Origin of the sequence: Flavobacterium sp. PL02 (assembly GCF_035013205.1) — a bacterium.
Taxonomy (GTDB): Bacteria; Bacteroidota; Bacteroidia; order Flavobacteriales; family Flavobacteriaceae; genus Flavobacterium.
In genome coordinates, this window is sequence record NZ_JAYGJP010000008.1 from 115,343 (window position 1) to 173,013 (window position 57,671).

Annotated in this window: 51 protein-coding genes, 1 other RNA gene and 2 pseudogenes (1 of these 54 cut by a window edge); 30 read left to right on the forward strand and 24 right to left on the reverse strand. The window is 32.6% G+C overall.

Annotation, left to right across the window (positions count from 1 at the left end; genetic code table 11):
• Positions 1-94: 94 nt before the first annotated feature.
• From SHI72_RS19035 to SHI72_RS19050, 4 genes are all read right to left on the reverse strand, one after another.
• The gene (locus SHI72_RS19035) at positions 95-871 is read right to left on the reverse strand and encodes an alpha/beta hydrolase family protein (protein ID WP_323491047.1); all 777 of its coding nucleotides are present in this window, start codon (positions 869-871) and stop codon (positions 95-97) included.
• A gap of 62 nt (positions 872-933) precedes the next feature.
• Positions 934-1,350 (reverse strand): DUF6691 family protein, encoded by a 417-nt coding sequence (locus SHI72_RS19040; protein ID WP_081912428.1) that lies wholly within the window; start codon positions 1,348-1,350, stop codon positions 934-936.
• Between the two features lie 10 nt (positions 1,351-1,360).
• Positions 1,361-1,930, reverse strand: coding sequence for a YeeE/YedE family protein (locus SHI72_RS19045; RefSeq protein WP_039116026.1), 570 nt, complete (start codon positions 1,928-1,930; stop codon positions 1,361-1,363).
• 165 nt (positions 1,931-2,095) lie between these two features.
• Complete coding sequence (locus SHI72_RS19050) at positions 2,096-3,511, reverse strand: MBL fold metallo-hydrolase (protein WP_323491048.1); 1,416 nt, start codon at positions 3,509-3,511, stop codon at positions 2,096-2,098.
• 499 nt (positions 3,512-4,010) lie between these two features.
• Between SHI72_RS19050 and SHI72_RS19055 the strand changes: the two genes are divergently transcribed.
• From SHI72_RS19055 to SHI72_RS19065, 3 genes are all read left to right on the forward strand, one after another.
• Positions 4,011-5,342, forward strand: coding sequence for a cytochrome ubiquinol oxidase subunit I (locus tag SHI72_RS19055; protein ID WP_323491049.1), 1,332 nt, complete (start codon positions 4,011-4,013; stop codon positions 5,340-5,342).
• A gap of 2 nt (positions 5,343-5,344) precedes the next feature.
• A complete protein-coding gene (gene cydB / locus SHI72_RS19060; protein WP_039117821.1) occupies positions 5,345-6,421 on the forward strand; it encodes a cytochrome d ubiquinol oxidase subunit II in 1,077 nt (358 codons plus the stop codon).
• A gap of 429 nt (positions 6,422-6,850) precedes the next feature.
• Positions 6,851-7,684, forward strand: a complete 834-nt coding sequence (locus SHI72_RS19065) for a hypothetical protein (RefSeq protein WP_323491050.1) — start codon at positions 6,851-6,853, stop codon at positions 7,682-7,684.
• A 33-nt stretch (positions 7,685-7,717) separates the two neighbouring features.
• Here SHI72_RS19065 and SHI72_RS19070 read toward each other — a convergent pair whose 3' ends face one another.
• The 4 genes from SHI72_RS19070 to SHI72_RS19085 all read right to left on the reverse strand — a co-directional run bounded on the left by SHI72_RS19070 (position 7,718) and on the right by SHI72_RS19085 (position 11,333).
• Positions 7,718-8,755 (reverse strand): SMI1/KNR4 family protein, encoded by a 1,038-nt coding sequence (locus SHI72_RS19070; RefSeq protein ID WP_323491051.1) that lies wholly within the window; start codon positions 8,753-8,755, stop codon positions 7,718-7,720.
• A gap of 142 nt (positions 8,756-8,897) precedes the next feature.
• The gene (locus SHI72_RS19075) at positions 8,898-9,683 is read right to left on the reverse strand and encodes a sulfite exporter TauE/SafE family protein (protein WP_039117818.1); all 786 of its coding nucleotides are present in this window, start codon (positions 9,681-9,683) and stop codon (positions 8,898-8,900) included.
• Positions 9,684-9,872: 189 nt separating this feature from the next.
• Complete coding sequence (locus SHI72_RS19080; RefSeq protein WP_323491052.1) at positions 9,873-10,499, reverse strand: Crp/Fnr family transcriptional regulator; 627 nt, start codon at positions 10,497-10,499, stop codon at positions 9,873-9,875.
• Between the two features lie 33 nt (positions 10,500-10,532).
• Positions 10,533-11,333, reverse strand: a complete 801-nt coding sequence (locus SHI72_RS19085; RefSeq protein ID WP_086895742.1) for a hypothetical protein — start codon at positions 11,331-11,333, stop codon at positions 10,533-10,535.
• Between the two features lie 313 nt (positions 11,334-11,646).
• Between SHI72_RS19085 and SHI72_RS19090 the strand changes: the two genes are divergently transcribed.
• From SHI72_RS19090 to SHI72_RS19105, 4 genes are all read left to right on the forward strand, one after another.
• Positions 11,647-11,958 carry a rhodanese-like domain-containing protein gene (locus tag SHI72_RS19090; protein WP_039116017.1) on the forward strand — a complete coding sequence of 104 codons (312 nt, stop codon included), beginning with the start codon at positions 11,647-11,649 and terminating at the stop codon, positions 11,956-11,958.
• Between the two features lie 72 nt (positions 11,959-12,030).
• Positions 12,031-13,611, forward strand: coding sequence for an NADP-dependent glyceraldehyde-3-phosphate dehydrogenase (locus SHI72_RS19095; RefSeq protein ID WP_323491053.1), 1,581 nt, complete (start codon positions 12,031-12,033; stop codon positions 13,609-13,611).
• Between the two features lie 134 nt (positions 13,612-13,745).
• Positions 13,746-14,369, forward strand: coding sequence for a hypothetical protein (locus SHI72_RS19100; protein WP_323491054.1), 624 nt, complete (start codon positions 13,746-13,748; stop codon positions 14,367-14,369).
• Between the two features lie 218 nt (positions 14,370-14,587).
• Entirely contained in the window at positions 14,588-16,471 is a 1,884-nt protein-coding gene (locus SHI72_RS19105) for a M1 family metallopeptidase (RefSeq protein ID WP_323491055.1), read from the forward strand.
• A gap of 279 nt (positions 16,472-16,750) precedes the next feature.
• Here the strand turns inward: SHI72_RS19105 and yaaA are convergent, their stop codons facing one another.
• Complete coding sequence (gene yaaA / locus SHI72_RS19110) at positions 16,751-17,509, reverse strand: peroxide stress protein YaaA (RefSeq protein WP_039116013.1); 759 nt, start codon at positions 17,507-17,509, stop codon at positions 16,751-16,753.
• 544 nt (positions 17,510-18,053) lie between these two features.
• Between yaaA and SHI72_RS19115 the strand changes: the two genes are divergently transcribed.
• The 4 genes from SHI72_RS19115 (at position 18,054) to SHI72_RS19130 (ending at position 22,225) form a co-directional block, all read left to right on the forward strand.
• On the forward strand, positions 18,054-19,490 hold the full coding sequence (locus tag SHI72_RS19115) for a CCA tRNA nucleotidyltransferase (RefSeq protein WP_086893741.1): 1,437 nt from the start codon (positions 18,054-18,056) through the stop codon (positions 19,488-19,490).
• A gap of 196 nt (positions 19,491-19,686) precedes the next feature.
• On the forward strand, positions 19,687-20,715 hold the full coding sequence (locus SHI72_RS19120) for a COX15/CtaA family protein (protein WP_039116011.1): 1,029 nt from the start codon (positions 19,687-19,689) through the stop codon (positions 20,713-20,715).
• Positions 20,716-20,731: 16 nt separating this feature from the next.
• Positions 20,732-21,241 carry a TonB-dependent receptor gene (locus SHI72_RS19125; protein WP_039117811.1) on the forward strand — a complete coding sequence of 170 codons (510 nt, stop codon included), beginning with the start codon at positions 20,732-20,734 and terminating at the stop codon, positions 21,239-21,241.
• 207 nt (positions 21,242-21,448) lie between these two features.
• Positions 21,449-22,225, forward strand: a complete 777-nt coding sequence (locus tag SHI72_RS19130) for a CDP-alcohol phosphatidyltransferase family protein (RefSeq protein WP_323491056.1) — start codon at positions 21,449-21,451, stop codon at positions 22,223-22,225.
• Positions 22,226-22,387: 162 nt separating this feature from the next.
• On the opposite strand, the gene SHI72_RS19135 is transcribed toward SHI72_RS19130, so the two are convergent.
• The 6 genes from SHI72_RS19135 to SHI72_RS19160 form a co-directional block, all read right to left on the reverse strand.
• Entirely contained in the window at positions 22,388-23,155 is a 768-nt protein-coding gene (locus SHI72_RS19135) for a LytTR family DNA-binding domain-containing protein (protein ID WP_323491057.1), read from the reverse strand.
• An 88-nt stretch (positions 23,156-23,243) separates the two neighbouring features.
• Positions 23,244-23,603 (reverse strand): 2TM domain-containing protein, encoded by a 360-nt coding sequence (locus SHI72_RS19140; protein ID WP_039116007.1) that lies wholly within the window; start codon positions 23,601-23,603, stop codon positions 23,244-23,246.
• Positions 23,604-23,620: 17 nt separating this feature from the next.
• Complete coding sequence (locus tag SHI72_RS19145; RefSeq protein ID WP_323491058.1) at positions 23,621-23,926, reverse strand: 2TM domain-containing protein; 306 nt, start codon at positions 23,924-23,926, stop codon at positions 23,621-23,623.
• Positions 23,926-25,263 (reverse strand): 2TM domain-containing protein, encoded by a 1,338-nt coding sequence (locus SHI72_RS19150; RefSeq protein ID WP_323491059.1) that lies wholly within the window; start codon positions 25,261-25,263, stop codon positions 23,926-23,928. The genes SHI72_RS19145 and SHI72_RS19150 overlap by 1 nt, the downstream gene beginning before the upstream one ends.
• Before the next feature lie 76 nt (positions 25,264-25,339).
• A complete protein-coding gene (locus SHI72_RS19155; protein WP_039117807.1) occupies positions 25,340-25,960 on the reverse strand; it encodes a hypothetical protein in 621 nt (206 codons plus the stop codon).
• Positions 25,961-26,290: 330 nt separating this feature from the next.
• Complete coding sequence (locus SHI72_RS19160; RefSeq protein ID WP_323491060.1) at positions 26,291-28,498, reverse strand: TonB-dependent receptor; 2,208 nt, start codon at positions 28,496-28,498, stop codon at positions 26,291-26,293.
• 140 nt (positions 28,499-28,638) lie between these two features.
• On the opposite strand from SHI72_RS19160, the gene SHI72_RS19165 reads away from it, so the two are divergent.
• The 13 genes from SHI72_RS19165 (at position 28,639) to SHI72_RS19225 (ending at position 41,832) form a co-directional block, all read left to right on the forward strand.
• Positions 28,639-29,106, forward strand: coding sequence for a DinB family protein (locus SHI72_RS19165; protein ID WP_323491061.1), 468 nt, complete (start codon positions 28,639-28,641; stop codon positions 29,104-29,106).
• An 8-nt stretch (positions 29,107-29,114) separates the two neighbouring features.
• Complete coding sequence (locus tag SHI72_RS19170; RefSeq protein ID WP_323491062.1) at positions 29,115-29,573, forward strand: YciI family protein; 459 nt, start codon at positions 29,115-29,117, stop codon at positions 29,571-29,573.
• Positions 29,574-29,581: 8 nt separating this feature from the next.
• Positions 29,582-30,157 carry a sugar O-acetyltransferase gene (locus tag SHI72_RS19175; RefSeq protein ID WP_039116001.1) on the forward strand — a complete coding sequence of 192 codons (576 nt, stop codon included), beginning with the start codon at positions 29,582-29,584 and terminating at the stop codon, positions 30,155-30,157.
• Entirely contained in the window at positions 30,157-30,546 is a 390-nt protein-coding gene (locus SHI72_RS19180; protein WP_039116000.1) for a VOC family protein, read from the forward strand. The genes SHI72_RS19175 and SHI72_RS19180 overlap by 1 nt, the downstream gene beginning before the upstream one ends.
• A gap of 117 nt (positions 30,547-30,663) precedes the next feature.
• Positions 30,664-31,941 carry a chloride channel protein gene (locus tag SHI72_RS19185; protein ID WP_323491063.1) on the forward strand — a complete coding sequence of 426 codons (1,278 nt, stop codon included), beginning with the start codon at positions 30,664-30,666 and terminating at the stop codon, positions 31,939-31,941.
• Positions 31,942-31,949: 8 nt separating this feature from the next.
• Positions 31,950-32,567, forward strand: a complete 618-nt coding sequence (locus tag SHI72_RS19190; RefSeq protein WP_039115999.1) for an HPP family protein — start codon at positions 31,950-31,952, stop codon at positions 32,565-32,567.
• A 75-nt stretch (positions 32,568-32,642) separates the two neighbouring features.
• A complete protein-coding gene (locus SHI72_RS19195; protein ID WP_039115998.1) occupies positions 32,643-33,095 on the forward strand; it encodes a LexA family protein in 453 nt (150 codons plus the stop codon).
• A gap of 229 nt (positions 33,096-33,324) precedes the next feature.
• Complete coding sequence (locus tag SHI72_RS19200) at positions 33,325-34,584, forward strand: Y-family DNA polymerase (RefSeq protein WP_323491064.1); 1,260 nt, start codon at positions 33,325-33,327, stop codon at positions 34,582-34,584.
• 252 nt (positions 34,585-34,836) lie between these two features.
• Entirely contained in the window at positions 34,837-35,205 is a 369-nt protein-coding gene (locus SHI72_RS19205) for a hypothetical protein (protein ID WP_323491065.1), read from the forward strand.
• 119 nt (positions 35,206-35,324) lie between these two features.
• Positions 35,325-36,188, forward strand: a complete 864-nt coding sequence (locus SHI72_RS19210) for a DUF3347 domain-containing protein (protein ID WP_323491066.1) — start codon at positions 35,325-35,327, stop codon at positions 36,186-36,188.
• On the forward strand, positions 36,189-36,749 hold the full coding sequence (locus SHI72_RS19215; RefSeq protein WP_039115993.1) for a helix-turn-helix domain-containing protein: 561 nt from the start codon (positions 36,189-36,191) through the stop codon (positions 36,747-36,749).
• 90 nt (positions 36,750-36,839) lie between these two features.
• Positions 36,840-39,566 carry a heavy metal translocating P-type ATPase gene (locus SHI72_RS19220; protein WP_323491067.1) on the forward strand — a complete coding sequence of 909 codons (2,727 nt, stop codon included), beginning with the start codon at positions 36,840-36,842 and terminating at the stop codon, positions 39,564-39,566.
• A 10-nt stretch (positions 39,567-39,576) separates the two neighbouring features.
• A complete protein-coding gene (locus SHI72_RS19225) occupies positions 39,577-41,832 on the forward strand; it encodes a multicopper oxidase domain-containing protein (RefSeq protein ID WP_323491068.1) in 2,256 nt (751 codons plus the stop codon).
• 162 nt (positions 41,833-41,994) lie between these two features.
• On the opposite strand, the gene SHI72_RS19230 is transcribed toward SHI72_RS19225, so the two are convergent.
• The gene (locus SHI72_RS19230) at positions 41,995-43,044 is read right to left on the reverse strand and encodes an AMP-binding protein (protein ID WP_323491069.1); all 1,050 of its coding nucleotides are present in this window, start codon (positions 43,042-43,044) and stop codon (positions 41,995-41,997) included.
• Between the two features lie 10 nt (positions 43,045-43,054).
• A complete protein-coding gene (locus SHI72_RS19235) occupies positions 43,055-43,999 on the reverse strand; it encodes a CPBP family intramembrane glutamic endopeptidase (RefSeq protein WP_323491070.1) in 945 nt (314 codons plus the stop codon).
• A gap of 110 nt (positions 44,000-44,109) precedes the next feature.
• Between SHI72_RS19235 and arsC the strand changes: the two genes are divergently transcribed.
• Positions 44,110-44,460, forward strand: coding sequence for an arsenate reductase (glutaredoxin) (arsC, locus tag SHI72_RS19240; RefSeq protein WP_323491071.1), 351 nt, complete (start codon positions 44,110-44,112; stop codon positions 44,458-44,460).
• 87 nt (positions 44,461-44,547) lie between these two features.
• Positions 44,548-47,004: an outer membrane beta-barrel family protein gene (locus SHI72_RS19245; RefSeq protein ID WP_323491072.1), complete on the forward strand. Its 2,457-nt coding sequence runs from the start codon at positions 44,548-44,550 to the stop codon at positions 47,002-47,004.
• 70 nt (positions 47,005-47,074) lie between these two features.
• Here the strand turns inward: SHI72_RS19245 and SHI72_RS19250 are convergent, their stop codons facing one another.
• Positions 47,075-47,239 (reverse strand): hypothetical protein, encoded by a 165-nt coding sequence (locus tag SHI72_RS19250; protein ID WP_035621077.1) that lies wholly within the window; start codon positions 47,237-47,239, stop codon positions 47,075-47,077.
• Between the two features lie 310 nt (positions 47,240-47,549).
• Here SHI72_RS19250 and fumC point away from each other — a divergent pair, with 310 nt between their 5' ends.
• Positions 47,550-48,947, forward strand: coding sequence for a class II fumarate hydratase (gene fumC / locus SHI72_RS19255; protein WP_039115986.1), 1,398 nt, complete (start codon positions 47,550-47,552; stop codon positions 48,945-48,947).
• 385 nt (positions 48,948-49,332) lie between these two features.
• Here the strand turns inward: fumC and SHI72_RS19260 are convergent, their stop codons facing one another.
• Positions 49,333-50,535, reverse strand: coding sequence for an NAD(P)-dependent oxidoreductase (locus tag SHI72_RS19260; protein ID WP_323491073.1), 1,203 nt, complete (start codon positions 50,533-50,535; stop codon positions 49,333-49,335).
• Positions 50,536-50,781: 246 nt separating this feature from the next.
• Here SHI72_RS19260 and SHI72_RS19265 point away from each other — a divergent pair, with 246 nt between their 5' ends.
• Positions 50,782-51,978, forward strand: coding sequence for a serine hydrolase domain-containing protein (locus SHI72_RS19265; RefSeq protein WP_323491074.1), 1,197 nt, complete (start codon positions 50,782-50,784; stop codon positions 51,976-51,978).
• A 117-nt stretch (positions 51,979-52,095) separates the two neighbouring features.
• Positions 52,096-52,492, forward strand: a transfer-messenger RNA (tmRNA) gene (gene ssrA, locus SHI72_RS19270).
• A 71-nt stretch (positions 52,493-52,563) separates the two neighbouring features.
• Here ssrA and SHI72_RS19275 read toward each other — a convergent pair.
• A complete protein-coding gene (locus SHI72_RS19275; protein ID WP_323491075.1) occupies positions 52,564-52,815 on the reverse strand; it encodes a hypothetical protein in 252 nt (83 codons plus the stop codon).
• Between the two features lie 363 nt (positions 52,816-53,178).
• Here SHI72_RS19275 and SHI72_RS19280 point away from each other — a divergent pair.
• Positions 53,179-53,637: pseudogene (locus SHI72_RS19280) on the forward strand (tyrosine-type recombinase/integrase); the annotation flags it as partial.
• A gap of 691 nt (positions 53,638-54,328) precedes the next feature.
• Here the strand turns inward: SHI72_RS19280 and SHI72_RS23625 are convergent.
• The 4 genes and pseudogenes from SHI72_RS23625 to SHI72_RS19300 all read right to left on the reverse strand — a co-directional run.
• Positions 54,329-54,585 (reverse strand): annotated as a pseudogene (locus tag SHI72_RS23625) (DUF3109 family protein); the annotation flags it as partial.
• Between the two features lie 250 nt (positions 54,586-54,835).
• The gene (locus SHI72_RS19290; RefSeq protein WP_323491077.1) at positions 54,836-55,819 is read right to left on the reverse strand and encodes a hypothetical protein; all 984 of its coding nucleotides are present in this window, start codon (positions 55,817-55,819) and stop codon (positions 54,836-54,838) included.
• Between the two features lie 303 nt (positions 55,820-56,122).
• The gene (locus SHI72_RS19295; protein WP_323491078.1) at positions 56,123-56,764 is read right to left on the reverse strand and encodes a porin family protein; all 642 of its coding nucleotides are present in this window, start codon (positions 56,762-56,764) and stop codon (positions 56,123-56,125) included.
• A gap of 64 nt (positions 56,765-56,828) precedes the next feature.
• Positions 56,829-57,671, reverse strand: the final stretch of a protein-coding gene (locus tag SHI72_RS19300) for a M4 family metallopeptidase (protein ID WP_323491079.1). The gene runs 5,301 nt beyond the window's last position; the window shows 843 of its 6,144 coding nt (coding positions 5,302-6,144); its start codon lies off the right edge, out of view — the gene reads right to left on this strand; its stop codon occupies positions 56,829-56,831.

The following is a 57,671-nucleotide window of genomic DNA, read 5'->3' on the forward strand; positions in this document are numbered from 1 at the left end:
ACAAAGATTTCTGATTGAAGTGCAAAAAAGAAACCCGACAAATTTTTAAAATCTGTCGGGTTTACTGTCTTAAATAAGTGAAATATAATATAAGTTATTTTTCACTTAAGGATTCTTCTATAAAGGTATTTATTGTTTTTTGTTCTTCGATTGTTGCGTCATTGTCCATATCACTATGATTAATAGTTGTGAATAGAACTTTGATTCCATATTTTTTTTGTTCTTGCTCCGTAGGTAATACGCCTTCGTCTGCACTATAGTTTTTAGAGCGCAACGTATATACTTTAGGTTTATAAACTCTGGGAAGAGGCATTCTTCGGTTATCCATTGTTATAATTCTATAAACCAATTCAGGATATTTATCAGCAAATAGAGCTGTCATATCTCCGCCATTCGAATGTCCTATTAAGGTTAGATGTTTGAAATCTAACTCAGGATTTGTTTTTTTAAATTCATTCAATACATATCGAATGTTTTCAACACCTCGATCCCAATTTGGTCTTCTGGTAATTTTTAAATCTCCTTCCATTGCAAGAAGGTCATCAGTTGGTAATTCGTGTTGAATACTGACAACAAAATATCCTTTTGACGCTAAATTTTCAGTTAAATGGGAATAAATCATATTATCTCCACCTTTGTTTTCTCCATATCCATGACTGAAAATTATTACCTGTTGGTTATTTATTTTCTTGTCTGTATTTGGATGATATATGGCAACAGGAATTTTTCTATCCCTTGAATTATCAAATATTTCTATGTTGTCCAACTTAACGTCATAAGTAGTATTTGATACTTGACTATTCGTTTTCTTATTGCCTGAACAACTTATCAATAGTAAGCAAAGTAAAATCTGAGAATATATTTTGGTCATTTAGCTATGCTTCTATAAAATTTGTTTGCGAGGATATCTAATAATTAAGTTTAGGAAAAATATTAATGAGGTAAATTATCTTTAAAATAACCATAAACCCAAGTTCCTAATATTGCGCTTACCAATGTTACTGCAATTACTGTAACTCCAGTTCCTATTTGTGCAAATAGGGGACCAGGGCAAGCTCCGGTAATTGCCCAACCAAATCCAAATAACAATCCGCCATAAATCTGACCTTTACTAAATGTTTTAGGCTCAATCTTGATTTCTTCTCCCTGAATAGTTTTTACTTTGAATTTTTTTATCAAAAAAACAGATAGCATTCCTACTGCAACTGCGCTTCCGATTACGCCGTACATAAAGAAAGATTGTAAACGGAACATTTCCTGAATACGATACCAGCTGATGATTTCGGCTTTTACGAATACTATGCCGAATACAATTCCGACAAGCATATATTTTAAGTTTGAAATTTTCATTTTTAAAGTTTTAAAGTGAAAGTATATAAGGAAGAATCAGGTTTGCCATAACAAATCCGCCAATCATAAAGCAAATAGTTGCTACCAGCGAAGGCCATTGCAAATTAGAAATCCCCATGATCGCGTGTCCACTTGTGCATCCTCCCGCATAACGCGTTCCGAAACCTACAAGAAAACCACCTACTACAATCATTATAAAACCACGTAGGGTTAATAAACTTTCCCATGAAAAAAGCTGAACTGGCATTAATCCCGAATTATCGGTAATACCATAAGTCGCTAACTCAGTTGTAAGTTTTGAGTTTATTTCGATAGCATTTGGATTCGATAAGAAAACAGTTGCTATTATTCCGCCTAAGAATATTCCGAAGACAAAGAATAAATTCCAGCTTTCTTTTTTCCAATCATATTTAAAGAATGAAATATTTGCAGGAATACACATAGCACATATATGGCGTAATGATGAACTAATACCAAATGCTTTGTTACCAAAAATTAATAATATAGGTACAGTCAATCCAATTAACGGACCTGAAACGTACCAAGGCCAAGGTTCTTTTATAATTTCAATTAAATTCATTTGTTACTTTTTTATTTAGGTTCAAAGCGGCAAAGGTTCAGAGGTTCAAAGGTTGAAATCTTTGTCGTTTTGTGTCTTTGTTACTTTTTTATTTAGGTTTGGAGTGGCAAAGATACAAAGGCTAAAATCTTTGTTGCTTTGTACCTCTGTACCTTTGTTACTTATTTACTTTAAAACTTTGCTTTGACAAACGAAATCTGATTTTGGAATTGTAGTTTTTGCAATAGCATTAAAACCACCTTCAACTTCGGTGAAGTTTCTAAATCCTCGTGCTTGTAATATCGATGCAGCAATCATACTTCTGTATCCGCCAGCGCAATGCAAATAAAAATGCTCTTTGGGATCAATATCTTTTACCCAGTCATTAATATAAGCTAATGGTTTGTTGTAAGCCTCTTCTATATGTTCGGCACTATATTCGGTTTCTTTACGAATGTCGATTACTTTGTTTTCTTCAAGTTTAAATTCACTTGCAAATTGATCAGGTGTAATTCTGTTTACCGTATCAATTTCGTAACCTGCATTTTTCCAGGCATCAAAACCACCTTCAAGATGTCCGATAATCGAATCAAAACCTACACGACTTAATCGGGTTACAGCTTCTTCTTCCAGACCTTTTTCGGTTACTAATACAATAGGTTGTTTTACATCGGCAATTAAAGTTCCTACCCAAGGAGCAAAATCACCGTTGATTCCGATATTTACCGATTGCGGAATAAATCCTTTGCTAAAATCGCCATTATTTCTAGTATCCAAAATCAAAGCACCAGTTTCTTCTACTACTGCTTCAAATTCGTCAACTTTTATAGTTTTCATTCCGTTATCTAAAACAGATTCAAAACTTTCATAACCGCTTTTGTTCATAGCCACATTCATGCTAAAATAAGCAGGAGGAGGTAGTAAACCATCGGTTACTTCGGTAATAAATTCAGCTTCGGTCATATTAGCACGCAAGGCATAATTGGTTGCTTTTTGGTTACCAATTGTCGATACCGTTTCTTTACTCATGTTTTTACCACAAGCACTTCCTGCACCGTGAGCTGGATATACAATAACATCATCTGCCAAAGTCATTATTTTAGTTCGTAACGAATTAAATAATATGGCTGCTAATTGTTCTTGTGTCATCGAAGTGGCTTTTTGAGCTAAATCGGGACGACCAACATCTCCAATAAATAAAGTATCTCCAGAAAAAATCGCATAATCTTTTCCGCTTTCATCAATTAATAAATAAGTAGTGCTTTCCATGGTATGCCCAGGAGTATGCAACGCTTTTATTGTGATGTTTCCTAATTTAAACTCTTGTCCGTCGGTTGCAGAAACACAATCGAATCCACATTCGGCATTTGGGCCATAAATAATTGGTGCACCAGTTTCTTTACTTAAATCAACGTGTCCTGAAACGAAATCGGCATGGAAATGAGTTTCGAAGATGTATTTTAATTTTACTTGGTCACGATTTAAACGATCTAAGTAGGGTTGTATTTCTCTAAGTGGATCTATAATCGCAGCTTCGCCATTTGAAGTAATGTAATAGGCGCCCTGTGCTAAACATCCGGTATAAATTTGTTCAATTTTCATTGTTGTGTAATCTTAAATAATGTTTTACAAAGGTAACTTTGTTTTTTTGGAAAATAAGTGACTAATGTTACAGAATTTTTTTTGAGCTAAAAAAAAGAAAAATTGAACTGTATGAGTGATATAAGTAAATAGTAGTCAGCCTATTTATATAAAAGTTAAATTAACTTAGATCACTTATAATCTAAAAAAAAATAATGGTAGGGTAGTTAAGTAAGTAATTCACTATATAAGTGATATAAGTAAATGTAAGTTAAGCTATTTGAGTGAAACTTAAATGGGCTTAAATGACTTAAATGGTTTAAAAAAATAATGGTATAGTGTTTAAGTAAGTAATGCTTGTTTTTAGTTGTGTGGTTTTTATGTAATTAGTGTTTTAGCTGTTTTTGAACTAACTAAAAATTTTTATAAAGGCAAGGTGATAAAGTTTTTTTTATGTCATTAAATGTTACATTTAATAGGTAAATTTGCGAAACCTCATAATAAAATAAAATACGCTAGTATGGAAGAAATGCTTTTTTATGACCGAATGCAATTCGCATTTACAATAACTTTTCACTACCTCTTTCCGCAACTTACAATGGGACTTTCCTTAATCATTGTATATTTTAAATGGAAATATTTAAAAACACAAAACGAACAATACAATCATGCCACTCATTTTTGGATGAGAATCTTCGCCTTGAATTTTGCAATGGGTGTTGTTACGGGAATCCCGATGGAGTTTCAGTTTGGAACCAATTGGGCTAAGTTCTCGGAATTAACAGGTGGGATTATTGGGCAAACTCTTGCAATGGAAGGGATGTTTTCTTTTTTCTTAGAGTCATCGTTTCTTGGAATATTCCTATTTGGAGAAAAAATACTCGGACATAAATGGCATTTTGTCACCGGATTACTGATATGTATAGGTTCGTGGGCAAGTGGATTTTTAATCATTGCCACACATTCGTGGATGCAAAATCCTGTGGGATATGAAATCCTTGAAAACGGAAGATTTGTACTAACTAATTTTCAAGCCTTGTTCCTTAATCCTTGGTTGTGGCCTTCATATTTACACAATCAGGCAGCTTCGATGGTAACAAGTTCATTTGTTGTTGCAGGAATTGGAGCTTTTTATATTTTGAGTAAAAAGAATTTGACTTACGGAAAACTATTCGTGAAAACGGGTGTTATCTTCGGATTGATTTCGTGTGTAATAGTTGCAGTTCCTACAGGTGATTTACTGGCTAAAAATGTGGTAAAATACCAGCCTGTAACTTTTGCAGCTATGGAAGGAATTTTTCATACTGAGAAAAAAGGTTCTGAAATTGTTCTTATCGGTCAGCCCGATGTAAAAGATAAAAAACTAGATAATAAAATAGCCGTTCCTAATATATTGAGTTTCTTAACTTACGGAAGCTGGCATGAAGAAATTAAAGGATTGGACCAGTTTGACGAAAGTGTTCATCCAACGAATATATCTGGATTGTATTATGCTTATCATATTATGGTAGGATTAGGGACAATTTTTATAGGATTGATGGCTATGGCAGTTTTGCAACTTTGCCGAAAAAAACTATTCGAAACCAAATGGATTTTATGGTCGCTACTTTTTATGCTTCCGTTTCCTTATATCGCCAATACTACAGGATGGTACACTGCCGAATTAGGACGTCAGCCGTGGTTGGTTTATAATTTATTACGCACTGCCGAGGGTGCTTCGCCAACGGTTTCCTCAGGGAATACATTATTTACATTATTAGGATTTATAGGATTGTATCTTTTATTGGGCATGTTGTTTTTGCTTATGGTTGGAAAAATCATCAATAAAGGACCTCACACAGAAAAAATATAATTATGGAGTTTTTTTGGTACGTAGTTTTAATGGGAATTCTAGCTGTTTACATTGTGTTAGATGGTTATGATTTTGGTGCAGGAATTATTCATTTATTTTTTGCCAAAACAGAAAAAGATAAAAAAGCGATAACCAGTGCGATTGGTCCTTTTTGGGATGCCAATGAGGTATGGATTATTGCAGCGGGAGGTGTATTATTTTTTGCTTTCCCGATTTTATATGCATCATCATTCAGTGGGTTTTATTTGCCATTGATTATGATTTTGTGGTTGCTTATTTTTAGAGCAATCGGATTAGAAATGCGTGGACAGATTCATCACCCGATGTGGGAAGTAATTTGGGATAAAGCATTCGGAATTGCGAGTTTACTATTGGCTTTATTCTTTGGGATTGCTTTAGGGAATATTGTTCGTGGTGTGAATCTAGGTATGGTTGTAAATGGTGTTTCGACTCAGGAAGCTCATTTTTTCTTTTTGCCTTTATGGAATCCGACTTTTAGTCCGCAAGCCCATGAATTAGGAATTATCGATTGGTTTACGTTGTTTTTGGGGATTGTGAGCGTTGTAGCACTTACGATTCATGGCGCAAACTGGATTATTTTTAAAACTAATTCTTCATTAAATGAAAAGCTTAAAAAGGTAGTTTTTAGACTCAATATCGTATTACTGATTTTGGTATTTATATCCTTGCAAATCTGGCATTTTATTGAGCCAAAACCTTTTCATAATTTTATTGAAACTCCAATACTTTGGATATTCCCATTAATTACCTTTATTGGGATTGTAGGATTGTTTAAGGTACGCACGTATAAAAAAGACGGAATGGGGTTTGTGTTTTCAACATTGTTTCTTGTGGGAGGTTTTGCTTCTACAGCAGTTTCAATTTTCCCGAATGTTTTACCATCTACTAACAATGTAAATCCTTCCTTAACGATTTATAATACTGCTGCTCATGAATACGGATTAGAAGCTGGAATGAGTTGGTTCTTTATAGCCTTGGCTCTTGTTATTGTATATTTTATTATTCAATACCGAGTTTTTAGTGGTAAAATGGATGATATTGGATATGGAGAACATTAAGTTTTTAGCCACGGATTTCACAAATTAATTATATGATTAGCAGTTAATTTTCTGCCACAGATTATATGATTTAAAAGGATTTTAATCTTTGTCAAAGTTCTTTTTACTTTGACAAAGATGGCTTTAGATATAGCAACACGATAGTGCGGATTTTTAATTCGTGCCCACAATCTAAATCAGAAAATAGTGCTTTGGTTGGAACGGGCATAGATTAAAAATCCGCGCTATTTTTGTGTTGAAAGTTGTTTTTTAAAGTTTTATAAAATCAAAAATTATTATCTCTATGGTTGCGTTAGGGATAGGAGCGTTATCCTTTTTATTTTTTTCTAATAAAAAGATATAGCGGATAGCCCGACCGAAGGGAATGCCCAAAATATAATTCTAAATAATAATTTTAGTTATTTAGTTTCGAACGAATTATTTTAATAAATGAAATACATAATTACGCTGTTTTTTTTCTTTTTCGGATGTATTAATAGTTTTGCATGTGATTGCGATATTCCGAAAGCTATATTAGAGTTTTATTCTTCAAAAGAGGTGTTTACCGGAAGAATTATAAAAAAGACATTTGATAAAGATTCTTCTAATTATACGATCACATTTGAGGTTCTGAAAAGTTATAAAAATGAGAATATTCCAAATGAATTGTCATTTACCTTTAGATACAAAAAAAAAGGTGCTCAAAATTCTTGTTATTGGGAAGCTTTTGTAAATGAGGAATGGGTTGTATATGCCTCTGAAAGGAATGGGAAATTAGTGTTTGAAAAAAACTGCTCTAATTCGGCTTCATTGAAATGGACTAATAATGTTGTTCCCAATGAGAAGATGCTGGAAAATGGGAATAAATTTAAAATTGATGACTTTATTTATCAATTCGAAAGTGATTTTAATCTCCCTAATCCGATTTCTAACATTGATTCTATTTTTAAAACAGGGAAGCTTAAAGATTATGGAAATCAACATGCTTTATTGGGATTGTATATAGATAAAAACGGAAAATTAATTTCTCTTTTTACAGGTATAGATCTGGTAAACTCGGAAGGTGAGTTTAAGTATGATTCTATATATGGTTTGCAAAGAGAATTGCAAATTAAACAGAAACGGCCATACACAGAATTTGAAATTGATGCGATTGACTTAGCTATGTCAGTTAAAGACTGGGAAATAAAGCGCCATAATAGTACTAAGATTCCTGTTAGCCATATTCGGTATCTGAAAATTGAGTTTGATAATAAAGAAATGAAATGGAAATATGAGTTATAATCTTTGTCAAAGTAAAAAGAAATTTGACAAAGATTACTCTAAGATGTCTTTTAGAAAATCAATGAATGAATCTGAGTATTTTTCGAATTCCCATTTTCCATTTCCGTGCATACTTGTATATATTGGTGCATCATTGTTTGTGATGTTTGCAATATCAATACAATACGGGTCAGCACCAGCATCGGCTATTACAATATAATTTGATGGCCAATCTTCGAGAATTTCGTTTGTTATTGAGTTGAAAGAATAACCATTTTGAGATTTGATTAAATCATCGGCTCCATATAAATTTAATCCTTGAAAGAATTTTTCATCGTCGATAAAAACTCTGATAGGAGAATAGTTTTTAAGAAACAGTAAATAATTCTCGGGTAGTTTCCACTTTTTCTCTATTTCAGCAATTTTGTTTTCGGCGGCAATTGCAAGCCAATCTGATGGATTTGATAAATCTTGTTGTTTGTTTCTTTCTATTTCTAGTTTATCGTTTAGTTTAGAAACTGCTTTTTCTAGTTCTGTTTTTGGATTTTTTAGTGTGGGATGAATTTGAGGTTCTTTATGGCCTGAGCCTTGGTTATATCCTTTGCTTTGCCAATCTAATAATTCGTCAATCCTAAAGTTTTCAATTTTCCAATAGCCAGGATCTTTTGGTAAATCACGGTCAAAAGGTTGCTTGCTGTGTATTGCAATACTTTTGATTGCTTTTGCACGAACTTCTGTTGGTAAGCTTTCGTTTTGAGCTAACTCAATGAGAGTTTTATATGCTTTTATTCCTTTTGTTTTTATAAGTCCGTCGATTCCCCAATAGGTAAGTTCTGGTTTTGTAATTGTCCACTCGAAGAAGTCACTATAATTTGTTTCATCTTCTTGTACAAGGTCAATAATATCAGTCAACAAGAAATTTCTCCAATGCAGCATTTTGCCATCTTTTGAATATTGGATTAAAATTTCGATAACTTTTTCTCTGTCTGTAGTGGAGAAACTTTTTATTAGTTTGTCTTTTATTTTAGAAAATTTGCTTCCGTCATCTTCTGTAAATAAACTTTCTTCGAAGTGTTTGATTGTTTTTGCCATAAGGGTGATTCGTAATGAATATCATTATTCTAAACGTACTAAAATAAAATCCTCAATTCTACTTTTGCTTAGTGAATTATGGGTTTTAATTTTTGTCAAAGTAAAAAAAAACTTTGACAAAGATTGGCTTAAACTTAAAATCTTAAAAGAAAACTTCCTTTGTAATAATATAAAATCCCATTATTAGTACAAACCAACCAAACATTGGTTTTAGTTTAGTTCCGTCGATTTTTTTAGAGAGTTGTGTTCCTATGAGCATTCCTAAAAGTGCGATTCCAGAAATTTCTAATAAGAAGATATAATTTACTGGAGTTCCGATATATAAATCTCCTCCAAAACCTATAGATGAATTAATGAATATAATAAGCAATGATGTTCCTACGGCTTGCTTCATAGGTAAATTGGCGAAAAATATCAGTGCTGGAATAATTAAAAATCCACCGCCAGCACCCAGAAATCCTGTTACAATACCCACAACAAACCCGATTATACTTAGTTGGGTGTAGTTTGTTGTTGTAGGTTTTAGTTCGGCTTTGTTTTTTCTAATCATAGAGATTGCAGCTGCTATCATCAATACAGAAAAAATAAGCATGATTAAAAAGTCTTTGGAAACAGTATAGGAAGCAACAGAAAATAATGTTGATGCGATTTGAGGGAAAATTACTTCTCGTATAATTAAAATAGAAACTACCGATGGAATAGCAAAATACAATGCTGATTTCAGTTTAAGATTCCCCATTTTGTAATGGCTATAACTACCAAATAAAGCAGTGATTCCGACTATAAACAATGAATAAGTTGTTGCTTGCTCTGGATTTATCTTAAATAAATAAACTAAAATAGGAATAGTAAGGATTGAGCCTCCTCCGCCAATTAAGCCTAACGAAAGTCCTATAATAATTGAAGCAAAATAACCTAAATATTCCATTGATGTTTTTTTTGATACAAAGGTTGTTTCTTAAAACATAAGCTACAGTAACATTTATCACATTGGGTTTATTAAATGCAAATTTCGCTTTGCTGTGAGGGAGTTTTACCATTAAGAGATTAAGTTTAATTAAGTAGCAAGACTTAACTTTTCTTAATCTCTTAATGGTTCAATTTTAAATGAAATGTTTTATTTCAAAAGCTCAATTTGGTTTCGGTTTAGTTTTACCAAACCACGTTGTTCCATTTTTTTTAATAAGCGTGATATTACTTCTCGCGAGGTATTAAGTTCGGTAGCAATTTCCTGATGTGATACTTTTAATTCGGTGCAACCACAAGCGTCTTTATGACGTTTTAGATAAAATTCTAATCGTTCATCCATAGAACGGAAAGCAATACTATCGACAACTTCTAAGACTTCTTCAAAACGACTTCTGTAGGTCTCAATCACAAATTCGTACCAAGTACGGTGTTCCATCATCCATTTATCCATTAAGTTTAACGGAATCATGACTACCGAAACATCTTCGACTACTTTTGCCATTATCTGACTTTTCTCGCTCTTGGTTGCGCAAATCATCGATATGGCACAAGCTTGACCTGGTTGTAAATAATACATAAAAAATTCGCCGCCATCTTCGCCCTCACGGTAAATCTTGATTTTACCTTTGGTTATTAAAACAGTGTTTTTTATGTATTGTCCAGTTCGCATTAAAATAGTTCCAGTTTCAAAATCCTGCATACTGGCATTGCTTTCGATAGCTGAAATTAATTCGTTGGAAAAGTTCGGAAAGATATTTTTTAAAGGAGTTTGCATTGACGTTGTTTTTTGTACTAATTAGTAATGGTTTTATTCATTAAAATCAGCGCTTTCGATATAATAGGTATTAATTATTTTTTGAAAAGATTCTAATTTTATATTTTCGGATTTGATTATTTTTCCGTTTTTATAAATATGATATTCTCCGTTATTAGATGGTTTTTCAGTCCATAAAATTCCGTTTTTTATTTTTCCTGATTCATCTGTAATTAGATAAGCAGTTGTATTTGTTGCTGATTCAGCATTTATTTTGTCTCGATATTTACTCATATAAATTCTGTAAATAGCATCTTCTTTAGAGAAAAAATCGGCAATTTGATTAAAAATGGAGTCTACAGTTACATTGTTTTCTGATGTTTTTAAGAAGAGAAATAACTTATAGCTTTTTTCGAAATCATCTCCATGGGCATCAGCCATATTGTTTTTATAGAGATAGCTGGTTTTTTCATTATCATATATTCTATTCGAAATTTTGCTTTTTGCGGGTAAGTTATTGATGTTAAAATCGATTACTTCGAGATAGAAAATTTGTTTGTCTTTATAAATAAATTCGCTAACCTTCTTTTTATCTTTTACATATATTTTAATAATAGCATCTTTCTCGTTTAAATTTTTAACCACAATTGTATCATTCTCTTTGGTAAAGAAAAAGGAGTTATAGTAGCTATTGGCATAAATTTGTACCGCAAAACTTTCGAGTTTATCATTATTATATTTTTTAATAATTTCTCCACTTTCAATCTTAATTTCTTCGGTTCTCAGATTATTTTTTTCGTTCTGTGCTGTAACAGATAAACCGCAAAATAAAAGTATTGTTATTATTAATTTCATTTTAATGTGCTAATTATGAGTAGGAAAGTTTTTGTAATAAAATCTAAATTTTGGTAACTTAATTACAAAGATAACCGATTATTATGGTATTAATTATATAGAGTTTATGTTTAAATGCCAATTTACTCAAATAATAATATCCTATTTTCTATGGGTTTTGTAGACTGTATTTTTGAAAATTATTTGTAGAAAACAGAATTCATTGATTATTATATCTTTGCTAAAACGTTTTCTACGAATTATAATATAAATCACAAATAGTAGGTTTATAGTTTGCCAAAAACGTTGTAATTTTACCTAAAAATACGATATCATGAATTTATCACAAGAAGATTGGGTAGCTCAATTTGAAGCTGACGAAAATGCAGTTATACTTGATGTAAGAACTGAAGACGAATACAATGATGGCTATATAGAAAATGCTCTTAATATTGATATCAATAAAGGACAGGCTTTTATTTATGAGCTAGAGGAGTTAGATAAAAATAAAAATTATTATGTGTACTGTCGTTCTGGAGCCAGAAGTGCAAAAGCGTGCCAAATAATGAATGAGATGGGGTTTGATAACGCCTATAATTTATTAGGAGGTATACTGGACTGGGATGGAGAAACAGTAACACCATAAAAATAAGAAGAGGCGCGTGCCTCTTTTTTATTTTCTAAAAACTAAATAACCAAAAAACAAAACAACCAAATAATGAGTTTTATACCAGAGGAATACCAAATAAATACTCCATTGGTACAGGATACCTATCTTGTAAACGGAGAGTTAAAAAAATGGACAGGGCAAACCACACCTGTTTTTTCTACCATATCATCTACCGAAAAATATACGCCAACTTTATTAGGATCTATTCCTTTTATGGGAGAAGCCGAAGCTATGGAAGTTGTAGAGTCTGCAACAGCTGCTTATAATAAAGGACAAGGTTTATGGCCTACAATGAAAGTTGTGGATCGTATAAAATGTATGGAGAATTTTGTTTCCCAGATGAAAACCACCCGTACCGAAGTTGTAAAACTATTGATGTGGGAAATCGGGAAATCATTAGGAGATTCTGAGAAAGAATTTGACAGAACTGTAGAGTATATTTACGATACTATCGAAAGCTATAAAGAGTTAAATACTAGTGGAGCAAGTTTTACCAAAGTACAAGGTATAAACGCTATGGTACGTAGAGGCCCTCTAGGAGTTGTATTGTGTCTTGGACCATACAATTATCCATTAAACGAAACATTTTCATTACTTATCCCGGCATTGATTATGGGGAATCCTGTAATTTTTAAACCTGCAAAACACGGTGTTTTATTATTGTCACCTTTATTAGAAGCTTTTAGAAGTAGTTTCCCGAGCGGAGCAATTAATATTGTATATGGTAGAGGTAGAGAAGTAGCCTCGCCAATAATGAAATCTGGAAAAGTCGATATTCTGGCTTTGATCGGAAATAGTAAATCGGCAATTGCGTTGCAAGATCAGCATCCGAATAAAAACAGATTACGTTTGGTATTAGGATTAGAAGCAAAAAATCCTGCGATAATTTTACCAGATGCCGATTTAGATTTGGCTATTCAGGAATGTATCGTTGGAACATTATCTTTTAACGGACAACGTTGTACAGCACTAAAGATTTTATATGTACACGAATCTATAGCCGAAGAATTTAATAAACGCTTTGCAGCAAAAGTAGATTCGTTGATTTTCGGGAATCCATGGGATAAGTTAGTTTCGCTTACGCCACTTCCAGAGCCAGAAAAACCACATTATATTCAAGAATTAATACATGACGCTACTCATAAAGGAGCAAAAGTAATTAATGAAAAAGGAGGTTTACGCACAGATAATTATATATTTCCAGCGGTTTTATTCCCTATAAATAAAAAAATGCGTGTATATCACGAAGAACAATTTGGACCAGTTGTACCTATCTTGACCTTTAAGGATATTCAAGAACCGTTAAATGATATGGCTGAGTCTAATTACGGACAACAAGTAAGTTTGTTTGGTAAAGACATCAAAACGATTGCACCACTTATAGATACTTTGGTAAATTTAGTGTGCAGGGTAAACCTGAATAGTTCTTGCCAAAGAGGACCTGACGTTTTCCCATTTACTGGTCGTAAAGATTCGGCTGTAGGAACCTTAAGTATTCACGATGCATTGCGTTCGTTTTCTATTAGAACATTCGTAGCATCAAAAGATAATGATTACAATAATGCCATTTTGCAAGAATTATTAAATAGTAAAGAATCGAATTTTATAAATACCGATTATATCTTGTAGTAGCTATTTTTTAATGTTTAAAGCCGTCTTGATCCATTTGGAGTAAGGCGGTTTTTTTTATTTTATATATGGAGACTTAGTTTTAATTGTAGTATTTTTGCTTCAAATTATTGTTTAGAATTACAAAAAATACCATGAAAAATTTTACGTTCCTTTTTCTCTTTTTATTTTCATTTCAGTCTTGGTCACAGTCAGATCAAAAAATGTGGCTTCAAAAGAATAAATATGATTCGGCTATTTCTTATTTTGATAAAAATGAATTTGCTGCAGCGGCAGACTTTTTTTTATTTGCTTATAAAATAAAACCAGATTCTGAATTAGGGAAAATTTCTAAAAATAAATTTGATTCGTTAAAACCAGTTATCAGAAAAAAACTAATCGATAAATTGGTTGGAACATGGAAAATGAACGGAAATATTCCGAGTTGGTCACATAGGAATTTAAAAAGTGATAAGATTGAAAATGAGTTGATGATTATTGATGCCGATAAAATTTCGTATTATTTGCAGAATAAGAGTACGAAAGAAATGAAATTGATTAAAACAGAAGAGATTATTTTTTATGATTCTTTTGAAAAAAACAATCACATAACAGAAATGTTAACTTCGGATAAGCGATTATGGAGTTATTATATAGATGAATATTCAAAAAATCTTCGAGCTATTAATACTGGAAAAATAACAGATTCGGGTAAAGCTAAAATTGATTTAGATAATGAAGAAATATATTATGAGCGAATCAATCAGGATACAAAATAAACGATAGTATTTTAAACCGTCTTAATCCATTTGGAATAAGACGGTTTTTTTATTCAGTTAAAAAAAAGAGTTGTAAACTGTTTTATTTGAGTGATTTAAGGTAATTATTTGGTTAAAGTATAAGATAATAGAATAAATTTGAAGAATAATTGTAACAACTTTATGCTATTCATAACTAATCAAGAATACTATTGATAATCATCAAAAAATAACCAACTATGAAAAGAAAAATATCTCAATTACTGCTATTTGCATTTATAGGTATGGTACAATATAGTTTTGCACAAGAACTATATATGCCAAGAAATATAAAAGAAGCTTACGCAAAAGGAACTCGTTCTATGGATGGGAAACCTGGGAAAAACTATTGGCAGAATCATGGAAAATATACAATTGATATAACAGTAAATACTGATACTAAAATTGTAAGCGGTACAGAAACTATTATTTACGAAAACAATAGTAACGATACATTGCAGAATTTACCAATTAGGTTTGTAAATAATCTTCATAAACCATCTTCGCCAAGAAGCGGAGACGTTAGTAATGATTTCTTGAGTGATGGATTAACAATTACATCTTTAAAAATAGAAGGAGAAATATATAAAGAAGATGGAAGAAGTTGGGGAACAGTAGGGAATGTAAAAATGAATAAGCCAATGCTTCCTCATTCTAAAATTACAATTAATATCGATTGGAACTATCCTTTATCTAAAGAAAGCGGGAGAGAAGGACAAATAGATAATACAACATTCTTTGTTGCATATAGTTATCCTCGTGTCACAGTTTTTGATGATTACAACAATTGGGATAGATTGCCACATACTGATCGTCAGGAATTTTATAATGATTTTAATGATTATGTATATTCAGTAAAAGCACCCAAGAACTATGTGGTTTACGGAACAGGTGATTTATTAAATCCTGATGAGGTTTTGCAACCAGAATTTTCGACACGATTAAAAAAATCATATACTACAGATGAGATTTTGCATATAGCAAATGAACAAGAAATGAAAAGCGGTTCTGTTACCAAACAAAATGATTGGAATATCTGGAAATTTGAAGCCAAAAATATCTCAGATGTTTGTTTCGGTTTAAGTGATCATTATTTATGGGATGCAAGTAGCGTTGTTGTAGATAAAAAAACAAATCGTCGTGCAAGTGTTCAGGCGGCTTACGATATAAAAGGAACTGATTTTGTAGTTTCTGTAAAAAATAACAGATATGCGCTGGATTGGTTTTCTAACAATTGGCCAGGAGTTCCATATCCATTTTCTAAAATGACAGCGTTTCAGGGTTTTGCCGATATGGAATACCCAATGATGTGTAATGATTCTCAAATGGGAGATCCTGTTTTTGCACAATTGGTTCAGGATCATGAAGTGGCACATACTTATTTTCCTTTTTATATGGGAATAAACGAAACACGTTATGCATTTATGGATGAAGGTTGGGCAACCACATTCGAATATTTAATAGGTATTTCGCAACACGGTAAAGAAGCAGCCGATGAATTTTATAAAAAATTTAGAGTAAATAATTATATAAATGATCCATCTACAGAGGAAGATCAGCCGATAATTTCCATGTCTACACAAGTTTCGGGTGCAGGATATGGAAATAATTCTTATGGTAAAGCATCATTATCTTATATTGCCTTAAAAGATTTGCTGGGAGATGATCTTTTTAAGAAATCACTACATGCTTATATGGATAATTGGAATGGTAAACATCCTATTCCGTGGGATTATTTTAATTCATTTAATACAGCTTCGGGTAAAAATCTGAATTGGTTTTTTGATAATTGGTTCTTTACAAATAATTATATTGATATCTCAATTGATAAAGTTGATGTAAAAGCTAAAAATACAGTGGTTTATATTAAAAATAAAGGAGGATTTGCAATCCCTTTTGATGTAAATGTTGTGTATGCAGATGGTACAAAAGAAACATTACATGAAACTCCTGCAACGTGGAAGAGCAACCAAAAGAAAACTTCTGTCAATTTTAATACAACCAAAGAAGTAAAATCTGTAACTATAGATGGTGGAATTTTTGTAGATGCAACACCAAGAAATAATACTTGGTCAGCTAAATAATAATTTTACAATGAGTGTTTTTTGAAATTTTATTTAACACATAGAAAAATAGGTTTTGTATTCTCAAAAAAGAAGTTTCACTTAATTTAAAATACACAGAGCTATTGGCTATGTGAAAGAAATGTATTTCTTTATACCTTCTTTTTTACACATAAAGTCTATGTTTCTATGTTTTAAAATTTATTATACTCAAAAGGATAATTTTAAGACCAGAAAATAAAAAACCGTCTCTTTCTTTTATAGAATGAGACGGTTTTTTTTTATAATAAGTTTTCTTTTTTATCGGGTAAAAACCAAATGATTTCCTTTAGAAAGATTAGCATCAAATTGATATCCTTCGTAATTAAAACCTTTTAAATCATCAATAGTTTCGGCATTAGTATCTATAATATAACGCACCATCATTCCTCTTGCTTTCTTGGCGAAGAAACTAATTATTTTTAGTTTTCCGTTTTTATAATCTTTAAAGTCAGGAGTAATTACAGGCACTTTTAAAGCCTTAACATCTACAGCCGAGAAATATTCATTACTGGCAAGATTTACAAACAATTCTCCTTTTTTAAGTTCTTTGTTTAATGTTTTTGTAACCGTTTCTTTCCAGAATTCATATAGGTTTTTTGCTTCGCCAATAGGTAATTTAGTTCCCATTTCTAATCGGTAAGCCTGAATTAAATCCAATGGTTTTAAAATTCCATATAAACCAGATAGTATGCGTAATTTATCTTGTAAGACATCTAGTTTCTCTACCGGAATTGTATAAGCATCTAAACCAGTATATACATCACCATCAAAAGTAAATACTGCAGGACGTGCATTTTCTGGTGTAAAAGGAGTTTTCCAATCCTGATTGCGTTGCCAGTTTAACTGAGCTAATTTGTCTGAAATATCCATTAATTCAGATAATTCAGCAGGGTTTTTGTGTTTTAAAACTTTATGAACTTGTCTGGCTTCTTTTAGTAAGCTAGCTTCGGTATATTGAGAAGTTGGTAATTCTTTTTCGAAATTTAAAGATTTTGCAGGCGATATAACAATTTTCATTTTCTACTTTTTTGTACAGATTCAAAAGTACAAATTGAAATCAAAAGAATAACAGATACAGATTGATTTGTTTGATACTATCATAAAGACATCATATTAAAAAGCTATTTTAACCCTTTAGCGGGGATTATTTTAACACATAGGAACATAGATTTTGGCACTCTCAAAAAAGGCGTTTCACTTATTCTAAAAGCACAAAGCTGGCTATGTGAAAGAAATGTATTTCTTTTAGTATTCTTTATCACACATAAAATCTATGTTTCTATGTGTTAAATGAAACTTTTGTGATGCAAGTAGGGTTAATACACGAAGTAATTGTACTCAGCGGGTTGTTTTAATAGAATAAATAAGAGAAAAATTGTGGATAAAAAACAGTTTGCTATTTGTAACGGATAGTTTTTGACGAAATTATGAAGTTGAAAATGCTAAATACTAAAAAAAATACGCTCTAGATTGTAAAAGGCGTACAGTATGTTGTAAATTTGCGCACGGTAAAATTATCAATATATTATTTTACTGTTATTTTATAAAAATTAGAGAATTCGTGGCTAAAAAAACAAATTATAAAGGTGCTTTGCAAAATAAAATCTTCGAAATTATTTCGCAAGCCTCTCAAGAACTTAATGTAGATAGTTACGTAATTGGAGGTTTCGTAAGAGACTTACTTTTAAAACGAGATTTTAAAAAAGATATTGATGTCGTTGCCGTAGGAAGCGGAATCGAATTGGCATTAAAAGTTTCAGAATTACTTCCAAAACAACCCAAAGTACAGGTTTTTAAAACTTACGGAACCGCAATGTTGCGTTTTGAAGATACAGACATTGAATTCGTTGGTGCAAGAAAAGAATCCTATCATTTTGATAGCCGTAATCCTGTTGTAGAAAACGGAACGCTAGAAGATGACCAGAATCGTCGTGACTTTACTATAAATGCATTAGCATTATCTTTAAATCCTGCTACTTTCGGAGATTTGTCAGATCCCTTTGATGGATTGAGTGATTTAGAAAATAAAATTATTAAAACTCCTTTAGATCCAGATATTACTTATTCTGATGATCCATTGCGTATGTTGCGTGCTATTCGTTTTGCAAATCAATTAGGATTTGAAATTGAAGAAAAATCATTACAGGCAATTACTAAAAACGCAGAGCGAATTAATATTATTTCGGGTGAGCGTATTGTAGATGAGTTAAACAAAATCCTTTCTACAGATAAACCTTCAGTTGGATTTCTATTGTTATTTCAAACAGGACTTCTTGATATTATTTTGCCCGAATTAACGGCATTAAATCAAGTAGAAGAAATAGAAGGACATACACACAAGAATAATTTTTACCACACCTTAGAGGTTGTCGATAATATTTGCCCGAATACTGATGATGTTTGGTTGCGTTGGTCTGCTTTATTGCATGATATTGGGAAAGCTCCAACAAAACGTTTCAGTAAAAAACAGGGATGGACGTTTCACGGACATGAGTTTTTAGGCGGTAAAATGGCCAAGAAGATATTCGAACGTTTACATATGCCACTAAATCACAAAATGAAATTTGTGCAAAAGATGGTAATCATGAGTTCGCGACCAATTGTTTTATCACAAGATATTGTGACAGATAGCGCCGTTCGTCGTTTGGTTTTTGATGCGGGAGAAGATGTAGAAAATTTAATGATTTTATGTGAAGCCGATATCACAACCAAAAATCCAAGTAAATTCAAGAAATACCATAAAAATTTTGAGGTTGTACGAAAGAAAATCGTTGAGGTAGAAGAGCGTGATCACGTTCGTAATTTTCAGCCACCAATTTCGGGAGAAGAGATTATGGAAATTTATAATCTAAAACCTTCCAGAGAAATAGGAGTTTTAAAAGAAGCCATTAAAGAAGCTATTCTAGAAGGTGAAATTCCAAATGAATATCAAGCGGCTTATGATTTTATGCTCAAAAGAGGAGAAAAACTTGGATTGGTTAAAGTTGAAAAGGAATAAAGATTCAAAGTAGCAGAGGTTCAAAGGTTTTCTGTAGAGGCGCACAGCAGTGCGTCTTTGTAAAGAAATAAAAAACTTAATATCTCATGCCTTAGCATCTTAGAACCTTAATTAAAATATATTAGAGAATTATTAACCCAAAATTGGAGACTCTGCAACTTTGCGTTTTTGCAATTTTGTACCTCAAAGAAATAAAATGAAAAGAGAAAATAAATCAGTAATCATTTGGCTTTTGTCAGGATGTTTTTTATTGTTTTTAATGGTTGTAGTAGGAGGGATTACCCGACTAACAAACTCTGGATTATCAATGACCGATTGGCATTTGGTAACAGATACTTTTCCGCCTATGAGTGAGGCAAAATGGAATGAAGCTTTTGAGCAATACAAGAAGTTTCCAGAATATCAAAAAATTAATATTCATAATGATTTCCAACTTTCAGATTATAAAATGATTTATTTCTGGGAATGGTTTCACCGCTTTATCGGTCGTATCATAGGTTTGGTTTTCTTTATTCCGTTTGTTTATTTTTTAATAAAGAAGAGATTAGACAGTTCGACAATAAAAAAGTGTATTGTTCTTCTGGCAATGGGAGCTTTTCAGGGTTTCTTGGGATGGTTTATGGTACGAAGCGGATTAATTGATAATCCAGATGTAAGTCATTTTAGACTTTCGCTGCATTTAACTTTTGCTTTTGTAACCTTTGCTTATACATTATGGGTTGCATTAGATTTAATTTATCCTGAAAGAAATAAAATTACCATTAATGTTACCCTTCGTAATATTGCCAGGATTGCCTTGGTTCTCCTTTTAATACAAATTATTTATGGAGGATTTGTAGCAGGTTTAAATGCTGGGTTAATCCACAATCATTGGCCATTAATGAGTGACGGACAATTTATTCATGATTCAGTTTTTATTGAGCAATCTACACTTGTAAAAAATTTAATAGAAGGTAAAAGTGGTGTACAGTTTGTACACAGAACATTTGCTTATGTAGTTGTTGCTATTATACTTTTCTTATACTTTAAAAGCACACAATTTGCTCTTAGCAAAACACAATCTAATGGAATTAAAACCTTAGTTGTCTTTGTGTTTTTACAGTTTATTTTAGGTGTTTTTACACTTTTATATCATGTGCCACTTGCATTAGGTTTAATTCACCAAATAATGGCATTTTTCCTTTTAAGCGCCATGACCTATACCTTACACAGACTAAGTAAGTAAGTAAATATATGATATCATGAAAAAAGTGTATCTGTTCCTTTTCCTTGTTTTTGTGTGTTTTGCATATGCTCAAAAGAAACCTCAGCCTTTAGTTATTTTGGATGCAAAAAAAATAGGCTATATGAATGAGGTACAAAATATTTTGGAACCAATAAATCCAAATGATATTTCGACAATGACAGTATATAAAGATGCTAATTCGAAGAAATACGGGTCAGATTCTGGAGTAATTATAATCACCACCAAGAAATTTATTCTGGATACTTTTTATAAAAACAATATCGAAAATTCTCCGCTGAAATTAGAAATTCCATCAGCTGAATATCTATCAAAAATTGGAGTTGTATCAGATAAACCAAAGAGTAAGAATCAGACTTATGATGAATTGTTGAGGTATATTGATACAAATACAATCAATAATAAAATTGAAAAAATAGAATCGATAGTTTTTATTAAACCCGCAGATTCTCAGAAATTAAATCCTGATTGGAAATTTGGAGCAATAGAGATTACTCCAGCAGAATAGTTTATAGCTACAAAGGTACAGAGGCTCAAAGTTACAAAGGGTAAGAACTTTGCGAATCTCTTTGCGCTCTTTGTGGTTAATTTTCCACCACAGATTAGAAAGATTTTAAATGTTATTAATTTGTAATCAATAGATTAATAAATAATATTTTTTTTCGTAAATTACACTGACTATATTGTCGCAACTCTTTTGTTTATAATAACATAGATGTCTAAACTTGCTGCACAAGATAAATTTTATGATTTATCAGATTATGGAAGACCTTTTGGAAGGTTTTTTGCGAAAAAGTTACAAAATACACGATTTACACCTATAGATGTAACCTTGCTTTTTGGAATTTCGGGATTGGTTGCGATTTATTGTATTCTGGAAAAACACTTTTATTGGGCAGGTTTTTTTATAATATTAAAGTCTATTATTGATGCTGCCGACGGAGAATTAGCACGTATAAAAAATACACCATCTTATACAGGAAGATATCTCGATAGTATATTTGATATTATTTTGAATTTCCTGTTTCTAATAAGTATCTGTTACGTTTCTAAAACTACGCTACCTATTACGATCCTTGCTTTTTTATGTATACAATTACAAGGTACATTATACAATTATTACTATGTGATTCTGCGAAATAAATCGGTAGGAGGAGATAGAACTAGTAAGATTTTCGAAGATAAAATCCCTAAAGCATTACCAGGAGAAAGTCAAAAATCTGTCGTTTTTTTGCATCAGGTTTATATTATTGTATATGGTCTTTTTGATAAAATAATTCATGCACTTGATAGCGACGCTTATAAAGTTAAAACATTTCCGAACTGGTTTATGACCTTTGTTTCTTTATACGGTTTAGGTTTTCAGTTATTGCTCATCGCACTTATGCTGGCAATGGACGGCATTGAATATATCGCACCTTTTTTCATTGGATATTCTATTCTGATTTTTGTAATGATAGGAATTAGGAAGTATTTATATCCTGTGACGTAGTGATTTAACCGCAAGGTTCGCAAAGTTTTACACAAAGTTCGCAAAGTTTAAAATCCATTTAATCCTTTTAATCTGTGGCAAAAAAAATTAGCCGCAAAGAGCGCAAAGTTTTTCCTTTGAACCTTTGAACCTCTGTACCTTTTAATTCTGTAGCAAAAAAAACTACCCAATCCAGTTTTTAAAATCAGAAACTTTCTCGCGGCTTACAATTACCTCATCATCTTTATAAGTTGGTAAAATTATTTTCAGGCGTGAATTACTATACAATACAATTTCTTTGATTGCCGGAAGCGGAATAATAAACTTACGGCTTACGCGATAAAAATCTTTTGGGTCAAGTTCTTGTTCCAGAATTTCTAGAGTAGAATCGATTAAGTAATTTCTATTATCTGTAGTATGTAAATAAGTGCCTTTGTTTTCGCTAAAAAAACATTCTACTTCATCAGTTCCTATTACTTTTAAATGCTGTCCAATTTTTACAGTAAACCTCTTTTTATAGATTTTCTCGAATGGATTCGAAAGCATTTTTTTAATTTGCTCAAAATCTATTTCAAGGTTTTGGGGAGTGTTTTCTACTTTTGGCAACCGAGATTTAAATTTAGAAACTGCCACTTCTAAATCATCTTCATCTATTGGTTTCAAGAGATAATCAATACTATTGAGTTTAAAAGCTTTTAAGGCATATTCATCATAAGCAGTTGTAAAAATTACGGCACTTTTGATATCAATCTTTTCAAAAATTTCAAACGATAATCCATCAGATAACTGAATATCAAGAAATATTAAATCTGGATGTTCGTTTTGCGAAAACCAATCAATTGCCTCTACAACAGAGTGAAGCATTACAGCTACGGGAACATTTATTTTATCAAGCTTACGTTGTAATAACCGCGCGGCTGGCTTTTCGTCTTCTATAATTATTGTTCTCATTTTTTGGTTTGGCAAAAGTTTTGGTTGGTTAAAAGTAGTAGTTAAAATTTAATCAGAAAATATTTTTATCTTTTTATTTAAATGAGGATTATTCCCATTTTTGGTTGGCTTCTTTTTTCATAAATTCTTTTATTTTTCGTTCTTCCCAGTCTATACTAAAGAATATGTTTCTGCCAAATACTGTAAAAGCATGAATTACCAGACCGATACCCCAAAATATCGCTGTAGAGAATGTTTCCCATCTCCAGAACTCTTCATTACCTATAATACCTCGATTTGCACTAGCGATAAGAATGAATATATTTACCAGAACATATATCATTAGGTGAGAGTAAAAACCTTTTATCCTTTTCATTCTTTTGTATGCTAAATTATAACGTTCGTCATTTGTTATGTTTCCGTCATAATCATCGTAATCTTCAAACATGCGTTTTCTAAATCGTCCCATCTTGATTTAATTTAATATTATTGCCATTTTTCATTTTTGGATTTTTCTTTATCCATTAATTCTTTTATTTTTTGTTTTTCCCATTCTTTACCAAAAACAGGAAAACAATTAAAAACTTTTAATCCGTGAAATAATACTCCTAATCCCCACCATAGTAATGGCCAATAAAACCATAAATGATTAGGGCTGTAGTTTAAATTAATAAAAAGTAAAATAAGGTTGACTATTATAAATGAAGCCAGATTACTATAGAATCCTTTAATGTCTTCAACTCTTTTTTTAGCTTTTAGATAACGGTCGTCAGGTTGATTATTATCTTCCATTATTTCCAGTTTTGTTTATTCTCTTGTTTTCTTAGAATCTCCTGAATTTTTCTTTCTTCCCAATTAGTACTATATCCAAATACTTTGAAAGCATGCATAAGTAATCCAAATCCCCAGCCTAAAGCAGAGAACCAAAACCATTGAAATCCTGGTGAAAACTGTAAGTTTATAAAAATTAGAAAAGGGATTACACAACAATAGGAAATCAAGTTTCCATAAAAACCTTTAAGTTGTTCCACTCTTTTTTTGGCTCTGTAATAAGCACTATTTTCGCTATAATCGGATGTTGTTTCCATAACAGTAATTTGTTTTGTTAAAATTGGTATTCTAACGGTAAATGTTGCTGCATTTTGCTCAATCAATACTTTTCGATTGGTAATAATGCCGTAGCGGTTTACAATATTTTGCAATCCTACACCTTGGCGGTCTTGCAATACTTCTTTCTTTTGAAAATCATTTTGAACGACTAAATAATCTTTCTCAATGAATATTCGGATATGTAACGGTCTCTGTTCACTTACCACATTATGTTTTACCGTGTTTTCTAGTAAAAGTTGTAAGGATAGCGGAACTACTTTTGCTTCTGGATTAATATCTTTAGTTGGTAGTTCATAAAACAAACTGTTCTCAAAGCGCATTTTTAACAAATTCATATACGTTTTGGCAAAAGCCAATTCATCTTCTACCGATACCAGTTCTTTGTCTTTTTGTTCTAAAACGTAACGATAAATTTTAGACAATGATGTCGTAAAACGTTGCGCATTATCTGGGTTTTCTTCTATCAGAGAACTTAGTACATTTAAACTATTAAAAAGAAAATGTGGATCGATTTGATTCTTTAAGCTTTCGAATTTTGCAGAAGCTGTTCCCGCAATAATTTTCTGTTCCTTAACTCTATTTTCATTATATAATTTGTAAAAATAAAAGGCGTATAATGATAAGGTTATAAAAAAAGTAATAATAATAGAACCGATATAATTGGAGAGGTTTTCATTTGTTAAGAAAACTTCAAAAGACTTTTTATTGATAATAACCTCTTCAAGAATTCGAAGTAAAAAAATCACAAACAAAGTGACTAGAAAAGAGCCAATAAAACCAATTATTATCCTTTTTGCCGAGAACCTGTTTTTTTCAAATACTACATCTAAATAACTGAATAAGGTTGTGTTTGCAATATATAATGAGAGCGTATAAAGAAATGTAAACAGAAAGTAAATGAACAATTGTAAATCAAAATGAATAGTTTGACCAGATAGGAAACCTATAAATTGTACAACTACAAAAATTGCAATTGATAAGTACAGTACTCTGGGGAAGTCTTTATATATTTTATTCATTTTGGTTTTTTTAATAAATTTGGAAGGAAGAATAGCGAACAGATTAACTTCCTTCCCAATATTTTATGCTAAAATTTTATTTACAAGTTTTTTGAACTTCAAGCGCTCTGTCTAAACCCCATTTTGGAGAAAAAGGAGTTTCAGGTTTAAAAGTAGCAAAAAGTCCGATAGCTTTTTCAACCTGAGCACACAAAGGTTTCGTGTCAACTCCTGTCCATTTTGCACCACCCAATTGAAAATCGGCTTTGCCAAAAACAACTCTAGGATTATCTGGAGCCAATGCTTCAGCTTTGTTATATGTTTCCATCGTTTTAGCCGAATATTTCATTCCGTTAGTCATAGGATCAGCTACAACCCAAGCAGTGTAAATTAAAGCTTGTAAAACATAAAGTTCCGCATTGTTTTGATCTTTTATCATTTCGATATTCAATGCATTTTGCGCTTTTGTAAGTAATAAATCTATTTGTGTTTTGTCTTGAGTTTTAAAAGCCGATGTTGTATTTACTAATGCAACATAATAATTAGGCAACCAGCTTGTTTTTTCGGCAGCAGCGATTCTTTCAAACAAATCAGATGCTTCCGTATTTTTTCCTTCTTTCCAAAGCCCAAAAGCTTTTCCCATTCCTTGTTCAAATTGAGTTTGAGCAGATAAAAAACTGCAAATAAATAATGTAATCGCGGTAATAAATTTTGTCATGATTTCTTGTTTTAAGGTTTAGTTATTTTTTGATGATTGAAACGTTTGTTAATTTATACTTCAAAAGTATTATAGATTTTATTCTCTTTAAATTTTATGTTACTGAGTTGTTGATTTTTAGGGATGAAGTGTTTGAGGAAGGTTCAAAGGTTTTTTTAAAGAGGTTCAAAGGTTCAAAGGTTTTCTTTAAGGTTCTAAGTGGCTAAGGTTCTGAGGTACTAAGTTTTTTAGCTTCTGAGAAACTTAGTCACTTAGTTTCTCAGAACCTCTTCTACACAATACGAGGAAAACCTTTGAACCTTTGTCACTCAGAACCTCAGTACCTTTCCTCTAAAGATTCTTCAACTGATTCTCATTTTTATTATCACTAATAGTCCAGAAGAAACCAATAAAGAAAAAACGGTCTGCTGTAGGCGTTACGGCTTGTCGGTTATAAACTCCGGTTGCATCTGGATTTTTGGCATAATCGTATCCAAATACATTTTGAGTACCTAATACATTCGAAACCGAGAAGTATAAAATCTTTTGAGTCGTTAATAAATACGCCCAGCTAAGGCTTAAACTATTGTATGATTTTGTTTTTCCGTTCATGAATTTTGTTTCATTTGGGTTGTTGTAAGGTCTTCCGGTGCTAAAACTGTTTGTTAAGCCAACTTGTGATTTCCAATCGGTAATAAAATATTTAGTTACAACCGATAAGTTTTGGTCGGCAACAAAATCGGGAGTTACACTAGTTGGGAAATTTTTATAATCTCTTTTGGTATCAATGTAGGAGTAGGAAATCCAGTATTCCAGATTTTTGTATAATTTACTATCTCTCCAGAATATATCGATTCCTTTAGCATAACCAGAACCATTGTTATTAAAAACCGAATTGTATTGAATGTTTTGCGTGTCGTATTTTACCAAATTGCTGTAATCTTTGTAATAGGCTTCGGCTCTAAAAGTGCGTCCTGTTTTATTGTATTGAAAGTTTAAAATATAATGCGCTGCTTTTTCGCTTTCAAACTGATGATATTTTGAATATTTGATGTAATCAACAACTGGAGTTTGTGTAAAGTCTCCATAAGCAAGAGAAAACTGACTGTTTTTTGCCACTTTATATCCTAATGAAACTCTTGGAGCTAATGCAGTTTCATCAAGTAAACTATTGTTAGAAGCTCTAAGTCCAACTTTTGCAGCTAGTTTGCTAGAGAACGAAATTTCAGTTTCGGCATAAATAGCAGCAATGTTAGAGTCGTAACCATTAGTAATTGTAGGTGTTACATTATCCTGAAAATCTTCGCTGTATTTAGTAATAAAATAATCAGCACCAAATGATAGTTTCACTCTGTTGGAAAGGCTCTTTTTTAATTTTAATTTAAGATGAGCAGCATTTTCATCATCGTTTAAATGATCAATATCAATATCTTTCTTATTGTTGCTATACCCATAACTCAATCCCGAAGTAATTTGCCAGTTACTACCAAATGTTCCATTATATACCGTGTTTAAGTAAAAGTTGTTGTTTACTAAATTGACTCTTATTTTATCTTCAAAATTGATGTTTTTCTGGTTAAGGTCGATTTTTTCAGTATCAAAAGCGGCATATAATTTCAGAGTTCCGTTAGCAAAATGATAACGATATACACTTTCTCCAGATATAGATTGATAGGGTTGGTTCCAATCAACATCTTGTTTTATAACCGCCTGATAAGGAGCCAGGTTAATATAGCTCACATTTACGCTCAATGAACTTTTATCCCATTTTTTTGTATGTCCCACTCCCAATCCTACAGTCATCATAGCGATGTCTGTTTTATTTTGGTCAGGTTCATCCTGAGTATTTAATAATAATACACTCGATAAAGCTTCGCCATATTCTGCCGAATAACCTCCTGTAGAAAAAGCAATTCCGCTAAATAAGAAAGGAGAAAAACGACCACGAGTAGGTAAGTTTTGAACCGTTGCGCCATATGGCTGAGAAACTCTAATACCATCAACAAATGTTTGTGTTTCGTTGGCTTCTCCACCACGAACGAATAAACGCCCATCTTCGCCCACACTTTGAGTTCCCGGTAAGGTTTGTAGAGCAGCAATAATATTTCCTGCAGAACCAGCAGTGGTAACAATGTCCAGAGGTTTTAAAACCGAAACCCTGGCTTTATCGCCAGATTCCATAGTTCCGGCAGTAATAACAACGGCATCTAATGAATTTACGTTTTCCTTTAGCTTTATAATTTGATTTTTAAAATTGGCAGGATCTATTGATGTAGTTGACGTTTCATAAATTAAAAAACTTACTATTAATATTTGATTTCCTGAAGTTTCGGTTGTAAATGAAAACTCTCCATTTTCGGCACTTGTAGCACCATCGTAAGTACCATCTATATATATGTTTGCCCCAGCGATTGGCTTTCCTTTTCCGTCAACTACTTTTCCCGAAAGTGTATTTTGGGCAAAAATAACTGAACTTATTACTAAAAATAAGATTGTAAAAAGGGATTTGATTTTTAATCCTATTCCGTTTTTATTTAATTCTAGACACTTGGTTTTCATGTTTTTTGATTTTGATGAGACAAATATATTTTGTTAATTTTAACATTAAAATATTAAGTAACCCAATTGTAGAATTTTGAGGATGAGTTGTAAAATACTTATTTGTATCTTAGCTTCTGTATTTCAAAAAACGATTTATTATGTCAGAAAATAAAAGAATTTCAAATCTATATCAGTCTATTTATAATGGAAATCCTTGGCTAGAAGTTAATTTAGCAAATACATTAAAAGATGTAAGTGCAGATCAGGCATACAGGAAAATAAATCCTAATTTAAATACGATTTGGGAAATTGTCAATCATCTTATACAATGGAGAAGAAACATTTTAAGACGCGTTCAGGGAGAAACAGTCACTACTCCTGATCATAATTATTTTGTACCTGTTTTAGATTCATCTGAGGCAGCTTGGGAGCAATCACTTCAAAGTCTGACAAAATCACAAGAATTATGGAATTCATTTTTAGATGATTTTGATGATGCCGATTTAGATAAAATATATGTCAATAATAATCATACATATTACGAACATATTCATGGAATCATTCAGCATGACGTTTATCATTTAGGTCAAATTGTTATTCTTAAAAAAATGCTCAAAACGTTATAATCCACTTTATGAAAAAAGCAATAGTATTACTCGTGTTTTTATTTATGAATGTTATCGTATTTTCGCAGGAAACAGAAGTTAAGTTTGATGAGAATTTAGCAAAATCTCTAAATGCGGACGATTACGGAATGAAGAAATACGTATTCTGTCTTTTAAAATCTGGAACAAATACAACAACTTCCAAAGAAGAAACCAAGAAATTATTTGAAGGACATATGGCTAATATTGGCAAATTAGCCAAAGAAGGAAAATTAGTTGTAGCTGGGCCATTTATGAAGAACGATAAAAATTATAGAGGGATTTATATTTTTAATGTAGCAACTATTGAAGAGGCAAAAGCACTTGTAGCAACAGATCCCGCAATAAATGCAAATTTGCTTGAAGCCGAATTAATACCTTGGTACGCAACTGCAGCTTTGCAGGAAACATTAAAGATTCATGAAAAAATCGCCAAGAAAAAAATGTAACACTATTTATGAAAACTGAAAAAGAAAAAATGATTGCAGGAGATTACTACTTAGCTGGTGATTCAATTTTAGTAAAAGATCGTAGAAGAGCTAAAAATTTGCTGCATCGTTTAAATGTAACAGAATACCGTTTGACTAAAAAAGCCAAACTAATTTTAGAAGAATTAATCCCCAATACAGGTAAGAGTTTTTATATAGAACCACCGTTTCATTGCGATTATGGATACAATATTACTTGTGGCGATAATGTTTACTTTAATGTAAATTGTGTTGTTCTGGATTGTGCTCCGGTAACTATAGGGTCGAATGTGTTTTTTGCACCCAATGTTCAAATTTATACGGCTACACATCCGCTTGACGCAGAATTAAGAAAAACACTCGAAAATGCGTTGCCAATTTCTATAGGAGATGACTGCTGGATTGGAGGGAACTCCGTAATTTGCCCAGGAGTAACCATTGGGAAAGGTTGCGTAATAGGAGCAGGATCGGTTGTAACAAAAGATATTCCTGATAATTCGCTTGCAGTAGGGAATCCGGCAAAAGTTATCCGAAAATTAAATCAAGAATCAGAAAATAATAAATAATGCTTTCATTAAATAAAGTACACCATATCGCTATTATTTGTAGCGATTATAATAAGTCCAAATTGTTTTATACCGAGATTATGGGTTTAACTATAATCAGAGAAATTTACCGCGAAGAACGCCAGTCGTATAAACTTGATTTGGCATTAAATGGAGAGTATATTGTTGAGTTATTTTCGTTCCCAAATCCGCCAGCAAGGACTTCTCGACCAGAAGGAGCAGGCTTACGACATTTGGCTTTTGAGGTGTCTGATCTAGACGAAACAATTGCGTTTTTAGCATCAAAGAATGTCGCTTATGAAGCAATACGAATTGACGAAACTACCCAAAAAAGATTTACTTTTATCGCCGACCCAGATGACTTACCGTTAGAATTTTATGAAAGGTAATTTTCTTACTTTACTGTTAAAAAAATGCAATATTCGTATGTTTTAAATCGAATATGGTTCTGTTTCTCTAAATTTGCAAACCACTTATAAAAAGTGAGTTTAAACTTCAAACTTCTGATGAACAAAACGGCGCAAATCAAAAAGAATCATCAATTTATTAAATTTCGAAAATTAGTTATTGTTTCTGTTTTAATTGGTTTTCTCTCGGCATTTTTAGGAATTTCTCTCAAGAAAATAACGGAGTATTACGAAGAAATATTTTTTCATCAAGCTACGGTAAATCCGATTTTTTATGTGATTTTCCCTGTTTTTGGACTTTCGGTAATTTATTTCTTGCGTCAGTATTTATTCAAGAAAAAAGAAAATAAAGGGATCAAAGAAGTTTTTGAAAGTACCCAGTCGAAATCTAAAAACTTACCTAATTATAAAATTCCATCACATTTTATTAATGGATTATTGACGGTTATTTTTGGAGGTTCTACAGGAATCGAAGTTTCTACCGTTGTAGCAACAGCAACGATTGGTTCGGTAGCACAACAAAAAGAAAATATCTTTCGCCAATATAAAACCGAATTAATTTGTGCGGGAGTTGCGGCAGGAGTTACGGCACTATTTAGCAGCCCGATTGCAGGGATTTTATTTGCTGTCGAAGTAATTTCAAGAAAAGTAACACGAGCTTTTATAATTTCTAATTTAATTGCAGTTTCTATAGCTTTCGGGTTAATTACAATTTTAAACGAAGGACCATTATTTGCTGTAAATATTACAACTTGGCACTTAAAGGCGATTCCGTATTTTATCCTTTTAGGTATTCTAGCAGGAATAAATTCGGTTTATTTAACTCGTTGCGTTTTGTTTTTTAAAGGGCAGTTCTCTAAGATAGAAACACATTATTATAAAATCATTTTAGGTTCGATTGTTCTTAGTGTTTCCTTATTTATATTTCCACAACTTTACGGAGAAGGATATCATGCAATAAATGGGATTTTTACAAATTCGGCAATTCCGTTAACGCTTACATTAACTTTCACCTTTATCGGGATCTTACTTTTAAAACCTATTGTAACTTCTATAACATTGGCTTCTGGTGGCGACGGAGGTGTTTTTGCACCAAGTCTTTTTATCGGGGCATTTTTGGGATTGCTTTTGGCATCAGTTTTAAATACGTTTTTTAATGCACAAGTAATTCCGTTAAACTTTATGGTAATTGGTATGGCAGCCGTTTTAAGCGCTAGTATTCATGCACCATTTACAGCAATATTCTTAGTTTGCGGACTAACGAATGATTACACTTTATTTTTGCCAATCTTAGTTGTTTGCTTGATTTCTAAGTACACAGCAAAAATGATTTATCCGCATACAGTTTATACATTTTTACCAAGCATATCAAAATAAAATAATTTATGGGGGGTGTTACCAAAATAAAAAGAAGCTACCGAAAAACAAGATATATACTTTACAAAGAAACTTTAGTTAATTCTAAAGAGATATTCTGGTCATTCTTAGGCTCATTTGTAGGTATCGGATTGATTGCTTATACCCAAACCCAACATTTTACAGGATCAGATTTAGTGTACTTAATTGGTTCATTTGGAGCTTCGAGTGTTTTGGTTTATGGAGAAGTCAGAAGTCCGTTTTCACAACCTCGTAACCTTGTAGGAGGACATGTTATTTCGGCAATTATAGGAGTAACAGTACAACAATTAGCGCCAGATATTATCTGGATTACAGCACCATTGGCAGTATCACTTTCTATTGTTTGTATGCAAGTAACCAAAACATTACATCCACCAGGAGGAGCAACTGCACTTATCGCAGTTACAGGTTCCAGCCAGATAAAAGATTTGGGGTATTGGTATGTTATTTCGCCAGTATTAACAGGAGTTACAGTATTGCTTATTATAGCTTTGATATTTAATAATCTTACTTCATATCGTAAATACCCAAGTCATAATAAATACCATAATACGTATCATAAATTCCGAAGAAGATTAAGCAAGAAAACATCGCCAAATAATTAAAGATCGGTATCGTTGATAACTATTTAGTGTTAAATACTAACAGCGAAAATATAACTTCCGTAATTTTGTGAAACTATGAAATTACGAAGTTTAAATAACGACGACACACCCCTAGAATTTTATATTCCAGATTACTCATCAAAATTAGAAATTCCTTTTTTTGATGTGGGAATTAGCGCGGGATTTCCATCTCCAGCCGATGATTTTATCGAGCTAACGATAGACCTCAACAAAGAATTTATTAAAAACAAAGACACTACTTTTTTTGCCAAAGTAAAAGGGCATTCCATGAAAGATGTTGGAATAAATGATGGTGATTTGTTGATTATTGATAAAAGTTTAGAACCACAAAATAACAAAATTGCAGTTTGCCAAGTCGATGGTAAATTCACTGTAAAACGCATTAAAATAGAAAAAGATATCGTTTGGCTTATCGCCGAAAATGAAGATTACGAACCTATAAAAGTGACAGCCGAAAATGAACTTTTAATTTGGGGAATTGTAGTTCATTCGATAAAATCTTTTTAATTGTATTGAAATAGAACGTGGATTAAATGGATTTATTCCGTAAAAACGCTGAAAAAAACGAATTTTTTGACGCAATCTTTGTCAAATTTCAAAACTTTGACAAAGATATAATTTGTGAAAATTCGTGTAATTTGTGGTTAAAAAAATCCGCAATCCAGGAATCGTAGAGGCGCACCGCAGTGCGTCTCAACACACAGAGAGAAAGAATAGTTTCAAAAATAAATAAACAATGTTTGCTTTAGTCGATTGTAATAATTTTTATGCCTCTTGCCAAAGGGTATTCGAACCACATTTGATAGGAAAACCAGTCGTTATCCTTTCTAATAATGATGGTTGCGTTATTGCGCGTTCTGATGAAGCAAAGTTAGCAGGAGTTCCGATGGGAGCGCCCGCATTTAAATTTGAAGCATTGTTTAAAGAAAAGAATATTTATGTGTATTCTTCTAATTATGCTTTGTATGGCGATATGAGCAATCGGGTAATGAATATGCTTAGAACGTATACTCCCGATATTGAACTGTATAGTATCGACGAAGCTTTCTTGAAATTCTCAGGTTTCGAATTATTCGATTTACATAATTTGGGACTCGACATGCGAAAAAAGATTACAAGAGGTACAGGAATTCCAGTAAGTGTAGGTTTTGCACCAACGAAAGCTTTGGCAAAAGTGGCAAATAAAATTGCCAGGAAATTTGCCGAAAGAACTCAAAATGTGTATTCGATTGATACCGATGAGAAAAGAATCAAAGCACTAAAATGGACAAAAATAGAAGATGTTTGGGGAATAGGAAGAAAGCATGCCAAACGTCTGAAACAAAAAAATATCCTGACTGCTTATCAGTTTACACAATTATCTGATGCCTGGGTGCGTAAAGAAATGGCTGTTGTGGGACTTCGGCTAAAACATGAGTTAGAGGGAAAACCAACATTAGATTTAGAAGCACCTCGAAATAAAAAAATGATTGCGACTACACGCTCATTCGAAACTAAATATGCTACTTACGATGAGATTTCGGAACGAGTAAGCACCTTTACAGCTTCGTGTGCCGAAAAATTAAGACGCCAAGGTTGCCATTGCAATATGGTAACAGTTTTTATCCAGACAAATTATTTAGCAAACGACCAATCGCAATATTCGCGTAGTATTACTATAAATACCGACTTTCCGACCAACTCCACAATCGAGCTAAATCAAGCCGCACAAAGAGGATTAAAGGAAATTTATAAAACCGGATATTCCTATAAAAGAGCCGGAGTTGTTGTTATGGGCTTAACGCCAAATGACGAAACGCAACTTAATTTATTTAGTACATCCAACCCGAAACACCAGCCATTGATGAGTGTTATCGATAAGATGAATTTAAGTTATGGCGATAACAAAGTCAAATTTGGAGTACAATCATTAGGCAGACAATGGAAAATGAAACAAGAAAGACTATCTCCCAAATTCTCTACAAAACTTAAAGATGTTATTACGATAGAGGTTTAATTTTTTTAACCTCAAATTGTATTGTGTTTCTTTTGATTATCTAAAAAAAATGGAACACGGATGATACGGATTCGCTATCGCGAAAACACGGATTAAAACTGATTTTTTTTCTTTACGGATTACTTTAAAAATCCGTTTTTATCCGCGTCTTTACTTTAGTAAATCCGCGTCATCCGCGTTCCATTTTCACAGCAACCACATAATTTTATCATTAAAAAAAATATATTGTATCTTTGAATTTCAAAATTTTAGATGATTTCAAAAACGCACATATTATTTTTTGTTTTCTTGCTTGGTTTCTTTTTGATGCCAACGCAAGTAGAAGCGTGCGGTATGAAATCTGAAAAAAAGAAGCATACAACCGAAAAATCGCAAACAAAATCAACTGATGGTTGTTGTGATTCAAGCTCTAATAAAAAAGGAAAAGATGGTTGTGCCGATAAATGCAATCATTCTAATTGCCGTTGTGTTACAGTTATTTCGATGTTTACTTCCGAAAAATGGAATGAAACTACATTAAATTGTTTTAATTTTTCGAATAAAAAACAATTCTTTCAGTCTCATGAAGCCGCTTTATCTTCAGGCTTTTATAGTATCTGGTCTCCGCCAAAAATAAGCTAAAAGTTTTCTGTGATAGCCATAAGTGCGTCTAATAGAAAATGTTAACTTTAAGTATTCAAAAAATAAATATCAAATAACGTTCAGGAGTTTTACATTCTTGACAGATAATCTATAAAAAAATGAAATCGATAAAAACTTTATTGGTAGCAATCGTTGCATTGTTATCATTCACTGCATGTGATGCAAAAATAAAAAACGCAAAAACCGAAACTGTAAAAATATTTGGTAATTGCGAAATGTGTAAAAAAACAATCGAGAAAGCAGGTAACTTAAAAAATAGTGCCGAAGTAGATTGGAATAAAGATTCTAAAATGGCAACGCTTACTTATGATGCCACCAAAACAAACAAAGAGGAGATATTAAAACGTATTGCTTTAGCGGGATATGATAGCAATGAGTTTTTAGCACCAAATGATGCGTATGCTAAACTTCCTGAATGTTGCCAATATGAGCGAAATAATAAAAAAATGGCAATGGTTGTTCCTGCTGAGAAAATGAACCATGAAGCGCATTCTGGTCACGAAATGACTTCTTCGGATGTGGATCAAAAAGCAAATATTCTAAAACCAGTTTTTGATGCGTATTTCGGAATCAAAGATGCATTGGTAAAAACAGACGGTGCTACTGCTTCGGCGAAAGCCAAAACATTAGTAACAGCCATTGATGGAGTAAAAATGGAAAGTTTACCAATGGATGTTCACATGGTTTGGATGAAAGTTTTGAAAGACTTAAAAGAAGATGCCGAGCATATTGCTGATACAAAAGATGCAATACACCAAAGAGATCATTTTGGGACATTATCTAAAAATGTATATGCGTTATTAAAAGTTTCAAAAGGGGATACACCAACATATTATCAGTTTTGCCCAATGGCAAATAACGGAAAAGGTGCAAACTGGTTGAGTAAAGAAAGTACCATTAAAAACCCATATTATGGTTCGAAAATGTTGAGCTGTGGTAGTACTGTAGAAACTATCAAGTAAATGAAGCTATACATTAAAAACATGGTTTGCAGTCGCTGTAAAATGGTCGTGAAGTCGGAGTTGGAAAAACTCGGGCTTCATCCGATTGCAGTAGAACTGGGTGAGGTAGAAATAGAAGAAAAAGAGATAAATTCTTTAAAAGAAGATTTAGTAAATGTCTTGCATTCTTTGGGTTTTGAACTTATAGATGATAAAAAAAGTTTGACTATTGAGAAAACTAAAACCTTAATCATCGAATTGGTTCATTATAAAAATAACGACCTCAGCACTAATTTATCCCATTATTTATCGACTAATTTACAACATGATTATAACTCGTTAAGTAATCTTTTTACGGAAGTAGAAGGGACAACTATTGAAAAATATTTTATCTCTCAGAAAATAGAAAAGGTAAAAGAGTTACTTATATACGATGAATTAAGTCTGAGCGAAATTGCTTATCAGCTTCAATATAGTAGTGTGGCACATTTGAGTAATCAATTTAAAAAAGTAACAGGATTTTCACCAAGTTATTATAAAAAGTTGAAAGACAAAAAGCGAAAACAAATAGAGGATTTGTAAATCTTATAAATCATAACCAAAATTGTACAAGCTTATTGAAGCGTTATTTTAGAAATTTGTTAAAGAAAAATTCATAAAAAAAATAAAGCAATGACTCATACTTATACAATCACAGGAATGACTTGCGATGGATGTCGTACTAAAGTAGAAAAAACATTAAATGCTATCGATGGAATCGAGGCACGTGTTACTTTGGAACCACCATTGGCAACGATTACGATGGAAAAGCATATTCCGACGGAGCAACTGCAAGAAGCATTAACTGCGGTTGGAAAGTACACCATTGAAATGACTATGAATCATGGACACGAAAAGCCAGCCGAGAAATCATGCTGTAGTGCTGACGGACATAAACATGAGCATAAAAAAGAAGCTGTACCGCATAATCATGCTGGAGGAAAATACTATTGTCCGATGCATTGCGAAGGGGGTAAAATGTATGACAAAGCTGGAGATTGTCCTGTGTGCGGAATGCATTTAGTACAAGAACCAGTAACAGTTCAGGCACACGAAAAGCCAGCCGAGAAATCGTGTTGCAGTGCTGACGGACATAAACATGAGCATAAAAAAGAAGTTGTACCGCATAATCATGCAGGAGGAAAATACTATTGCCCGATGCATTGTGAAGGCGATAAAATGTATGATAAAGCTGGAGATTGTCCTGTGTGCGGAATGGATTTAATACAAGAGCCAGCAGCTATTCAGGTTCAGCAATATACATGCCCAATGCATCCAGAGGTTATAAGTAATATACCAGGTTCATGCCCAATTTGCGGTATGGATTTAGTGCCAATGGAACCAACAGATAGCGAAGAGAATAAGGTCTATAAAGAGTTATTGCGAAAAATGAAAATTGCAATACTCTTTACTGTTCCTATCTTTTTTATTGCCATGATAGAAATGATGCATGATAATCCTTTGCTAAAAATAATGGATGTTGGGAAATGGAATTGGGTGCAACTGCTTTTCTCGCTTCCTGTAATTTTTTATGCAGGTTGGATGTTTTTCGTTCGCGGATGGAAATCAATTGTGACTTGGAACTTAAATATGTTTACCCTTATCGCGATTGGTACTGGGATGGCATTTTTATTTAGTATCGTAGGAATGTTTTTTCCTGATATATTTCCAGAAGAATTTAAATCGGGACACGGAACAATTCATCTTTATTTTGAAGCTGCAACAGTAATTATTACACTGGTTTTATTAGGGCAATTGCTAGAAGCAAGAGCACATAGCCAGACTAGTGGTGCTATAAAAGAATTATTAAAACTTGCTCCTACAGAAGCGACTCTGGTAATTGATGGAGTCGATAAAGTAATTGCAATTCACGATATTAAAAAAGGAGATTTACTTAGAGTAAAACCCGGAGATAAAATTCCTGTAGACGGAAAAATTACCGATGGAGAAAGCACGATAGACGAATCGATGATTACTGGAGAGCCTATTCCTGTTGATAAAAAAGTAGGTGATGTGGTGTCTTCGGGAACTATAAACGGAAACAAATCATTTGTTATGATTGCCGAAAAAGTAGGTTCAGAAACTTTGCTTTCGCAAATTATACAAATGGTAAATAATGCCAGTCGTTCCAGAGCACCAATCCAGAAACTAGCCGATAGTATTGCTAAATACTTTGTGCCAATTGTTGTTATTATTTCGATACTTACCTTTTTTATCTGGGCAAAATTTGGTCCAGAACCAGCAATGGTTTACGGCTTTATTAATGCAATTGCAGTATTGATAATTGCTTGTCCGTGTGCATTGGGTTTAGCAACACCAATGTCTGTAATGGTAGGAGTTGGAAAAGGAGCCCAATCGGGAATTCTGATAAAAAATGCAGAAGCTTTAGAAAAAATGGACAAAGTAAATGTTCTGATTACTGATAAAACGGGAACAATTACAGAAGGAAAACCTTCGGTAGAGAAAATTGTTGCGCTACAATATTCAGAGGATGAACTGTTACAATACATTGCTTCTTTAAATCAGTATAGCGAACATCCTTTGGCGGAAGCCGTAGTAAAATTTGCAAAAGCTAAAAATATCTCTTTGACAAAAGTAGATGATTTTGAAAACATTGCAGGAAAAGGAGTTATTGGAACTGCGATTGATAAAAAGGTTGCATTAGGGAATAAAAAATTAATGGAGCAAGTAGGAGTAATTGTTTCTGGAGCTATTGAAGAGAAAATTATTGCTGAACAAAAATTAGGAAAAACAGTTTCTTATATCGCTGTAGATAAAAATGTAGTAGGATTTGTTACCATAACCGATGCTATAAAAGCAACCAGTGCTGCCGCTATAAAAGAATTAATGCGACAAGGAGTTGAGGTAATTATGCTTACGGGAGATAATATAAATACTGCTAAAGCGGTTGCCGACGAATTGCACTTAACTTCATTTCAGGCAGGTTGTTTGCCAGAAGATAAACTAAAAGTAATTGAGAAATTACAAGCCGAAGGAAAAATTGTAGCCATGGCGGGAGATGGTATAAACGATGCGCCTGCTTTGGCACAATCGGATATTGGGATTGCGATGGGAACAGGAACCGATGTTGCGATAGAAAGTGCCAAGATTACTTTGGTAAAAGGAGATTTGCAAGGAATTGTAAAAGCAAAAAACCTGAGCCACGCTGTAATGGCAAACATCAAACAAAATCTATTCTTTGCTTTTATATACAACGTATTAGGTGTGCCTGTTGCTGCGGGAGTTTTATATCCGTTTTTCGGAATATTGCTTTCTCCTATGATTGCTGCTTTGGCAATGAGTTTTAGTTCTGTATCTGTTATTGTGAATGCATTGCGATTGAGAAGTTTAAAACTTTAAAAACTAAAAAATGAAAATTTATTCAATACTCATATTGTTGCTTTTTGCGATAAGCACGACTGCACAAAAAATTGTGAGGTATGATTTATACGTAAAAGATACGTTGGTGAATTTTACAGGAAAGTCCAAAAGAGCAATTGCAGTAAATGGACAAATCCCGATGCCGACACTTACTTTTACCGAGGGAGATATCGCCGAAATTCATGTGCATAATCAGTTAAAGGAAAGTACATCTTTGCATTGGCACGGTATCTTTTTGCCAAATCAGGAAGATGGAGTTCCTTTTCTTACACAAATGCCTATAAAGCCAGGGGAAACTTATGTGTATAAATTTCCTGTTATCCAAAATGGTACACATTGGTATCATAGTCATAGTGGTTTGCAGGAGCAAATTGGGATGTATGGTTCTTTGATAATGAAGAAGAAAACAGATGATTCCGATTTTAGAAAAGGAATCGATGATTTGCCTACAATCCCTGTGATGATAAGCGAATGGACAGATTACAATCCAGATAATGTACACCGAATGTTACATAATGCTTCGGACTGGTTTGCGATTAAAAAAGGAACAACCCAAAGTTATACCGAAGCAATAAAAGCAGGTCATTTTAAAACCAAAGTCAATAACGAATGGAAACGTATGATGGCAATGGATGTAAGCGATGTGTATTATGATGCATTTTTAATTAACGGTAAAAAAGAAAATGAATTTCCAGGTCCATTTAAAGCGGGAGATAAAGTTAGACTGAGAATTTCTAATGGAGGTGCTTCGTCTTATTTTTGGCTTACATACGCCGGAGGAAAAATTACGGTCGTAGCCAATGATGGAAACGACGTAGTTCCTGTTGAAGTTGATAGATTGATTATAGGTGTATCCGAAACGTATGATGTCGTGGTAACAATTCCTGCCGATGATACTGCTTTTGAATTTTTGGCTACGCCGGAGGATCGAACAAAATCAACGTCGATTTATTTAGGAACTGGTATAAAACAATTAACAAGCCCGTTGCCAAAACTCGATTATTTTGAGGGAATGAAAATGATGAACGGCATGATGAACATGGACGGAACCATGAACGAGATGGGAATGGGCATGAGCTTACAAAAAATGGATATGAATGCCGTAATGTATCCTGAAATTACAGGAAGTGCATCAAAAGAAATGAAACATACTCCCGAAGAACCGATGAAAATGGCCGACGGAGAAAAAATGGATCATTCAACCCATCAAATGGAAGCGAGTTCTACAGACATTGTAACATTAAATTACAGTATGCTTAAATCGCCTACGGTAACAACATTGCCTAAAGATGCTCCCGTTAGAGAATTACGTTTTGAGTTAACAGGAAACATGAATCGCTATTTATGGAGTATGGATAATAAAGTATTGTCTGAATCCGATAAGATATTAATTAAAAAAGGAGAGACATTACGAATCGTATTGTACAATAATTCGATGATGCGACATCCAATGCATTTACACGGTCATGATTTTAGAGTATTAAATGGACAAGGCGAATATTCTCCATTAAAAAATGTATTGGATATTATGCCAATGGAAACCGATACGATTGAGTTTAGTGCAAATGCCGATGGAGATTGGTTTTTTCATTGCCATATTTTGTATCACATGATGGCAGGAATGAATCGTGTTTTTAGTTATGAGAACTCCCCACCAAATCCGTTATTGCCAGATAAAGAATGGGCATACAGAGAATTGCAAAAAGAAAGTAATATGAGTCATATTATGGCAGAGAATGATTTTGCTACTAATGGAAATGATGGTCGTGCAATGATACAAAATGCACGTTGGAGTTTTGGTACCGAGTGGAGATTAGGATATAATGATAGGCATGGTTATGAAACCGAAACTCATATCGGACGTTATATTGGCAAAAATCAATGGTTTATGCCATTTATAGGATTTGATTGGCGTTATAGAAAATTTGGACATGATGAGGTTGAGAAAAATATCTTCGGACAAAAAAATACCAAAGACAATCGTTCCGTATTAAGTATTGGTGCCGATTATACATTGCCGTGGCTGGTTATTGCTCAAGCCGAAGTTTTTACAGATGGAAATGTTAGATTTCAATTATCCCGAGAGGATATTCCGATTTCGCCAAGAATACGAATGGCTTTTATGGTAAATACAGATAAAGAATATATGGGAGGTTTAAAATATATTCTGACCAAAAACGCAGGAATCTCTACACATTATGATAGTGATATGGGTTGGGGATTTGGTTTAATGCTTAATTATTGAATTGTATTGAATGTGAAATGGGAGAAGTGAAAAGCTAAACTGTATTTTAAAAGAAAACCATATAAGTTATATAAGAAAATATAAGTTTTAAAAACTTAAATGGACTTACATAGCTTATATGGTTAAACTAAAATGTTATTTTTTGTTAATCGCTTTCTTGGGTTATAAATTGTATAGATAACTTTTCTTGCGGATGATTTTTCCGTTTTCAGTCTCTTTAAATTTAGGAACAAAAATGATTTCTTTTGGCTTTTGATATTTATCTAGATTGTCAAAGATTGCATTGTCGATAGTATGTTTTTCACCTTCGATAACCAAAACTAATTTTTCGCCCAAAGCCGTATCAGGAACACCGATTACAAAATATCTGGTATCTATTTTACCCGAAAGTTTTTCTTCTATTTGCTCAGGAATTAATTTTATTCCGCCACTATTAATGACATTGTCAATTCTTCCTAAAAAGACAAACTGATGGTCGTTTATTAGCTCGACTATATCATTGGTTACAATTGTTTCGCTAGAAATTGTAGGCGCATTTATAACAAGACAATTTCTATCATCTTGAGATATTTGTACATGAGGTAAAACGGTAAAAGCCTTTTCTCCAACTTGTTTGGCAGCAATATGAGTAATCGTTTCGGTCATGCCGTAAGTTTCGTACACCTTAGTTTTTAGCTTAGATACACTTTTTATAAGCGTAGCATCCATTGCAGCGCCACCTACAATAAGTTTTTTTACATTTTTAAGCGCAGGTAATGAATTTTGAACCTGTAAAGGAACCATTGCTACAAAATCGTATTTGGTATTGTTGTTTGTAAGAGGATGCAGGCTAGGAGCAACAAAATCGACATCCAGTCCAAGAATTAAACTCCTTACAATCATCATTTTTCCAGCAATATATTGAGTAGGCAAGCAATGTAATGCTTTATCTCCGGGATGTAAATCAAAGAAATCACCCGTTGCAAGTGCCGACTCAATCATGGCTTGTTTTTCTAACTGAATCACTTTTGGAGCTCCAGTTGTTCCCGAAGTAGTTATCTCGATATAAGATTTCTCATCAAACCAATCTAAGATAAACTCACCAATAGCTCTTTCATAAGCTTCGCCTTCTTTAACGAAACTATAGGCTATTTGAGATAAGTCTTCTCCATTAAAATGGTCTCCATTTAATTTGAAGAAATTGTGGACGTTTTTATATGTTATTTTTGACATTTGAGTTTGGTTATAGTTTAATAGTTTCAGACTTATTTTCAGTAACGATTTCACCCGTTAATTTTTCTTTCCAATTCGTCCAGTTGTATTTTTTGCTAAAAATATATAGCATGATAGGATAAATAACAATTACTGGCAAGATAATATCTGCGCCAGCAGATGGTTCTGAGATATCTTTAAAAACCGAATGAGTTTGGAATACCGACCAATCCGAAGTAACCAATAGTGCGCCTACTAGATTATTGGCAGCATGAAAACCTAATGCCAGTTCTATACCTTCATCCATTAAAGTAATAATTCCTAAAAATAATCCTGTCCCAATGTAATATACCATAACGATATAACCCATTTTAGACACTTCGGGATTAAAAATATGCATTACCCCAAATATGGTCGAAGTCATTAGTAACGGGAACCATTTGTTTCGGGCTAGATTTGCAAATCCCTGCATTAAATATCCACGAAAAACATATTCTTCGGTACTAGTCTGGATAGGAATTAAAAGAGTTCCTATTATAAATAAAATGGCAAACGGAATAGGTTTAAAATTAATTACAAAATCTTCAGGACTTAGATAATAAAACAAAACTGTTAGTACAGCAGTAATAATTCCCCAAAGAGTAAATGAAAATAGAATACGATTCCAATCTACTTTTGGTCTGGAAGTAGTAACCGATAAAAAAGTTTGATGATGTATATAACGTACCACAAAGTAAACTCCTGCCAAGGCAAATGCAAACGAAATCAAGATAAGAAATAAGGTCATATTCGATTCAAAAATCTTCATCATACCAGCTTCACTCGTTGGGTAAGGTGTTTTATTTACGAGAGTTTGATATAATATGCCGAGTGTAAGCGGAATTTGACCAACAAAAGATGCGGTTATTATAAAGACGGAACCTAATAAATATCTCCAAAATTTGTTTTTTTCTTTAACTCCTTGTTCTAGAAACATGTATTTTTAATTTAAAATAGTACTTTGATTTATTGCATAAATCTTATTTTTGCTAGCACTAATTTACCTTTTTTTATTTCAAATACGTTTACTTCTTTAAAAAAATAAAAATGATACAAATATATCACAACCCACGTTGCGGGAAATCAAGAAATTGTCTGGCTTTTATCGAGAATACAAAACAAGACTTTGAGATAATCCCATATCTTACCGAAACTCCTTCATTTGATGCATTAAAAGAATTGCTTCATAAACTAGATTTAAAACCGATAGAGTTAGTTCGAACTAAAGAAAAAATCTGGATAGAGAACTTCAAGAATAAAACAATGACCGATACTGAAGTTATACAAGCTATGGTCGATAATCCTATCTTAATCGAAAGACCTATTGTTGTTAAAGACGGGAAAGCTATTATCGGTAGAGATTTAGAATTGCTAAAACCTTTTTTAGAAACATTATAAAGAGGGTTGTTAACATATTTTTATGATTTTTCATTTTAAACCTACAGTTACATTTGCAGTCTAAAAGCCAAATAGAAACTACCAAAAATGAAAAAAAATCAATTAACCATCATGCTTGTATGTCTTTTTACAAGCATGCTCAGCTTTGCCCAACAACCAGAAGGGCAAAGAGCAAAAGTAAAAGTTACTGGTAAAGTTGTCGAGAAAACGACAAACCAACCGCTAGAATATGCTACAATTACTTTGGTAAATACCAAAAATCCAAAAGCACTTGCAGGAGGAATCACCAATAACAAAGGAGAATTTAGCGTAGATGCTGTTCCTGGGGTTTATGATATTAAAATTGAGTTTATTTCATTTAAGGTAATAGAAATCAAACAGAAAAATATTGCTGAGAATATCAATTTAGGACAATTTGCTTTATCCGAAGATGCCAACCAACTTAATGAAGTTGTGGTTCGTGCCGAGAAATCTACAGTAGAAATTAAACTTGACAAAAAAGTATATAATGTAGGTCAGGACATGATTGTAAAAGGAGGAACAGTAAGTGATGTTCTTGATAATGTACCATCAGTTTCTGTAGATACCGAAGGAAATGTAAGTTTAAGAGGAAGTGATAATATTAGAATCTTAATAGACGGAAGACCTTCAAATGCTATAAATGTAGCCGAAGCATTGCGTCAAATCCCAGCCGATGCAATTGATAAAGTTGAGGTAATCACAAATCCATCAGCACGATATGATGCCGAAGGAGGTTCAGGATTAATAAATATTATTCTTAAAAAAGGGAAAAATCAAGGATTTAACGGAACTTTTATAGCTTCAACAGGAATTCCAGAAACCTACGGAGTAAGTGCAAATGCAAATTATAAAACTAAAAAAATAAACTATTTTACAACTGCAGGATACAGTTACAGAACAACTGAAGGTGGTGGTTCAACAAATTCTGAGTATTTAAATCCAGACGGATCTATTAAAAGTTATCTTGATGAACTAAGAGATACCAAAAGATTAAGAAAAGGCTTTAATGCCAGAGTGGGGGCAGAGTGGGAAATTACTCCAACAATATTTTGGACAAACGCTGTTAATTATCAAAAAAATAGCGGAGAAGATAAAGACCTGATTGACTACAATAATTTTGATGTAAATCATGATTATACAGGATCATCTTATAGATTAAGTAATACTAATATAGCTAGTGATAATGTCGAGTTTACATCAAACTTGATTAAAAACTTTAATGATAAAGGACATAAATTGACTGGAGATATATCTATTTCTAAAAATAATGATGATAGTAATGGTACAATCACAGGTTCACCAAATTTTAATACAACATTAAACAATCAGGTTCAGAAACAATTTCAGATCCAGGCAGATTATGTATTGCCATTTGGAGAAGGAAGTCAGTTTGAGGCTGGTTATAAAGGGAATTTCAATGATTTAGATAACGTATACAATGTAAATACTGACGATCAAGGAAATCCAATCCAAGGTTTCTTGTCGAATACATTAGTTTATAAAGAGAAAATAAATGCGCTTTATACACAATTTGGGTCAAAAATTAAAGAGACTAAATTCTCCTACCTTTTAGGATTACGTTGGGAAGACAGTAATATTGATGTAAATTTATTGGACACCAATAATTTTAATAATAAGAAATATAATAATCTTTTTCCAAGTGCATTTCTTAATTATGAAATATCAGATAACAGTAGCCTTTCTATAAGTTACAGTAAGCGTATTTCCAGACCAAGAGGACGTTTCATGAATCCAGCTACAAATTATGCCAGTAATATCAATATCTTTAGAGGAAATCCAGATTTAGATCCTTCGCTTACCGATAAATATGATGTAGGTTATATAAAACGTTGGGATAAAGTAACTTTTAATACTTCCTTGTATTATGAAAACACAACCGATGTATTTACATTCGTAAGATTACAAACAGGAGATAATGTTGATGGAATTCCAGTTATTTTAAGTACTCCGATTAACTTAGGAAAACAACAAAAGATTGGTTATGAATTCACAGTAAACTATACCCCTTTTAAATGGTGGAAATTAAATACCAATTTTAATCTTTATAATCTTAATACAACAGGAGATTATACTTATACAGATATCAACAATTTAGCAATCACAGAAAATTTTGATAACGAGGCAACATCATGGTTTGCCCGTATAAGTTCAAGAATAACTTTACCATACAAAATCGACTGGCAAACTACAGCTATGTATAATGGAGCGCAAAAAACAGCACAAGGTAAAAACTTAGGGCAGTTTGGATTAAATTTAGCTTTTAGTAAAGATGTCTTGAAAGATAAAGGAACAATTGCTTTTAATGTAAGTGATGTATTCAATTCAAGAATTATGAAAACAGAAACATATCTAGATAATGTAAATTCATATAGCGAAATGCAATTTCGTAAGCGACAGTTCAATCTTTCATTTACATATAGATTCAATAAGCCTAAAAACGAAAGAGAAAAACAAGGGCCTAAAAATGAAGGTAATGATGGAGGAGGAGAGTTTCCTGGATAAGGAAACCTCGTAAATAAAAAAAAGGACTCGTGTAAACGGGTCCTTTTTTTATGTAGTAATCAAATTAATTTTAAATTGATTGCTCTTTCTTTGCTTTTCTTTCTTTGTACATTTCCCATAGCGCTCCACCAATCCAATATTGAACGAAACCTACCAAGAAGAACATTAACCAAAACCCTATAGTTAGAATGGTTAAGAAAAGTAAAAAGCCTAAATACTGTGAAAATTCAAACATGTTTTCCGGAATTTTTGAATGTAGCCACAAATGTAGGTCTAATATTTTTTCTTACCAATAAAAAACTAAATCAATTTTTATAAAAAAGTAATTATCCGTATTTTTGAGGTCAGTTTTAAAAAGATAAGCTCATAATTTGGTTTAGGAGCTATTTCCAGCTGTCCGCTATATCTTTTTTGGTCCGAAAAAAGACCCAAAAAAGGATGCCGCTTCCATCTGGGCTAGAAATCTAGTTTGCGATGATAGTTTTAAGTGATAGTTTTACAGTTTACACGAATTTTTATATAATAACACACATAAATACATTAAAATGAAATTCAGAATAGAAAAAGACACCATGGGAGAGGTGCAAGTTCCTGCAGAAAAATATTGGGGAGCACAAACAGAACGTTCTAGAAACAATTTTAAAATTGGCGCATCAGCATCGATGCCAAAAGAAATCGTAGAAGGATTTGCTTACTTAAAAAAAGCAGCTGCTTATGCAAACCATGATTTAGGTGTTTTACCAGTCGAAAAAAGAGATGCAATCGCAGCAGTTTGCGACGAAATCTTAGCAGGTAAACTAGACGACCAATTTCCGTTGGTAATCTGGCAAACAGGTTCAGGTACACAAAGTAACATGAACGTAAACGAAGTAATTGCAAACCGTGCACAAGTTTTAAAAGGATTTGAAATCGGCGAAGGAGAGCAATTCATCAAAGCTAATGATGATGTAAACAAATCACAATCATCAAACGATACTTTCCCAACAGGAATGCACATTGCAGCTTACAAAGCAGTAGTTGAAATTACTATTCCAGGAGTAGAAAAATTAAGAGATACACTTCACGCAAAAGCGGTAGAATATAAAAGTGTTGTAAAAATTGGTCGTACCCACCTTATGGATGCAACACCACTTACATTAGGACAAGAACTTTCAGGATATGCTGCACAGTTAACTTATGGTATAAAAGCCGTTAAAAACACTTTGGCACACTTATCAGAAGTTGCTTTAGGAGGAACAGCAGTAGGAACAGGATTAAATACACCAGCAGGATACGATGTAAAAGTGGCAGCATATATTGCAGAGTTTACAGGACACCCATTTGTAACAGCTGAGAATAAATTTGAAGCACTTGCAGCACACGATGCAATTGTAGAATCTCATGGAGCATTAAAACAATTAGCAGTTTCATTAAATAAAATTGCAAATGATGTACGTATGCTAGCTTCAGGACCACGTTCAGGAATTGGAGAAATCATCATTCCAGAAAACGAACCAGGTTCATCTATCATGCCAGGAAAAGTAAACCCAACACAATGCGAAGCATTAACAATGGTTTGTGCTCAGGTTATGGGGAACGATGTTGCAATTTCGGTAGGAGGAATGCAAGGACACTATGAACTGAATGTTTTTAAACCAGTAATGGCTGCAAACTTCTTGCAATCGGCACGTTTATTAGGAGATGCTTGTATCTCATTTGATGAGCATTGTGCACAAGGTATTGAGCCAAATTACAAACGTATCAAAGAATTAGTAGACAATTCATTAATGCTAGTAACAGCATTAAATACTAAAATCGGATACTACAAATCGGCAGAAATTGCTCAAACAGCACACAAAAACGGAACAACACTTAAAGAAGAAGCAGTTCGTTTAGGTTATGTAACACCAGAAGATTTTGATGCTTGGGTAAAACCAGAAGATATGGTTGGAAGCCTTAAATAATTATTGATGATTAGTTGTTAATTGTTAATTAGGTTTCTAATCTGCCAAGGATGGTAACCGCAATGTTGTCTCCCTGACGAAGGAAGGGTCTCCGCAAGTAGCTCTACAACTTTTATGTAAAAATAAACCCCTGCAATCAGATTGCAGGGGTTTTGTTTTTCTGTCACCCTGAGCGGAGTCGAAGGGCAACTTATGTTTATTTAGATACAGTATTTCTTTTAAAATTGACACTCCGAAGAATGGGATCTCTCTATAATGCATCTTGAACAGTGGGTTTTAATTGTGGAGCTACTTGCGGAGACCCTTCCTTCGTCAGGGTGACAATATTGGGTTATTCTCTAGACAAACAAAGGATAATTAACAATTCACAATTTATAATTCACAATTATTTTCCGTCCACATAATCCTGTAAATAACTAAAACGTGGCGTAAGCTTTCCGTTTTCGGTCATTTTGGCTCTTTGTAGGATACCATCTTTATCACCGTTAAAAAAGGCAGGGATTACGTGTTCCATAAATTGTTCACCAAAGCCTTCACTGGCATCTTTAGGAATTTCAGAAGGTAAATTATCTACAGCCATTACTACAATTGCAGCAGGATGAAAAACATCAACTTCTTTGTCTTCTCCAGGGAAATAACCATATATAGGTTCCGCAATTGTCGATGCACGAAGCGTACAGGCGATAGGACCATTTACATCACATGAAATATCGGCAACCACTTTTATCTTGCAATCTTTAGATTGAAGCATTTCTCTAGTTAATATTACTGGAGCAGCAGGCGAATGAAAATGTCCTGTGAAATAAATATCAGTTACTTTGGTATATTTTTCAAAATCAGAAACGTATTCTTCAGGGTGTTCGTAAAAATCGGTATAATCTAAAACTTGTCCATCTTTACGCTTGTTGTAATCCAATACGTTAAGTTGTACATAAACAGCCTGAGTATAATTTTTGGTTAAGTAATTATCTATAGTTACCTCTTTTATTTTAATGGCATCAAGAATTTCTTTAGCACCATTACCTACTTTTCCAGATCCGGTAATTACAAATTTTAAAGGTGGTAAAGTAATGCGTTTTAAATGAGCAATTAGTGCTTCTTTTCCAGATAAAGTTTCCGCTTTTGGTAATTTAAACAATTCAAATTTAATTCCAAATGCACGAATACCATTATATACCCCCACGATTCCGGCATATCTACCAAACCCAATTAGTCTGTTATTCTGAGAATTTACTATTGTTTCATGGTCATATAATTCGATATTTTTTTCTAAAATAGCTTGCAATAGTTTTCGATTGCCAGGTGACTTTTTTATAGTATGTGAAAAGAAAAAATAAGCTTTATTTGGAATTAAACTCTCAATAGGAACCTCTTTTACTCCAAATAGTACATCACAGTCCGAAACATCATCGGTAACTGTTATACCTAAACTTTGGTATTGAACGTCTGTAAAAATTCTAATATCTGAACTTTCTACTGCTACAGTAGCTTCAGGATAAAGTTGTTTAAGTCGAACCAGCTCACTTGGAGTAAATACAACTCTCCTGTCTGGTGGGTTTTTTCTTTCTTTTATAATTCCAAACTTCATTTATTACTGTTTAAATATTGTATTAATATAACTTTTTTACCTAAATTTGTTTTAAATATAACAAATATAGTTAAAATTTTGTTGTTTTTTTTGAAAAAAAATGAAATCAAATTTATTAAAACCTGATGTTCAATAGCCTGACGAAAATCAAGCTTAAAACTGTGTTAAAATCTGGAAATTTGCTTCAAAAACACAAATAAACAAAAGTATTCAATTCTATATATTTGTTTTCCTAGAATCCCACACATGAATTTCATTAAAAAAGCAAATATACCACAAATCCTTTTCGTTATTTTAGTTTTAAGCTCTTGCGGAAAAGATAAAAATACAAATGCAACCACAGCCGATACAGTAGAAGATACACTCCCTAAAATGAAGCCAATGCTTCAGGAAAAAAAACTGCCTGCAAATTATGTAACAGCTATAAAAAACAGAGTCGATTATTTTTATAATAGAAACTGGCCAAACAATACCATGAACGGAAGTTTTTTGGTAGCAAGAAATGGTGAGATTATTTATGAAAAATACGAGGGTTATGCAAATAAAAACGAAAAGACAGAGATAGATAAAGATACGCCGTTGCATATTGCTTCGGTAAGTAAAGTACTTACAGCAACTGCAGTTTTAAAATTGGTTAACGCTGGAAAAATTGACTTGGATCAGAAAGTAAATACAATCTTAAAAACATTTCCTTATCCAGATGTAACAGTAAGAATGCTGTTAAACCATAGAAGTGGAATGCGTAATTATGCTTATTTTACAGATAGAGATAAATCGATTTGGGACAGACACAACCAGTTAACCAATCAGGACATCTTAAATATAATGGCTACAAAAGATATTGGTTTAGAGTATAAAACCGATACACGTTTTACATACTGTAATACCAATTATGCTATGTTGGCACTAATTATCGAAAAAATTACTGGGCTTAAGTATAAAGATGCAATGTCTCAGATGATTTTTAAGCCATTGGGTATGACACATAGTTATGTTTTTGATATTGACAAAGACAGAAAAACTGCCGTTCCGTCTTATAAAGGAAATAATGTCGAAATAGGAATCGATTATCTAGATGCCGTTTACGGAGATAAAAATGTTTATTCTACGCCTCGTGATTTATTAAAATTTGACAGAGCCAGAAATGCTCCAGGTTTCTTAAAACCAGCATTACTTAAGGAAGTTTACGAAGGATATAGTAATGAACGTAAAGGCGAGAAAAACTATGGGCTTGGTATCAGAATGATTAATTGGTACTCAGGACAACACTTTTATTTTCATAATGGCTGGTGGCATGGTAATACCTCATCGTATATAACATTGCAAAAAGAAAATGTTACGATTATAGCTTTGTCTAATAAGTTTACTCGTAAAACATATGCGGTTCGTAAACTGGCACCAATTTTTGGAGATTACCCTTTTGTTTTTAAGGAGATAGAATAATAAATTGTAATAATAGATTTGGCATAAAAATTGAAATAAATATTTTTGATAATTAATGTCAAATGATGGTTCAAAAAGCGTAATTTTGCAATCTCAATTTTTTATTGAAAAAGAAATGGGGTCGACTGGTTTTGACAGCAAGTCGAATTGAACAGTAAGCACGTCGAGCATTGAGACCTTGCTCGTAAATATAAGATCTTACAATTTTACACGGCGAAAATAACTACGCTTTAGCTGCATAATCCGAATTATAGTAAGATTAAGCCACGTTCCTATCAGATAGGAAAGCTGGATTCTCCTTGAAAGCCTTGGTTTGTGGCGGTCAGTACAGGGGAACCGTAAAAATAAACCTAGATTTCCATGAGCTTCGGGTGGATTTCGAAATTAAGAAGATAAGTGTTGAGTGGTTGTTCCTGACCTAGCTTAACAACGAAAATCCAATCAGGAAATAAACGTGTAGAAAGCTCTTTAGTTGCTTGTTTGGACCCGAGTTCGATTCTCGGCGACTCCACAAAAAATCCTGTAAACTTATTGTTTACAGGATTTTTTTGTTTTTAGTTGACAATTTGGTTGATTTTTTTTATGTTAATAATTATCTTTTGATAATTCAAGTATTCTCACAATATTTATAATTTCTATAATATCATTTACGTTTCTTGGTATTTCTAAACCTCGATTCTCAATTCGATATTCAACAGAATTTTTCCATGTATCAATGTTGATTTTTTTATTTTCATAAGAATTGACTAACTGGATTATTTTATCTCTTATTTTACTTATTTTTTTGCTAGATGTTTCGTTAAGCATTTCGGTAACTAAAATGTTAATTTTTTTCATTTTTCTACAGAGGTAATGAATATTTATAATACTGACAAGTTGCTTAATTTTTTGTAGTTTAATTAAACATTAGTTGATGTTTTTTCTGAATTATTGGTTTTAACACCTATCATAATTATTTCCGTCTGTTGCTTTCTGTAAGATGTTTTTTAAGGTATTGGGTGATTTTTATCCTCATATTCTTTAATTAATAATCCTAAAGTCCCAAGTTCATCATCTTCAGGTGTATTGGGTTCATGTGGAAAATTACGATTAGTTGTAAAATGGCTTTATTGTAATCTTCTTCGGTTTTTAAGACTTTCCAATTCAGAATAATTATTTTTTAAATTTCAGAATTCAGGAATATGACTCGAAGAATTACTTCATATCCAGCTAAAGATGATTGATTTAAAAAAAATCCAAATCATACTACCACCTGAAATAACTAAAACAGATATTGAAAGAATCGTTCCGTTAAATTCGTTTTTAAAAGCCTATTTTGAAGAAATGAATAACCAAGATTTTTTTGTTTTCGGTTCCAAACGTGAGTTTTCCAAACGAGGTTTAAAAAAAGAGATCGACTTTATTCCTGGTCCAAGAAAATTAAATAGAGATTACGCTTCTAAATTATGGCGAAAATTAGTTATAGATGGATTAAATATGAATGTAAATATGTACTCTTTAAAACATCTAGAAGCAAATAAAAAAATACTAGCTGGATTTGAACTGGATGCACTTCGTGAATTATATGGACATACATCTAAAATAATGACATTACGGTATGCCAAAGTTGTAAAAGAAGTTAATCGAAATCAGATTATGGAAAAATCTCCTGATTTTTAAATTCGTTTAAACATCATATAATAATTATAAAAAGAATGTATAAGTGGTGTTCATGCTCCTTATTTACTACTGTTTACATACTTATAAACTTTTTGTTAATAATTTTAAAACGTATTTTTTATACATAATTAATTTACATTACATATATTTGTCATAATAAAAAACCCGCCTTATAGACGGGTTATAAAACTGGAGCTATTTATTAACCTTTTGTAAGTCGCAATACTATTTCTAGCGCGTTTAACATGTTAAGGATAATGAATGAAATAGTTAACCAGTTTTTAGGACTTCGCAAGTTCATAAAAAATGATTTTAAACAAGCCATAGTTTCGTAGACTATGGCTTTGTTATTTATAATACAAAGATTGCGTATTTTAGTCAGAAATAAAAGTCATACTTATTCACAATTGGGTCTAGTTTTTAACAAAGGGACAAAAACAGAATAATTTTCATACAACATGTAATTATTTGATAATCAACTAGTTAAATTGTTTCAATTTACTGTTAGCTACTGTAAAATATAGGATTTTTGAAATAATATTAAAGACTTTTTTATAATTTTTAAAAATCTTTTTTTAGATTATTTAGCAAAAGTTTTATAGTAATCTTAACTTTATTAAATGTACAAAACTGCGGAGATTTAGAAGTGTTTCATGTCTTGTGCAGCTTTATTAAGCTCCATATACCAATTTTATTCAAACTTGCGAACTAATACTTTTTACGCAGGAACATTTAGCTGATAGCCTAAAGAACAGGCTGCGTCTCAAATATCCCATTTATCGTAATTAACCACTGCGAACTTGGTAAAATCTTTTACTCGAATTGGGTATAAATGACAAGAAACTGCTTTCTTCCAGCTTACGATTCCTAAAATTATAGGCTTGTTCGATTCCATAAAGTGCTTTTTTATTATACAAAGATTACATAAGTGCTATTTTTATTATTAATGTCTTTAGATGACCATTCTCGGCGACTCCACAAAAAAGGGAAGATATTTAAATATATCTTCCCTTTTTTTATACCAGGTATTTTTTACTATCAATGAGTAATGATTAAGAACGCTTCTCATTGTAGGTGTTCAACAGATGTTGTTTTGATTGTACAAATTGCTATCGAATACCATATTTATAAATTCTTTTTTTTGTAAAGTGTTTGATTTAGGTATAATAACAGAGACTATTAAACAAATTATAACGGCCTAAAGATTTTTTTCAATATAGTTGATAATATCTATAATTATTTCGTCTACTGCATTTGCTTCAGGGTTAAATAAAGTTCCGTCAAAATATTTGGCATCACCACCATTTCCGGTAGGAGAACGATGATGTACATCGATAGATTTTCTCCAAAATTCAGCGTGATTTTTCCACTCTTCCTTATTTACCAAAGCCGGTTCTGTGAACCAAAGATTCCATGACAAAGTATTTCCTGCCTGAAGCATATTTCCTGAACCAAGATTAAATGCTTTCATTATTAATTGATTAAAATCATCAACTATTTTGTCTTTTGTTAACTTAATATCTCCAATTTCAACTGCAAGGTAGGCTGTAGCAAATGCTTCATCATTATGTAATGCAAACGTCGGATTAGAGAATTCAGGATTTAATCCGTGTATCACTTCAAAAATAGGTTGATTAGGATCATTCTGTTTGTGCGTAGTAACTCTTATTGCATTTTCTTTATTCAATGGAAATTTCGGAAAACTATACTCCAGTAGAGGCCAAACGTCTTTTATCTTATCGCCTTGTTTTTCATTTGGTGTTAACCAAATTTTGCCTTCAACTGTCATGTCTATTGCAATTTCTTTTGTCACTTCGTTAACCCAACCTCTTTGTCCGGTAACAGTAACCTCTACATTTATACAAATTTCATCTTTAAGCCAGACTCCTTGCTGAGGACAGATAACAGAATATACTCTTCCTTCATCAGTATAACCGGCTCTGGAAATATATGGCGCAAATTGCTGATAACATCTTTTCGGATTAGGACTGCCTTTTTGTGTTTCCCAACTAAACTCTGGCCATTTTACACCGAGCTGACGTTGTAAAAAATTAATATTATCCATATTACCTAACATTGGTAAAGAGGAAAGATCTCGGGTTGGATATAACATAGGTGAACCCGTTGGTGGAAATCCGCCAACCCATCCGATTGGAATGAGTGAATTTTCATTGTTTTGCATGATTTGAAGACTTTTTTGGTTTAAGTAATAAATCTAGCCCAAAATATAATCTTACATCCACGTAGAATTACCCGTTTTATTTTTTAATGCAATATTTGAAGCTATCAAAAAAAGTTGAAAGGGGATGAGGTGTTCGATTTTAGTTCTATCGACTCCACAAACAAAAAATCCTGTAAACATTGTTTACAGGATTTTTTTGTTTTTAGATAGAATCTATCTTGGTCTCAAAATATTTACATATAGTTATATAAAAAGCCACTCTTTGCGGGAGTGGCTTTTAGAAAGGCATAAAGAATACTAATTCTATTTAAAAAAATAACCAATCGATATTTGAAAAACTCTATTTTTCATGTCATTGTTAATGAAATAATTTACATCACTTTCTTTAAAGACATTAGAATAAGAAATATTATATCTCGCATCGGCATAGAATTTATCTTTAAATTGATAACCCAAACCAAAATTTAAAGAAGTATCTACACCACTTGAATATTCTTTTAAGTTAAAATTGTCATGATTCTCATAGCCTAAAAAATTATCTTGGTATTTATTATTTGCTTTTAGGAGTATTCCTATCTGAGGACCAGCTTGTATGCTTAATCCTTCTAGGACATAATATTTTAGGATAAGCGGAATATTTAAATAGTTCAATTTAATAGTGCTTTTATAGTTAGAGTTTGTTACATCGCTATCAGAAAAAGAAACCTTTGTTCCTTGCTGACTGTACAATAATTCTGGCTGTAACGCAAAGTTTTTCGCTATAGGAACTTCAACCATAATCCCTCCTGTAAATCCTGTTTTACTAGATGAGTTCAATTCGCTTTCATCAAAATTAAGACTAGCGATATTTAAACCCGCTTTTACACCTAGTTTAACTTTTTGGTTTTGAGCCATAATAGGTACACCTAAAAAAAGTGTACATATAATTAACATATATTTTTTCATATTTGTTGTTTTAAGAATGGTAACTCTCAAAGGGAGAGTTACCATAGTTTTATCTGTAAATTTGTTAGTTCTTAACAATCTTTGCGGTATATTTCTTGCCTTGTACATTGCAGTCTAAAACATAAACTCCAGGAGCTAATCCGCTTACATTTATATTAGACGGAATACTTGTATATGTTTTACTCCACACAGCTTTACCATCGATTGCATAAATATTGATTTGTGCTTCTCCTTCAACTTTATCTGCCAAGAAGATATTTACAATATCAATTGCTGGGTTAGGGAATACCCTAAAAGCATTTGTTATTTTTCCAACAAGCATACCTTTTGAATCAAACGGAGCTGAAATACTATTACATCCATTATTATTGGTCACTTGTAGGCTATAATCTCCTTCCCAAATTGTAACTATAGATTTTTCAGTTGCATTTGGTATAGGTCTTCCGTTTAAGAACCATTGGTACGAAACAGCATCGGCTGAAGCGGTTAACTTTTTATCAGCAACTACCTGAATTTCTGGTGTAATGTTCTCAAGAATTGAGATGGTAGTACTAAAAGTTTTACCAATGCCATTTTCATTATAAACAGTTACATAATATTCTCCACTTTTAGTTGTAGTGTAAGTTGGTTCTGTTGAGCCATCAAACCATTCGTACGATTTGTAATCTCCCGGAGATAATACAACTTCAGGACCACAAACATTTCCACTTGCTAAATCAGATTCGAAAGTATCAAATGTTGCAGTTATAGTTTCTGTAAGTGTACATCCATTTTTCATTACTGCTGTTACAGTATAATCACCCGCTTTATTTATCTCAATACCATTAGTAACATCCCCTGTGTTCCATTTGTAGGAAGTAACATTTAGTTTATTGGCATTAAAATTAGTTTGAGCATCGATGTACAG

What these genes read in the sequence shown, in the direction of transcription:
- SHI72_RS19035 (WP_323491047.1), bottom strand. Translation starts at nt 871, where the DNA reads ATGACCAAAATATATTCTCAGATTTTACTTTGCTTACTATTGATAAGT.
- SHI72_RS19040 (WP_081912428.1), bottom strand. Translation starts at nt 1,350, where the DNA reads ATGAAAATTTCAAACTTAAAATATATGCTTGTCGGAATTGTATTCGGC.
- SHI72_RS19045 (WP_039116026.1), bottom strand. Translation starts at nt 1,930, where the DNA reads ATGAATTTAATTGAAATTATAAAAGAACCTTGGCCTTGGTACGTTTCA.
- SHI72_RS19050 (WP_323491048.1), bottom strand. Translation starts at nt 3,511, where the DNA reads ATGAAAATTGAACAAATTTATACCGGATGTTTAGCACAGGGCGCCTAT.
- SHI72_RS19055 (WP_323491049.1), top strand. Translation starts at nt 4,011, where the DNA reads ATGGAAGAAATGCTTTTTTATGACCGAATGCAATTCGCATTTACAATA.
- cydB (WP_039117821.1), top strand. Translation starts at nt 5,345, where the DNA reads ATGGAGTTTTTTTGGTACGTAGTTTTAATGGGAATTCTAGCTGTTTAC.
- SHI72_RS19065 (WP_323491050.1), top strand. Translation starts at nt 6,851, where the DNA reads ATGAAATACATAATTACGCTGTTTTTTTTCTTTTTCGGATGTATTAAT.
- SHI72_RS19070 (WP_323491051.1), bottom strand. Translation starts at nt 8,755, where the DNA reads ATGGCAAAAACAATCAAACACTTCGAAGAAAGTTTATTTACAGAAGAT.
- SHI72_RS19075 (WP_039117818.1), bottom strand. Translation starts at nt 9,683, where the DNA reads ATGGAATATTTAGGTTATTTTGCTTCAATTATTATAGGACTTTCGTTA.
- SHI72_RS19080 (WP_323491052.1), bottom strand. Translation starts at nt 10,499, where the DNA reads ATGCAAACTCCTTTAAAAAATATCTTTCCGAACTTTTCCAACGAATTA.
- SHI72_RS19085 (WP_086895742.1), bottom strand. Translation starts at nt 11,333, where the DNA reads ATGAAATTAATAATAACAATACTTTTATTTTGCGGTTTATCTGTTACA.
- SHI72_RS19090 (WP_039116017.1), top strand. Translation starts at nt 11,647, where the DNA reads ATGAATTTATCACAAGAAGATTGGGTAGCTCAATTTGAAGCTGACGAA.
- SHI72_RS19095 (WP_323491053.1), top strand. Translation starts at nt 12,031, where the DNA reads ATGAGTTTTATACCAGAGGAATACCAAATAAATACTCCATTGGTACAG.
- SHI72_RS19100 (WP_323491054.1), top strand. Translation starts at nt 13,746, where the DNA reads ATGAAAAATTTTACGTTCCTTTTTCTCTTTTTATTTTCATTTCAGTCT.
- SHI72_RS19105 (WP_323491055.1), top strand. Translation starts at nt 14,588, where the DNA reads ATGAAAAGAAAAATATCTCAATTACTGCTATTTGCATTTATAGGTATG.
- yaaA (WP_039116013.1), bottom strand. Translation starts at nt 17,509, where the DNA reads ATGAAAATTGTTATATCGCCTGCAAAATCTTTAAATTTCGAAAAAGAA.
- SHI72_RS19120 (WP_039116011.1), top strand. Translation starts at nt 19,687, where the DNA reads ATGAAAAGAGAAAATAAATCAGTAATCATTTGGCTTTTGTCAGGATGT.
- SHI72_RS19125 (WP_039117811.1), top strand. Translation starts at nt 20,732, where the DNA reads ATGAAAAAAGTGTATCTGTTCCTTTTCCTTGTTTTTGTGTGTTTTGCA.
- SHI72_RS19130 (WP_323491056.1), top strand. Translation starts at nt 21,449, where the DNA reads ATGTCTAAACTTGCTGCACAAGATAAATTTTATGATTTATCAGATTAT.
- SHI72_RS19135 (WP_323491057.1), bottom strand. Translation starts at nt 23,155, where the DNA reads ATGAGAACAATAATTATAGAAGACGAAAAGCCAGCCGCGCGGTTATTA.
- SHI72_RS19140 (WP_039116007.1), bottom strand. Translation starts at nt 23,603, where the DNA reads ATGGGACGATTTAGAAAACGCATGTTTGAAGATTACGATGATTATGAC.
- SHI72_RS19145 (WP_323491058.1), bottom strand. Translation starts at nt 23,926, where the DNA reads ATGGAAGATAATAATCAACCTGACGACCGTTATCTAAAAGCTAAAAAA.
- SHI72_RS19150 (WP_323491059.1), bottom strand. Translation starts at nt 25,263, where the DNA reads ATGAATAAAATATATAAAGACTTCCCCAGAGTACTGTACTTATCAATT.
- SHI72_RS19155 (WP_039117807.1), bottom strand. Translation starts at nt 25,960, where the DNA reads ATGACAAAATTTATTACCGCGATTACATTATTTATTTGCAGTTTTTTA.
- SHI72_RS19160 (WP_323491060.1), bottom strand. Translation starts at nt 28,498, where the DNA reads ATGAAAACCAAGTGTCTAGAATTAAATAAAAACGGAATAGGATTAAAA.
- SHI72_RS19165 (WP_323491061.1), top strand. Translation starts at nt 28,639, where the DNA reads ATGTCAGAAAATAAAAGAATTTCAAATCTATATCAGTCTATTTATAAT.
- SHI72_RS19170 (WP_323491062.1), top strand. Translation starts at nt 29,115, where the DNA reads ATGAAAAAAGCAATAGTATTACTCGTGTTTTTATTTATGAATGTTATC.
- SHI72_RS19175 (WP_039116001.1), top strand. Translation starts at nt 29,582, where the DNA reads ATGAAAACTGAAAAAGAAAAAATGATTGCAGGAGATTACTACTTAGCT.
- SHI72_RS19180 (WP_039116000.1), top strand. Translation starts at nt 30,157, where the DNA reads ATGCTTTCATTAAATAAAGTACACCATATCGCTATTATTTGTAGCGAT.
- SHI72_RS19185 (WP_323491063.1), top strand. Translation starts at nt 30,664, where the DNA reads ATGAACAAAACGGCGCAAATCAAAAAGAATCATCAATTTATTAAATTT.
- SHI72_RS19190 (WP_039115999.1), top strand. Translation starts at nt 31,950, where the DNA reads ATGGGGGGTGTTACCAAAATAAAAAGAAGCTACCGAAAAACAAGATAT.
- SHI72_RS19195 (WP_039115998.1), top strand. Translation starts at nt 32,643, where the DNA reads ATGAAATTACGAAGTTTAAATAACGACGACACACCCCTAGAATTTTAT.
- SHI72_RS19200 (WP_323491064.1), top strand. Translation starts at nt 33,325, where the DNA reads ATGTTTGCTTTAGTCGATTGTAATAATTTTTATGCCTCTTGCCAAAGG.
- SHI72_RS19205 (WP_323491065.1), top strand. Translation starts at nt 34,837, where the DNA reads ATGATTTCAAAAACGCACATATTATTTTTTGTTTTCTTGCTTGGTTTC.
- SHI72_RS19210 (WP_323491066.1), top strand. Translation starts at nt 35,325, where the DNA reads ATGAAATCGATAAAAACTTTATTGGTAGCAATCGTTGCATTGTTATCA.
- SHI72_RS19215 (WP_039115993.1), top strand. Translation starts at nt 36,189, where the DNA reads ATGAAGCTATACATTAAAAACATGGTTTGCAGTCGCTGTAAAATGGTC.
- SHI72_RS19220 (WP_323491067.1), top strand. Translation starts at nt 36,840, where the DNA reads ATGACTCATACTTATACAATCACAGGAATGACTTGCGATGGATGTCGT.
- SHI72_RS19225 (WP_323491068.1), top strand. Translation starts at nt 39,577, where the DNA reads ATGAAAATTTATTCAATACTCATATTGTTGCTTTTTGCGATAAGCACG.
- SHI72_RS19230 (WP_323491069.1), bottom strand. Translation starts at nt 43,044, where the DNA reads ATGTCAAAAATAACATATAAAAACGTCCACAATTTCTTCAAATTAAAT.
- SHI72_RS19235 (WP_323491070.1), bottom strand. Translation starts at nt 43,999, where the DNA reads ATGTTTCTAGAACAAGGAGTTAAAGAAAAAAACAAATTTTGGAGATAT.
- arsC (WP_323491071.1), top strand. Translation starts at nt 44,110, where the DNA reads ATGATACAAATATATCACAACCCACGTTGCGGGAAATCAAGAAATTGT.
- SHI72_RS19245 (WP_323491072.1), top strand. Translation starts at nt 44,548, where the DNA reads ATGAAAAAAAATCAATTAACCATCATGCTTGTATGTCTTTTTACAAGC.
- SHI72_RS19250 (WP_035621077.1), bottom strand. Translation starts at nt 47,239, where the DNA reads ATGTTTGAATTTTCACAGTATTTAGGCTTTTTACTTTTCTTAACCATT.
- fumC (WP_039115986.1), top strand. Translation starts at nt 47,550, where the DNA reads ATGAAATTCAGAATAGAAAAAGACACCATGGGAGAGGTGCAAGTTCCT.
- SHI72_RS19260 (WP_323491073.1), bottom strand. Translation starts at nt 50,535, where the DNA reads ATGAAGTTTGGAATTATAAAAGAAAGAAAAAACCCACCAGACAGGAGA.
- SHI72_RS19265 (WP_323491074.1), top strand. Translation starts at nt 50,782, where the DNA reads ATGAATTTCATTAAAAAAGCAAATATACCACAAATCCTTTTCGTTATT.
- SHI72_RS19275 (WP_323491075.1), bottom strand. Translation starts at nt 52,815, where the DNA reads ATGAAAAAAATTAACATTTTAGTTACCGAAATGCTTAACGAAACATCT.
- SHI72_RS19290 (WP_323491077.1), bottom strand. Translation starts at nt 55,819, where the DNA reads ATGCAAAACAATGAAAATTCACTCATTCCAATCGGATGGGTTGGCGGA.
- SHI72_RS19295 (WP_323491078.1), bottom strand. Translation starts at nt 56,764, where the DNA reads ATGAAAAAATATATGTTAATTATATGTACACTTTTTTTAGGTGTACCT.